At 39.4% G+C, this 57,671-nt stretch carries 52 protein-coding genes, 1 pseudogene and 2 riboswitches (1 of these 55 running past the window's edge); of the genes and pseudogenes, 47 read left to right on the top strand and 6 right to left on the bottom strand.

The annotated features are described in order from the left end of the window. From ACW0TQ_RS17105 to ACW0TQ_RS17085, 5 genes are all read left to right on the top strand, one after another. On the top strand, window positions 1–139 hold the 3' portion of the coding sequence (locus ACW0TQ_RS17105) for a S1 family peptidase (RefSeq protein WP_455725857.1). 677 nt of this gene lie to the left of the window's left edge; 139 of the gene's 816 nt are visible here — the last part of the coding sequence; the start codon falls outside the window, past its left edge; its stop codon occupies window positions 137–139. 178 nt (window positions 140–317) lie between these two features. After that, on the top strand, window positions 318–1,037 hold the full coding sequence (locus tag ACW0TQ_RS17100) for a PRC-barrel domain-containing protein (protein ID WP_193062051.1): 720 nt from the start codon (window positions 318–320) through the stop codon (window positions 1,035–1,037). A 731-nt stretch (window positions 1,038–1,768) separates the two neighbouring features. Further along, window positions 1,769–2,098 (top strand): hypothetical protein, encoded by a 330-nt coding sequence (locus ACW0TQ_RS17095; RefSeq protein ID WP_193062052.1) that lies wholly within the window; start codon window positions 1,769–1,771, stop codon window positions 2,096–2,098. Window positions 2,099–2,692: 594 nt separating this feature from the next. Continuing rightward, the gene (gene sigI, locus ACW0TQ_RS17090) at window positions 2,693–3,433 is read left to right on the top strand and encodes an RNA polymerase sigma factor SigI (RefSeq protein WP_455725903.1); all 741 of its coding nucleotides are present in this window, start codon (window positions 2,693–2,695) and stop codon (window positions 3,431–3,433) included. After that, complete coding sequence (locus ACW0TQ_RS17085) at window positions 3,430–4,284, top strand: anti-sigma factor domain-containing protein (protein ID WP_455725856.1); 855 nt, start codon at window positions 3,430–3,432, stop codon at window positions 4,282–4,284. The genes sigI and ACW0TQ_RS17085 overlap by 4 nt, the downstream gene beginning before the upstream one ends. Before the next feature lie 173 nt (window positions 4,285–4,457). Here ACW0TQ_RS17085 and ACW0TQ_RS17080 read toward each other — a convergent pair whose 3' ends face one another. After that, entirely contained in the window at window positions 4,458–4,697 is a 240-nt protein-coding gene (locus tag ACW0TQ_RS17080; RefSeq protein WP_042533781.1) for a YhdB family protein, read from the bottom strand. 194 nt (window positions 4,698–4,891) lie between these two features. Here ACW0TQ_RS17080 and ACW0TQ_RS17075 point away from each other — a divergent pair, with 194 nt between their 5' ends. The 6 genes from ACW0TQ_RS17075 to ACW0TQ_RS17050 all read left to right on the top strand — a co-directional run bounded on the left by ACW0TQ_RS17075 (window position 4,892) and on the right by ACW0TQ_RS17050 (window position 10,522). Beyond that, window positions 4,892–5,470, top strand: a complete 579-nt coding sequence (locus ACW0TQ_RS17075; protein WP_042533783.1) for a YhcN/YlaJ family sporulation lipoprotein — start codon at window positions 4,892–4,894, stop codon at window positions 5,468–5,470. A 234-nt stretch (window positions 5,471–5,704) separates the two neighbouring features. Further along, window positions 5,705–6,166, top strand: coding sequence for an S-ribosylhomocysteine lyase (locus tag ACW0TQ_RS17070; protein WP_042533784.1), 462 nt, complete (start codon window positions 5,705–5,707; stop codon window positions 6,164–6,166). A 145-nt stretch (window positions 6,167–6,311) separates the two neighbouring features. Next, on the top strand, window positions 6,312–7,673 hold the full coding sequence (locus tag ACW0TQ_RS17065) for a dipeptidase (RefSeq protein ID WP_042533786.1): 1,362 nt from the start codon (window positions 6,312–6,314) through the stop codon (window positions 7,671–7,673). Between the two features lie 199 nt (window positions 7,674–7,872). Then, window positions 7,873–8,625, top strand: coding sequence for a (S)-benzoin forming benzil reductase (locus tag ACW0TQ_RS17060; RefSeq protein ID WP_193062056.1), 753 nt, complete (start codon window positions 7,873–7,875; stop codon window positions 8,623–8,625). Between the two features lie 603 nt (window positions 8,626–9,228). Further along, the gene (locus ACW0TQ_RS17055; RefSeq protein ID WP_042533789.1) at window positions 9,229–9,933 is read left to right on the top strand and encodes a cytochrome c biogenesis CcdA family protein; all 705 of its coding nucleotides are present in this window, start codon (window positions 9,229–9,231) and stop codon (window positions 9,931–9,933) included. A 121-nt stretch (window positions 9,934–10,054) separates the two neighbouring features. Beyond that, complete coding sequence (locus tag ACW0TQ_RS17050) at window positions 10,055–10,522, top strand: CcdC family protein (protein WP_193062057.1); 468 nt, start codon at window positions 10,055–10,057, stop codon at window positions 10,520–10,522. Between the two features lie 30 nt (window positions 10,523–10,552). Here the strand turns inward: ACW0TQ_RS17050 and ACW0TQ_RS17045 are convergent, their stop codons facing one another. Further along, the gene (locus ACW0TQ_RS17045) at window positions 10,553–11,026 is read right to left on the bottom strand and encodes a DUF2621 family protein (RefSeq protein WP_042533793.1); all 474 of its coding nucleotides are present in this window, start codon (window positions 11,024–11,026) and stop codon (window positions 10,553–10,555) included. Window positions 11,027–11,438: 412 nt separating this feature from the next. Between ACW0TQ_RS17045 and ACW0TQ_RS17040 the strand changes: the two genes are divergently transcribed. From ACW0TQ_RS17040 to ACW0TQ_RS17015, 6 genes are all read left to right on the top strand, one after another. Beyond that, the gene (locus ACW0TQ_RS17040) at window positions 11,439–12,545 is read left to right on the top strand and encodes an ATP-binding protein (protein ID WP_193062059.1); all 1,107 of its coding nucleotides are present in this window, start codon (window positions 11,439–11,441) and stop codon (window positions 12,543–12,545) included. Window positions 12,546–12,831: 286 nt separating this feature from the next. Beyond that, on the top strand, window positions 12,832–15,543 hold the full coding sequence (acnA, locus tag ACW0TQ_RS17035) for an aconitate hydratase AcnA (RefSeq protein WP_042533797.1): 2,712 nt from the start codon (window positions 12,832–12,834) through the stop codon (window positions 15,541–15,543). A gap of 156 nt (window positions 15,544–15,699) precedes the next feature. Further along, window positions 15,700–16,299, top strand: a complete 600-nt coding sequence (locus ACW0TQ_RS17030) for a TlpA family protein disulfide reductase (protein ID WP_042533799.1) — start codon at window positions 15,700–15,702, stop codon at window positions 16,297–16,299. Between the two features lie 28 nt (window positions 16,300–16,327). Next, complete coding sequence (locus tag ACW0TQ_RS17025) at window positions 16,328–16,750, top strand: acyl-CoA thioesterase (RefSeq protein WP_193062060.1); 423 nt, start codon at window positions 16,328–16,330, stop codon at window positions 16,748–16,750. Between the two features lie 93 nt (window positions 16,751–16,843). Beyond that, window positions 16,844–17,140, top strand: coding sequence for a hypothetical protein (locus tag ACW0TQ_RS17020; protein ID WP_193062061.1), 297 nt, complete (start codon window positions 16,844–16,846; stop codon window positions 17,138–17,140). A gap of 98 nt (window positions 17,141–17,238) precedes the next feature. Then, the gene (locus ACW0TQ_RS17015; protein ID WP_455725855.1) at window positions 17,239–17,439 is read left to right on the top strand and encodes a hypothetical protein; all 201 of its coding nucleotides are present in this window, start codon (window positions 17,239–17,241) and stop codon (window positions 17,437–17,439) included. Window positions 17,440–17,873: 434 nt separating this feature from the next. On the opposite strand, the pseudogene yidD reads toward ACW0TQ_RS17015, so the two are convergent. From yidD to plsY, 3 genes and pseudogenes are all read right to left on the bottom strand, one after another. Next, window positions 17,874–18,089 (bottom strand): annotated as a pseudogene (gene yidD / locus ACW0TQ_RS17010) (membrane protein insertion efficiency factor YidD); the annotation flags it as partial. A gap of 6 nt (window positions 18,090–18,095) precedes the next feature. Beyond that, the gene (gene folE2, locus ACW0TQ_RS17005) at window positions 18,096–19,028 is read right to left on the bottom strand and encodes a GTP cyclohydrolase FolE2 (protein WP_042533806.1); all 933 of its coding nucleotides are present in this window, start codon (window positions 19,026–19,028) and stop codon (window positions 18,096–18,098) included. A 123-nt stretch (window positions 19,029–19,151) separates the two neighbouring features. Further along, entirely contained in the window at window positions 19,152–19,733 is a 582-nt protein-coding gene (gene plsY, locus ACW0TQ_RS17000; protein ID WP_042533808.1) for a glycerol-3-phosphate 1-O-acyltransferase PlsY, read from the bottom strand. A gap of 222 nt (window positions 19,734–19,955) precedes the next feature. Between plsY and ACW0TQ_RS16995 the strand changes: the two genes are divergently transcribed. The 21 genes from ACW0TQ_RS16995 to ACW0TQ_RS16895 all read left to right on the top strand — a co-directional run bounded on the left by ACW0TQ_RS16995 (window position 19,956) and on the right by ACW0TQ_RS16895 (window position 49,822). Continuing rightward, window positions 19,956–20,930, top strand: coding sequence for a betaine/proline/choline family ABC transporter ATP-binding protein (locus tag ACW0TQ_RS16995; protein WP_368900902.1), 975 nt, complete (start codon window positions 19,956–19,958; stop codon window positions 20,928–20,930). Continuing rightward, the gene (locus tag ACW0TQ_RS16990) at window positions 20,927–22,450 is read left to right on the top strand and encodes an ABC transporter permease/substrate-binding protein (protein WP_042533812.1); all 1,524 of its coding nucleotides are present in this window, start codon (window positions 20,927–20,929) and stop codon (window positions 22,448–22,450) included. The genes ACW0TQ_RS16995 and ACW0TQ_RS16990 overlap by 4 nt, the downstream gene beginning before the upstream one ends. A 43-nt stretch (window positions 22,451–22,493) precedes the next feature. Continuing rightward, window positions 22,494–22,910 (top strand): CoA-binding protein, encoded by a 417-nt coding sequence (locus ACW0TQ_RS16985; protein ID WP_084612960.1) that lies wholly within the window; start codon window positions 22,494–22,496, stop codon window positions 22,908–22,910. Between the two features lie 837 nt (window positions 22,911–23,747). Next, the gene (gene parE / locus ACW0TQ_RS16980; protein ID WP_042533814.1) at window positions 23,748–25,703 is read left to right on the top strand and encodes a DNA topoisomerase IV subunit B; all 1,956 of its coding nucleotides are present in this window, start codon (window positions 23,748–23,750) and stop codon (window positions 25,701–25,703) included. A 25-nt stretch (window positions 25,704–25,728) separates the two neighbouring features. Then, window positions 25,729–28,188 (top strand): DNA topoisomerase IV subunit A, encoded by a 2,460-nt coding sequence (gene parC / locus ACW0TQ_RS16975; protein ID WP_042533816.1) that lies wholly within the window; start codon window positions 25,729–25,731, stop codon window positions 28,186–28,188. A 184-nt stretch (window positions 28,189–28,372) separates the two neighbouring features. Beyond that, a complete protein-coding gene (locus ACW0TQ_RS16970) occupies window positions 28,373–29,515 on the top strand; it encodes an acyl-CoA dehydrogenase family protein (protein WP_368900900.1) in 1,143 nt (380 codons plus the stop codon). Window positions 29,516–29,531: 16 nt separating this feature from the next. Next, window positions 29,532–30,887: an acetyl-CoA carboxylase biotin carboxylase subunit gene (locus ACW0TQ_RS16965; RefSeq protein ID WP_368900899.1), complete on the top strand. Its 1,356-nt coding sequence runs from the start codon at window positions 29,532–29,534 to the stop codon at window positions 30,885–30,887. 1 nt (window position 30,888) lies between these two features. Continuing rightward, a complete protein-coding gene (locus tag ACW0TQ_RS16960; RefSeq protein ID WP_042533822.1) occupies window positions 30,889–31,098 on the top strand; it encodes an acetyl-CoA carboxylase biotin carboxyl carrier protein subunit in 210 nt (69 codons plus the stop codon). 21 nt (window positions 31,099–31,119) lie between these two features. Beyond that, window positions 31,120–31,899, top strand: coding sequence for an enoyl-CoA hydratase (locus ACW0TQ_RS16955; protein WP_042533823.1), 780 nt, complete (start codon window positions 31,120–31,122; stop codon window positions 31,897–31,899). Between the two features lie 22 nt (window positions 31,900–31,921). Next, the gene (locus ACW0TQ_RS16950) at window positions 31,922–33,451 is read left to right on the top strand and encodes an acyl-CoA carboxylase subunit beta (RefSeq protein ID WP_455725854.1); all 1,530 of its coding nucleotides are present in this window, start codon (window positions 31,922–31,924) and stop codon (window positions 33,449–33,451) included. 339 nt (window positions 33,452–33,790) lie between these two features. After that, window positions 33,791–33,901, top strand: a riboswitch (SAM riboswitch). Window positions 33,902–34,288: 387 nt separating this feature from the next. Continuing rightward, window positions 34,289–34,957 carry a carboxymuconolactone decarboxylase family protein gene (locus ACW0TQ_RS16945; RefSeq protein WP_139089122.1) on the top strand — a complete coding sequence of 223 codons (669 nt, stop codon included), beginning with the start codon at window positions 34,289–34,291 and terminating at the stop codon, window positions 34,955–34,957. A gap of 133 nt (window positions 34,958–35,090) precedes the next feature. Further along, the gene (locus tag ACW0TQ_RS16940; protein ID WP_042533827.1) at window positions 35,091–36,464 is read left to right on the top strand and encodes an LLM class flavin-dependent oxidoreductase; all 1,374 of its coding nucleotides are present in this window, start codon (window positions 35,091–35,093) and stop codon (window positions 36,462–36,464) included. A 48-nt stretch (window positions 36,465–36,512) separates the two neighbouring features. After that, window positions 36,513–38,024, top strand: a complete 1,512-nt coding sequence (locus ACW0TQ_RS16935; RefSeq protein ID WP_256706227.1) for a sodium:solute symporter family protein — start codon at window positions 36,513–36,515, stop codon at window positions 38,022–38,024. Between the two features lie 437 nt (window positions 38,025–38,461). Next, on the top strand, window positions 38,462–42,094 hold the full coding sequence (locus tag ACW0TQ_RS16930) for a dynamin family protein (protein WP_368900897.1): 3,633 nt from the start codon (window positions 38,462–38,464) through the stop codon (window positions 42,092–42,094). After that, window positions 42,091–42,987 carry a 5'-3' exonuclease gene (locus tag ACW0TQ_RS16925; RefSeq protein WP_042533831.1) on the top strand — a complete coding sequence of 299 codons (897 nt, stop codon included), beginning with the start codon at window positions 42,091–42,093 and terminating at the stop codon, window positions 42,985–42,987. The genes ACW0TQ_RS16930 and ACW0TQ_RS16925 overlap by 4 nt, the downstream gene beginning before the upstream one ends. A gap of 299 nt (window positions 42,988–43,286) precedes the next feature. Next, complete coding sequence (locus ACW0TQ_RS16920; protein WP_042533832.1) at window positions 43,287–43,712, top strand: PH domain-containing protein; 426 nt, start codon at window positions 43,287–43,289, stop codon at window positions 43,710–43,712. A 3-nt stretch (window positions 43,713–43,715) separates the two neighbouring features. Next, the gene (cysK, locus tag ACW0TQ_RS16915; RefSeq protein ID WP_042533833.1) at window positions 43,716–44,642 is read left to right on the top strand and encodes a cysteine synthase A; all 927 of its coding nucleotides are present in this window, start codon (window positions 43,716–43,718) and stop codon (window positions 44,640–44,642) included. Between the two features lie 190 nt (window positions 44,643–44,832). Continuing rightward, a riboswitch (Lysine riboswitch) is annotated at window positions 44,833–45,013 on the top strand. Window positions 45,014–45,265: 252 nt separating this feature from the next. After that, on the top strand, window positions 45,266–46,147 hold the full coding sequence (gene dapA, locus ACW0TQ_RS16910; protein WP_042533835.1) for a 4-hydroxy-tetrahydrodipicolinate synthase: 882 nt from the start codon (window positions 45,266–45,268) through the stop codon (window positions 46,145–46,147). A 171-nt stretch (window positions 46,148–46,318) separates the two neighbouring features. Beyond that, on the top strand, window positions 46,319–47,542 hold the full coding sequence (locus ACW0TQ_RS16905; RefSeq protein WP_256706229.1) for a DUF819 family protein: 1,224 nt from the start codon (window positions 46,319–46,321) through the stop codon (window positions 47,540–47,542). A 268-nt stretch (window positions 47,543–47,810) separates the two neighbouring features. Next, window positions 47,811–48,905 carry a CAP domain-containing protein gene (locus ACW0TQ_RS16900; RefSeq protein WP_042536219.1) on the top strand — a complete coding sequence of 365 codons (1,095 nt, stop codon included), beginning with the start codon at window positions 47,811–47,813 and terminating at the stop codon, window positions 48,903–48,905. A 410-nt stretch (window positions 48,906–49,315) separates the two neighbouring features. Beyond that, complete coding sequence (locus tag ACW0TQ_RS16895) at window positions 49,316–49,822, top strand: DUF3189 family protein (protein WP_042533839.1); 507 nt, start codon at window positions 49,316–49,318, stop codon at window positions 49,820–49,822. Between the two features lie 190 nt (window positions 49,823–50,012). On the opposite strand, the gene ACW0TQ_RS16890 is transcribed toward ACW0TQ_RS16895, so the two are convergent. Further along, entirely contained in the window at window positions 50,013–50,207 is a 195-nt protein-coding gene (locus tag ACW0TQ_RS16890; RefSeq protein WP_193062071.1) for a hypothetical protein, read from the bottom strand. Window positions 50,208–50,600: 393 nt separating this feature from the next. Here ACW0TQ_RS16890 and ACW0TQ_RS16885 point away from each other — a divergent pair, with 393 nt between their 5' ends. The 9 genes from ACW0TQ_RS16885 to ACW0TQ_RS16845 all read left to right on the top strand — a co-directional run bounded on the left by ACW0TQ_RS16885 (window position 50,601) and on the right by ACW0TQ_RS16845 (window position 57,639). After that, complete coding sequence (locus ACW0TQ_RS16885) at window positions 50,601–51,536, top strand: ABC transporter ATP-binding protein (protein WP_455725853.1); 936 nt, start codon at window positions 50,601–50,603, stop codon at window positions 51,534–51,536. Further along, window positions 51,529–52,395 (top strand): DUF2705 family protein, encoded by an 867-nt coding sequence (locus ACW0TQ_RS16880; RefSeq protein WP_455725852.1) that lies wholly within the window; start codon window positions 51,529–51,531, stop codon window positions 52,393–52,395. The genes ACW0TQ_RS16885 and ACW0TQ_RS16880 overlap by 8 nt, the downstream gene beginning before the upstream one ends. 19 nt (window positions 52,396–52,414) lie before the next feature. After that, complete coding sequence (locus tag ACW0TQ_RS16875; protein WP_455725851.1) at window positions 52,415–53,569, top strand: serine hydrolase; 1,155 nt, start codon at window positions 52,415–52,417, stop codon at window positions 53,567–53,569. 112 nt (window positions 53,570–53,681) lie between these two features. Beyond that, a complete protein-coding gene (locus ACW0TQ_RS16870) occupies window positions 53,682–54,125 on the top strand; it encodes a GNAT family N-acetyltransferase (protein ID WP_212929558.1) in 444 nt (147 codons plus the stop codon). Window positions 54,126–54,204: 79 nt separating this feature from the next. Then, window positions 54,205–54,498 carry an RNA polymerase alpha subunit C-terminal domain-containing protein gene (locus ACW0TQ_RS16865; protein ID WP_042533850.1) on the top strand — a complete coding sequence of 98 codons (294 nt, stop codon included), beginning with the start codon at window positions 54,205–54,207 and terminating at the stop codon, window positions 54,496–54,498. Between the two features lie 214 nt (window positions 54,499–54,712). Next, entirely contained in the window at window positions 54,713–55,066 is a 354-nt protein-coding gene (locus ACW0TQ_RS16860; protein ID WP_455725850.1) for a lmo0954 family membrane protein, read from the top strand. A gap of 30 nt (window positions 55,067–55,096) precedes the next feature. After that, on the top strand, window positions 55,097–55,732 hold the full coding sequence (locus tag ACW0TQ_RS16855) for a PspA/IM30 family protein (RefSeq protein ID WP_042533854.1): 636 nt from the start codon (window positions 55,097–55,099) through the stop codon (window positions 55,730–55,732). A 105-nt stretch (window positions 55,733–55,837) separates the two neighbouring features. Next, window positions 55,838–56,572 carry a cell wall-active antibiotics response protein LiaF gene (gene liaF / locus ACW0TQ_RS16850; RefSeq protein WP_042533856.1) on the top strand — a complete coding sequence of 245 codons (735 nt, stop codon included), beginning with the start codon at window positions 55,838–55,840 and terminating at the stop codon, window positions 56,570–56,572. Further along, window positions 56,569–57,639, top strand: a complete 1,071-nt coding sequence (locus ACW0TQ_RS16845) for a sensor histidine kinase (protein WP_455725849.1) — start codon at window positions 56,569–56,571, stop codon at window positions 57,637–57,639. The genes liaF and ACW0TQ_RS16845 overlap by 4 nt, the downstream gene beginning before the upstream one ends. Window positions 57,640–57,671: the final 32 nt, after the last annotated feature.

The raw sequence follows: 57,671 nt of genomic DNA, 5'->3' as shown, positions 1-57,671 counted from the left end.
CGTTTACCGGGGGAATAGCGGCAGTCCTGTTATAAATCAGGAAGGCAATGTTATTGGAGTTATTTTCGCAACGTTAAATCACGAAGAGCATGGACGTGTCGGTCTTTATGTGCCGATAAGTTATTTTACAAATAATTAACAATTATAATAGATTTGTTTAACACCTTGCTGAAAGGGTATTAGATAATAAAATGATTCAGGGATTCAGCCCGCCTGATCTTCCGTCTGTATTATGCATTTTCATTCTTTATAATAGAGGCGTTAGAGCGGAGTTTAAGGGCGATTTCCAGGATAAACCCTTTTTTGGAGGTGTTGTCATGTTTCTAGGTTCAACATTAACGAATTTAACTATTCATGCAACAGATGGAGAAATAGGAAAGGTAAAAGATTTATATTTCAATGATGATTGGGAGCTGCGATTTATTGTTGTCGATACAAGAAAGTGGCTTCCGGGTAAGAAAGTACTGCTTCCTTTCCATGTACAGGAAGAAATTAATCTGGAGGAAGGTTATCTTAAGGTGGACAGGGATAAGGAAACGATTCGAGAGAGTCCTGAGGTGCCTGAAGATAAAGATTTCGTTTCTTCCTATCAAGAAGTGGTATTGGATTATTTCGGGTGGAACAGCTATAAGGAAAACGCGGTGTTAGATTCTGATCACGGTCCGGTAGCAACTGGAAACGGACAGCTGGAGGATGCCAGTGTACCGCCGGAACCGGATTTAGCTGCACCTGAAAATGCAACTGATAACCTGAGAAGCATAGAAGAGTTTATGGAATTTAAAGCACATGCAACAGACGGTAAAATTGGACTCGTCGATAATATTATTTTAACAGAAGTAGGAAAGATACAATATCTTGTAGTAAACAGCAACGAAAGCTATGTAGAAAATAACCTATATTTATATCGGACAGATCAGGTGACATCGGTAGATTGGTTTGAAAAAGATTTGTATCTGGATGATTCTGTGGAAGGTTTAGAGCAGGTAACACCATTTAAAGATAAAGAAGAAGTATTTCATCACTTAAATCATTCCTAAGTGGATTCATGCAATGCAAGATGCTGATTCATAAGATAGGGGAGTGGCCCCAGTGAATTTTAAATTAAAACAGATTATCCTTTCTTTGACTTTTATAGTGATAGCAGTAACTTTAAGATGGACTGTGGGCTTCTCTGTCTTAACAGATAGCTTCGTTTTGCTTTTCTTTGTTCTTTTGGGATGCTGCTTTACTTACGAAAATAGTAAAAGGAAGATATGAAGATTAAATTCCCCGAAATAAAATAGTACAAATGTGATGTTTATACAAATTGAAATTAATAATTACCGCTGCAGGAAAACACTACGCTCTCCCGCAGGAGTCTTCGTATTTTTCTTTCGCTAGTTACTGTTTTTAATCATTATTTCGTCATGGCATACGCATAAGCAGCACCGAGTATAGCAAAAGCCAAATGCAGTGACTACGGCATACCAATCTCCTGATAGTTTTCTTTAATCTTGCATTTCTCCAAACGGAGTATTTGTAATATAACCCATTTTAGCAATAGGCTTATCTGCATCACAGCTTACAGCTTGAGGTTGAACATTTTCTTGCTTTCCTTCACCATTATCTTTAGAACAAGCAAAGCATTCGTAACAAGTACTGCAGACCAGATTGACATGATAATCTTTCTTTTCACAATTAGTCTCTTAGTATTAGTTATTTTGACCTTTTATGTAAACGGAAACATAAAAGGGTGAAGAAGTCTGAAAGTTTAAGAGGGTGAAAAATCATGAAGCCTTCGATAAAATCATTAAAAAGATATTTAATTGGAAATATAATAGTTGCTACTTTGATAACAATCGTATCCTATCTTAGTTATCAAAGTAATGATTTCCCGTTATTCTCTGTAGTAAATTTTCTTCTTGTAATCGCAGTTACTATGTTAATTATTTCAATAATTGCGTATGTTTCAATAAAAATATATGAAAAAAGGGAAAAAAATCGAATAATGCCGATTATTTTATCCTGTTTTGCTAAAGGCAGAAAAATTCACTTGATTTTCCTCCGCATTTTCGATAAAGAATTTAATTCAAAGTCCCAACAGCGAATGCTGGATTAGCAATCCTTTTTAAAATTCATTAAATCCCAAACCCCAGCATTTCTCCTTTTTCGTCACAGACAAAGGAAAAATGCTTTTTAATTTTTGCATATTTATTTCTTATTTAAAGATTTCATTACAAATTCCAACATTTTTCGAGGATGTTTTACAAAAATATGGATTTTCGTCATATTAATTTAAATGAAATGTTATTCATTTGTGATAGTAACCGTTTTGGATATAGGGTAGTATTATATGTACAGGCTAGAATGACCTGTATATATTTAACCAATAAACTAGATTTTATTGCTACGAAAAATAAAACGGATTAGATAAAGAAATTTTGATACGTGTGGAGAATATCCTCACCTACGAGAAGCGGTTTAGGAAATGATTGTCCATCATCTCTCCTTAAATCAGATTTGCTATCCTTTTGAACTTTGAGGAGAAAGGGTATGGGCGATGATGCCGCAATAACTAATAAGAATGATAAAAATGGAGATTATTTGATATGAAAATAATAAATAAAAAGAAATATTTGATGAATATAAATTTAAAACCCGGAAAAATAAAAATAATAACGAATGATATAGTGTTAGGGGGAGCTGACAAATGATGATGACCAATCAATTAACAGACACCCCTATTGAAGAAAAAATTGAAGCAATCCAACAAGGAGATATTGTACTGCAAAATGAGCTGCTTCATACGTACAAGCCATTTATTGCTAAATGTGTATCAGAGGTTTGCAAGCGGTACATTGATCCTAAAAAAGATGATGAATTCAGTGTCGGATTAATGGCATTTAATGATGCTATATTTTCTTATGAACCAGATAAAGGCAGTTCATTTCTATCTTTTGCAAAGCTTGTTGTGAAAAGAAAAGTGATTGATTATATCCGCTATCATCAAAAACGCCCGAATCTGCTGTCTTTAGATGAAATAAATGAAGAGGAGCAAATGGAAAATCCGCTTGTTATTGCTGCCGCAAAAGAAAAACACCAAATGGAAGCAGAGAACAGCAAAAGACGGGAAGAAATTATTTTATTCAAGGAGAAGCTAAAATCATACCGGCTTACACTGGAGGAGTTGACAAATGCTTCCCCCAAGCATCGGGACGCCAGGGAATCTGCAGTACAGGTAGCTTATATTTTATATCAGGATAACCAGTTAAGTGAGTATGTTTATCGTAAAAAAAAGCTGCCAATTAAAAAGTTATTAATGAAAGTTGAAGTAAGTAAAAAAACATTAGAACGGAATCGCAAGTTTATTTTAGCTATTTTTATTGTGCTAGGCAGTGAATATGCTTATCTTAAGGACTACCTTAAGGATTACCTCAAGGATGTGGAAAAATGAAAAAAGGAATTGTGATGGAAATCCATCGCAAATACGCCATTTTGCTTACCAAGGATGGCAGTTTTGAGAAGGGAATTATATTAACAGAGCATGCGGAACGAGGGGATGAAGTTATTTTTCAACCTGTATCTGGAAAGCCCAGATGGAGAAGGTATTGGGATAAGACGCCTATCGCAGTAAGATTATCAGCTATTGTACTTTTGATGCTGTTGATTTTTGGATATCCGCTTTTTCACGGAATGGGTGATACAGAAACGCATGCTTATGTTGCCATTGATATCAATCCCAGTATTGAATTAGAATTGAATGATGAATTAATGGTTACAGACGTCAATGCATTGAATGGTTCTGCAGATAAGCTGCTGGAGGAAATCAACAGTGTTCAAGACAAGCCCATCCACTCTGTATTAACGCATATTGTTGATGAGAGTGAAAACAGAGGACTGGCAGAGCAAAGAAGAATGATTGTAGGAGTGAGCTGTGAAAATCAAAACGGAAACCCGAGAGAGCTCATTTCGCAAATTAATCCTTACATAGAAACCTTGCCTGATTGGGATGTTGCAACGTTGATTATTCCAGAAGAGGTGAGGGAATTAGCAAAAAATGAAAATAAATCAATGAACGAAGTAATGGCTACAGAATTGGCAAATCATAATGTAGATGTAGAACAGGCACATTTTGATATGACAGACGCAAATAATCGTGCAATTATTAATTTTTTTTATGGTGAACAAGAGTCTAATATTAACCGTTCTATAAAACAAGAAAAAACGCCAATAAAACCAAAAAATAATGAGTTAACAGATGATGTTTCTGATGATGAAGACAGCGGCCAGGATGAATCATTATAGAACAATGAAGTACAAACGTGATTAAAATTTCACCGGGTTCGTTAACAGCCGTCTACAAACAGACATTTGAATACCAGTTAAAGCTGTAAAAAGCAGATGGAATTCCAGTTTTGACCGGCATCTGCTTCTTCAGCACGGTAAAGTGAAACTACAGCTGGTTACATTGCGGTAAATTATTCAAATTCATACATCCATGGACTGCTGAATTGAAGGGCATGCTCTAAATAATAAAGCAGAGTATCGTGTGATTGATCAACATATTTTTGACTGGAAGAATGATGGTAGGCATACAGAAAATGCTCAATTTTTTTAGCGAGTAAATCATCATTAGTCCGTGACATTAATATGAATAAATTGTCCCACTGTCCCCATATGGTGTAATATAAAGCTTTATCATAATCAGGTATCAACATTTTCACTCCTTTATCAAGAAGGAATTCCGGTAAACAATCTTATTGGTGAAAGGCTTCTTCCATAGCTTCTCCATTATTTCTTAAATATCACCGCTACTTTCATGGTCAGCTTTCCATAAATTAACGTTTTTCATATGCATAATTCCTTATCTGTCTAACCATAATAAGAGGCAAATAGGTAAGGAGGAATGAAAATGAAATTACGCTTATTTGCGGTATTAACCGTTCTTATGATGGTCTTAGTTGCTTGTCAAAATACGAATAACGACGATACCAATCCGAATAACTCGGATGGAAATGTGGAGCCGACTCGATATCAAGGTCAGCATATCGATGATAATGCAAGAGACCGTAATCGTGACCATACGATAGACAGAGTTTCTGACCGTAATACAGACGCAGAATATAATGTGTCCAAAGAGGCAGCTGAGAAAATAACGGATGAAATGGACGAAATTGATCATGCTTATGTATTAACAACTAGAAACAACGCTTATGTAGGAGCCAACTTGGATATAGATAATGAAGGAAACAGGAATAACCAAGAAAATAATGAAGGCAGTATGGAGATTACAGATGATGTAAAAGAACGAATTGCAGATATTGTACGTTCTGTTGACTCATCCATTGATAACGTATATGTAACATCCAATCCGGATTTCTTGGATTTAGCTGACAGATATGTCAACGATATGGACAATGGAAATCCAGTTGAAGGCTTCTTTGATCAAATTGGCGGCATGATTGACCGCGTTTTCCCAGACGCAAAATAATATCAAGCATTTTATGATTCGCGTTTTTTCAACCGTATAACATGTTACAAATCCAATTCCGTTAGCTATATAAAACTGCGGGATTGGATTTTTTTAATCGGAATCTGACATAGAAGGATATATCAGCTGGTATACATCAGCGCTCTCCACTTTTCTTACACGTTTTTTTCATGTATGATGGAAAAAGATACAGTTCCTGCTAAAGGATAGAATAGAGAAGGGATGAAGGACAATATGACCCAAAAAATGAATGTGGAGAGTTTTAATTTAGATCATACAAAAGTAAAAGCTCCTTATGTACGGCTTGTAGGTATAACAGAAGGAGCACACGGAGACAAAGTCCATAAATATGATATCCGTTTTACCCAGCCGAACAAAGCACATATGGAAATGGACGGATTACATTCCATAGAGCATTTAATGGCTGAAAATATTCGTAATCATTCAGATGCCGTATTAGATATCGGTCCGATGGGATGCCAGACCGGTTTTTATCTTTCTTTAATAAATCATGATAATTACGATGAAGTTCTTGATATGCTGGAAAAAACACTAAAGGATGTTTTAGAAGCAACAGAAGTTCCGGCATGTAATGAAGTACAGTGCGGCTGGGCAGCTAACCACAGCTTAGAAGGTGCAAAGGAAATAGCAGAAGAAATGCTGAAGCATAAAGATGCTTGGCATGAAGTATTTTAAGAAAAAAAAGGCAGTTGCCTAACAGGTGATATTTGTTATGCGACTGCTGAATTTTGCGTGCTTGGAATAGATATCGTGTTTAGTGGAAAGCTTTTTGACACAGTGAAAAGGCTAATATTTAAATGCTGAAGGAGGAATAAAAGTAATGAGTGAACAAGCAATTGCTTATCTGAAAGAAAATCAGGAAGCTTTATTACAAAAGCTGTATGATTTTTTAGCAATTCCAAGTGTCAGCACGGACCCGGCGCATAAAGAAGATGTACAGCGTGCGGCTGACTTTTTAACAGGATACTTAAATGAGTTGGGATTTGAAAATGTAGAGAAAATGGAAACAAAAGGTCATCCGCTCGTTTTTGCAGAATATACAGAAGCAGGACCAGAAGCACCGACTGTTTTGCTTTATGGTCATTATGATGTACAGCCGGTGGATCCGATTGATTTATGGGACAGTGAACCCTTCCAGGCAGAAGTACGCGATGGAAGAATCTACGCCCGTGGATCAAGTGATGATAAAGGACAAACTTTTATGCATCTTGCTGTTTTTGAAGCTTTCTTAAAAACAGAAGGAAAATTGCCGATGAATGTAAAAGTTTGTATTGAAGGAGAAGAAGAGATAGGCAGTGAAAATCTTTACGAGCTCCTTCAGGATAAAAAAGAACAATTCCAAGCTGACTTTGCCGTAATTTCGGATTCCGGGATGGCAGAGAAAAACCAGCCGACGATTTTATATGGATTGAAAGGATTTACAGGAATTGAAATTACATTAACCGGTCCAGATCATGATCTTCACTCTGGAATGTACGGTGGTGCAGTCCGAAACCCATTAATGGCAATGAGTCATTTGCTGGCATCGATGAAGGACGAGAAGGAAGTTATTACAATAGACGGATTTTATGATGACGTCGAGGACTTAACATCAGCAGAGAGAGAACTGATGGAAAAAGCGCCAGGAGAAGATTTTGTAAAAGCAACAAATATTCCGGAAACTGTATCGGAAAAAGGATATACAGCAAAAGAACATACGATGGGCAGGCCGACATTGGAAGTGAATGGATTATTTGGCGGTTACCAGGGAGATGGGACAAAAACAATTATTCCATCTACAGCAACTGCTAAAATTACGTGCCGTTTGGTTCCCGGCCAGGACCCGCAGGATATTCAAGAAAAATTAGTGAATCATGTTCAAAAGTTTGCACCGTCGGGTGTACATGTTCATGTTGAAAAAGAAAAGCTCTCTGCGAAAGCTTATAAAGTAGAGCCAGATCACCCTTTGATAAAAAAGGCTGCCAAAAGTTACAGCAAGGCTTTTGGAAAAGAAACGGTTTTCCTGAGGATGGGAGGATCCATTCCGGTTGTTGAATGGTTGGAGGCAGCTTATCAATATCCAATTGTTCTGTTAGGTTTTGGTACGCCAGAAGACAGATTACATTCTCCAAATGAAAGCTTTCCGGTAGACAGCTTTCAAAAAGGGATGGAAACATTAGCTTATTATTGGAATGAACTTTAACTTGAAAATGAAATAATTAATAGAAGGATGTAAAAAAGATCTGCTTTCAATGCGTAAGACCTTGTTGAGAGGGATCTTTATTATTTTAGAGAGGATTTCTGCTTCTAATTTTATAAGGCAAAACAACAAAAATTTCATGTGCAAAATATAGAAAAATGGGGAATAGAATAATAAATAGAAATAGAGAGGAGCAGAATTTATGGAGACTGCAATCATTACAGGTGCTTCCAAAGGGCTGGGAGCATCCGTTGCTAAGCTATTCTTGGAGTCTGGAATAAATGTGATAGGAATTTCGAGGACGGATAATACCAAGTTATATGACTATGCGAAACAAAATAATGCGACTTATCATTTCATAGCATGTGATTTATCTGAGCAGGCCTCTCTACAAAAAGCATGCAAAAGCGTGGATGAAATGCTGTTTCACGAAACGTTATCTAAAGTATACTTAATTAATAATGCGGGCTTAGTTGATCCAATTGACCGTGCCGAAAATATCGAGATGGATGATTTGATGAAACAGGTTCAAATCAATACAGTTGCACCAATGGCTTTAACGAATCATTTCTTAAAAAAAGCTTCGGAACATCATGTCCAGCTTCTGGCAGCGATGATAACTTCAGGAGCAGCAGAAAAACCGAAGTATGGATGGAGCGTATATTGCTCTACAAAAGCCAGTATAAATATGTATACGCAAGTGGCAGCAATAGAACAGGAAGGAACAGAGCATGCTGTTATTGCATTTAGCCCGGGTGTAATGGATACAGAAATGCAAGAGACAATCCGTTCCAGTTCACAGGAAGCGTTTAAGGACGTAGACAGCTTCCGCGCTCTAAAAGAGAATAATCTGTTAAGGGGAGCAGACATCATTGGAGGCGTTTTAATCGACATCTTAATGGATGACGAAAATGTTAAAAACGGAAAAATTTATGATGTACGAGAGTATATTTAATCCATTCAGTTTATTTTTACTCAGCTTTTGCACATTGAAAAGGAACTTTATTTCCATAGAAAATGGGGTTGATTATTCCTTCGATAACGTTCCTGACAAAGAGTAGAAGGTGAAGTGTAAAGCGATGGACCGTTTTGCTTTCCGACGTCCTGGGCCGGCGATTACTCGTCCCATCGAAAACATTTGTACGTCGGAAAGCGGAGTGGTTGTCCGGAGTAGAGCTACGCACAATCTGGATGCTTATAAAGGGATTCCGGCTTTATGATGGACAGCGCTTACCGATGTTGTCAGGTTCATGCATTTTCTCAATTTATCTCAGATAGCAATAAAACTATCTAGTGTAGTGTTTTTCCAGGGGACGGTTACGCGCCTCACCATAACCCGTCGTAGCGGTCGTACTAACCTGACAGCATTGCTGCAATTACTCGTCACGAAGGAATTCACCAGAATGCTGAAGCCGGTGTTCCTTGATTGAAGCGAGGAGAAATATCTGCATTATTTGAAAGCCCCTTTCATAAAAATGTATAGATATTGTCATAAATTTGACTTTTATTTTTTAATTTCTCTGTTAGAATAGAAATGATTGAGTAAGGGGGGCTTCATATGGAAGAAATTAATGTTTTCTTGGCTTTTGCAGCTGGGTTTCTTTCATTTATTTCGCCTTGTGTTCTTCCGCTGTATCCGGTGTTTCTTTCTTATATTACCGGGATGAGCATGGATGAAATAAATCAGGATAATAAACGGCTTGATCGAAAAGCAATATTACATACGGTCTGTTTTTTAATTGGTTTTTCAAGTATTTTTGTAATGATTGGATTTACGACGACATATGTATCCGAGTTTTTAATGACCTATCAAGATACCATCAGACAGGTTGGCGCAATTTTAATTATCTTTTTTGGCTTGGTTATTGTGGGTGTATTGAATTTCGAGTTTCTTATGAAGGATCGTAAAATTCATTTTAAAAATCGTCCAGCAGGGTTTTTTGGTTCTTTCCTTATTGGAATGGCGTTTTCTTTAGGCTGGACACCATGTACCGGACCAATTTTAATGGTGGTATTCTCATTAGCTGCAACTAATCCTAATCTTGGACTTGTTATGATGATTAGCTATATTTTAGGTTTTTCCATTCCTTTCTTATTACTTGCTTTCTTTATTGGTAAATTGAAATGGTTTCGGAAACACAGTAAAAAAATGGTGAAAATTGGCGGCTGGGTAATGGTTTTAATGGGAATCGCATTATTCTTTGACTGGATGACGAAGGTTACTGCATTTTTAGCTAATCTATTTGGATTTACCGGATTTTAAAATGAAATAATATGATTTAAGATCAGGGTTACGACATTATTTTTATGGAACGATGAAAAGTATCGGCCTAAATCGTTTTGGCCGATATTTTTTCAGCGTATAAAGAAAAGAGTTGTTATGTATGTATTTAGCAATTGCAACTACTGCTGTCTTTGCATTTATGGCGATTGTGATGATATTTGTACGTATGCGCGCTTCTAGAAAGCCGGCATCTGTAAAAAAGATTATATTACCGCCATTTTTTATGAGTACGGGAGCACTGATGTTCTTGTTCCCCATGTTTCAGATAAGCTGGCTTCAAGTCGCAGAAGCACTGACTGTCGGAATAATATTTTCTATCTTTTTAATTAAAACATCAAAATTAGAATTCTCGGACGGAGAAATATATGTTAAGCCGTCAAAAATGTTTCCGGTTATTTTAATTGGATTATTAGTTATCCGAATTATAATAAAACTGATTATTGGTACAAGCATCTCAGTTGGCGAAACTTCAGGAATGTTCTTTTTGCTGGCGTTTGGGATGATTGGTACCTGGAGAATAGCAATGCTTTATCAATATGTACAATTAACAAAGAAGCAAAGTGCGTAAATTTCTGCACTTTGCTTCTTTTTCGCTAAACTAAGATTTTTTCTGCTTGTATTTTTCTTCCCAATTTTCCTGATAATCCTCTTTGGATTGTTGGAAGAAAGGCTCGTAGGGTGCGATATCGATATTTTTTTCTTTTAGCTTTTTTCGCAGAAATTTATGGTCTCTTTTGGGGGTTGCTAAAATATACCCTTCAATCAATGTAGAGCGTGTAATGCTTTCCTCGTCCTTTTGAATAGAAAGCTCTCCAATTTTACTGGCGATTCTTTGTCTGGCGACATCTCTGAATAGTTCGGGAACAGGAGAAACCAGCTCTTCCAGGAAATCTTTTTCTGCTTGAGACCATTTATGTAATGTTTTTTCGAAATAATATTCCTCCCAATCCATAATGGAACGCCCATCCTCTTTAGGGAGCCGCTTTAAAAACTTTCGAAACATAAAATACCCACCGATTGCCATCAGACCAATTAATAAACATCCCCACAGGATAATAAACAGTGATATCATCGTACACCTCACCTTAATTTTACATAAAAAAATTACGAATATTGCTAATTTATTATCAACTATCAATTTATTTTTTTAGAAAATTGTAGTAACATTAATTTAACCTTTGTTATTATTCCTCACTTGTACATTATAAAGTTATTAAGAAATATACACAAGTAATCATAATTGTTTCGTCATAATCATACATATTATTTATCGCAGTTAAACTGGCAGTAAACCACTCGCTTCAAAAAACGAAAAAATATGTAGAAAGGGTAATTAGGGACTAATTGCCGGTATAAACTCGATTGGTTCAATGAAAATCGTTTTTTATGAGTGAGTAATCTAGCGTTTTATTCCGTTGGGAACGCAGCAAAATCCCAATGGAATGAAATTATACTTTTTAATAACTTCTGAAAGGAGCATGGGTATGGATAAAAACCACAAAAATAAGAACCCCAATGACTTGCAAAGTTCTGAAAGTCGTCATAATTTACACCCCGATGCAACGCTTTCAGCGGCCATTATTTCTTGGCTGAGTAAAAAAACAGAAGGAATAGTGATCGTGATTAATACAGATAGTGAAATAGAATATATAAGTGATTCCGTATATGAGATTCTTGGCTATGAGCCAAAAGAAGCAGTCGGGAAAAAGCTGGGCGATATCCCGGTTAAAATAGATTCAAAAATCATTTCACAAGCACTTGTTGGCAACGAAATAAAGCATAAAAAGCTTTTAATAGATATTCCGACCAAAGAAGGGGAGAATTTATCTTTCTCATGTGAGTTAAATGATGTTTTTCAGGATATTGATGTCGAAAAAAAGTTTTTACTTTATTTAGAAAGAAAAACAAAAGATATGAGGCTGGATGATATCATGATACGTTCAGAGAAGATGAATGTAGCTGGACAGCTTGCAGCAAGTTTAGTTCATGAAATACGCAACCCGCTGACATCATTAAAAGGATTCCTGCAATTGCTTCAGGCTGGTGCACAGCATAAAGAAGAATACTTTCATGTGATGATTGAAGAAGTGGAGAAAATTGAGTCAATCACATCGGAATTGTTATTTATTTCAAAGCCCTTAACAGATAACCGTTCTAAAGAAAGTGTTACAAAAATGATGCAGGACGTGGAATTATTATTACAGTCCCAGGCAAATCAAAAGGATATTCAAATTCAGCTGCAAAGCAGTACAAATGCATCCGTTCTTTGTGATCGTTCCCAGATTAAACAAGTTTTAATTAACCTGATTAAAAATGCAATTGAAGCTATGGAGCAGCCTGGAAAAATAATTGTAGAAGCAAAAGAAGCAGATCAAAAAATAATTATATCTGTTATTGACGAAGGCTGCGGATTATCTGAGGATATTTTACATCGGCTTGGAGAGCCATTTTTTACGACAAAGACATCGGGTACAGGGCTAGGGTTGCTGATTACCAAGAAAATCCTCCATAATCATGATGCAGATTTTCATATGTATAATAATGAACATAAAGGAAGCACATTTGAAATTATTTTTTCAAAAGCTGATTAATGCGTTTTATCAGAAAGAATAATTGTAATTTCGCAGAATTTCTATCTTTTTTGCAGGCAGCTATTATTTTCACTATTAATAATTCAGTAATTATATAAGTAATATTTATCTCTTGGCATAACTTTTTACTATCTACTATTTAACAATAATTATTTGTTTTATTTGCTAGATTCCTATATTATATATATTGAAGGCTCTATTTAGTTGAATAGCAGTATGGATTAAAAAAAGTAATACCTTCTCATTTATTTGCGAGAAGGAGAGGAAATGAAAGGGGTAACACAATATGTCGAACACAAATGCGTACAATGCAAAAAAGCAGTTCGAATTAAACGGTAAGACGTACAATTATTATCGTTTAAAGACGCTGGAAGAAGCGGGGCTAGGTAAAGTAGATCGTTTGCCTTTTTCTGTCCGTGTTCTTTTAGAATCATTATTAAGGCAACAAGACGGCCATCAAATCAAAAATGAACATGTTGAATCATTAGCACATTGGGGAACGGATAAAGCAACTGGAGCAGATGTTCCATTCAAGCCTTCCCGTGTTATTCTTCAAGATTTTACAGGGGTACCTGCAGTCGTTGACCTTGCGTCCCTCCGTAAAGCAACGGTTGATCTTGGAGGAGAGCCGGATAAAATCAATCCGGAAGTTCCAGTGGATCTGGTTATTGACCACTCTGTACAGGTTGACCAATATGGTACTCCAGATGCGCTGCGTGCAAATATGGAATTGGAATTCGAACGTAATGCAGAGCGTTATCAGTTCTTGAACTGGGCACAAAAAGCGTTTAATAACTACCGTGCAGTTCCACCGGCAACTGGTATCGTTCACCAGGTTAACCTGGAGTATCTGGCTGACGTTGTACATGCGCGAGAAAATGAAGATGGAACTTATGAAACGTTCCCTGATACACTTGTAGGTACTGATTCCCATACAACAATGATTAACGGTCTGGGTATCCTTGGCTGGGGTGTTGGCGGAATCGAAGCAGAAGCAGGCATGTTAGGACAGCCTTCTTATTTCCCTGCACCGGAAGTCATCGGGGTCAAATTTACTGGTTCCTTCCCGAACGGAACAACAGCGACAGACCTGGCGTTAAAGGTAACGCAGGTGCTGCGTGAACAAAGTGTAGTTGGCAAATTTGTAGAGTACTTTGGTCCAGGACTAAAGGATATGCCATTGGCTGACCGTGCTACAATTTCAAATATGGCTCCAGAATATGGCGCTACTTGCGGATTCTTCCCGGTTGATCAGGAAACACTTGATTACATGAAGCTGACTGGACGCAGTGATGAATTAATCAGCGTTGTTGAAAAATACTGTAAAGAAAATGATTTATGGTATGACGCAGATGGTACTGATCCGGAATATACAAAAGTAATTGAAATCAATTTGTCCGAATTAGAGCCGAACCTTTCCGGACCAAAACGTCCGCAAGATTTAATCGCGCTTTCTGACATGAAGAAAGAATTTAATAAAGCAATTACTGCAAAAGAAGGTAACCAAGGATTCGGATTAGATAAATCTGAATTTGATAAAGAAGTTGAAATCAACCATCCAAATGGAAAAACTTCTGTTATGAAGACAGGAAGCCTTGCTATTGCAGCAATTACATCTTGTACAAACACATCTAACCCATATGTTATGTTAGGTGCAGGTCTGGTTGCTAAAAAAGCTGTCGAAAAAGGCCTGGAAGTTCCTGAATACGTAAAAACTTCCTTAGCACCAGGATCAAAAGTGGTAACTCGCTACTTAGAGGACGCCGGTTTACAAACATATTTAGATAAACTGGGCTTTAACCTTGTAGGTTATGGATGTACAACATGTATCGGTAATTCCGGTCCTTTACGTGAAGAGATTGAAGAAGCGATTGCAGCAAATGATTTAATTGCATCTTCCGTATTATCTGGTAACCGTAACTTTGAAGGTCGTATCCATCCGCTGGTAAAAGCAAACTACCTTGCATCTCCACCGCTTGTTGTAGCATATGCGCTTGCTGGAACAACAGATATCGACCTTGTAAAAGAAGCGATTGGTAAAGATAAAGATGGTAACGATGTTTACATGAATGATATCTGGCCATCACTTACTGAAATTAAAGAAGAAGTGGAAAAAGTAGTTACACCTGAAATTTTCCGCAAAGAGTATGAAAATGTATTCCAATCTAACGAGAAGTGGAATGAAATCGACACGACAGATGAGCCTTTATTTGAATGGGATGAGGATTCTACTTACATCCAAAACCCTCCATTCTTTGAAGGATTGACTCCGGAAGCTGGAACAGTTGAACCGCTAAGCGGATTACGTGCTATCGGATTGTTTGGCGATTCTGTAACAACAGACCATATTTCACCAGCAGGTGCTATCGCAAAAGATATGCCGGCAGGTAAATTCTTGCAAGAGAAAGGAGTTTCACCAAGAAACTTTAACTCTTACGGTTCTCGCCGCGGTAACCATGAAATCATGATGCGCGGTACATTTGCTAACATTCGTATCCGTAACTTGCTGGCTCCTGGTACAGAGGGCGGTTATACAACTTACTGGCCAACTGGCGAAGTCATGGCAATCTATGATGCTGCAATGAAATATCAGCAGGATGGAACAGGTCTTGTCGTTATCGGCGGAAAAGATTACGGAATGGGATCATCCCGTGACTGGGCTGCCAAAGGTACCAACCTTTTAGGAATTAAAACAGTAATTGCTGAAAGCTTCGAGCGTATTCACCGTTCTAACCTTGTTATGATGGGCGTATTGCCGCTTCAATTTGAAAAAGGTGACAGCGCGGAAAGCTTAGGATTAACTGGTAAAGAAACATTTGCTGTAGAAGTAGATGAGTCTGTTAAACCAGGCGATTTAGTGAATGTAACTGCAACAGATGAAGACGGAAAAGTAACTTCATTTAAAGCAGTTGCCCGTTTCGACAGTGATGTAGAAATTGATTACTATCGTCATGGCGGTATCCTTCGTATGGTATTGCGTGAAAAAGTAAAAGCATAAGCAGTCAGCTGCTTTGTAAGAGAAAAAGGGTCTTTGCTTTTTATAGAGCAAGGCTCTTTTTCTATGCATTCCTATTGAGGTCTGTATTCTTTACAAAAGTGAAGTTTCTCTTTACGATAGAAGTAGGAAAACAATGTGGATGGTGGGAGATACAAATTGTATAAACGGATATTTTCGCTTGTTTTATTATTAGTGCTTGTTGGAATTGTTATCGCGAATGTGCTTCAGAACAGAGCTGCGGACAATGCTGCTGAAGAAGAGGAAGCAGTGCTTGTAGACGATGGATCTTCCAGTCAGGGAGCTGCGATTGCACCTGCGGAAAGTGCCGGAGTAGAGCCTGGTGAGCCAGCTCCAGATTTTGAACTGGAGACATTAGAAGGAGAGACTTTCAAACTTTCTGATTTGCAAGGAAAGAAAGTGATTTTAAACTTCTGGTATTCCTGGTGCCCGCCTTGTATTGAAGAAATGCCTGAAATACAGGAATTTTATGAGGATTATCAGGATGAAGTTGAAGTTGTTGCTGTCAATATGACGAAGCATGAGAATCAGCTTTCGGATGTTGGCGATTTTATCGATGAGCATGAGCATACCTTTACGGTTCCTTTAGATAGAGAGGATACGTTATCGGAGCCGTATGTTGTCTATGCCGCACCGACGACATATTTTATAGGCACGGACGGAAACATACAACAGCCTAGAAGAATCGGACCGATGGACTATGAATTTATGGAAGAAATGGTTCAAGGAATGGATTGATTGAGAGAGAAGCAAGGAGGAAGAAAGTTTGTTAGTTACAGAAACACCAATAGAAGTAAGATACCAAGAAACCGATCAGATGGGTGTCGTCTACCATGCAAACTATCTTGTTTGGTTTGAAATCGGGCGTACAAAGTTTGTAGAAGCCTTGGGGCTTAATTACCATCAAGGAATGGAACAGCAAAATGTGGTTTCGCCAGTGATTGATGCCCAGATTTCATATAAAAACGCAGTTCGCTATGGTGAAAAACCTATTGTAAGAACGTGGCTTGATGCATATGACGGCTTGCGTACGGTTTACCGTTATGAAATTTTGAATGGGTCTGGAGATTTAGCTGTCACTGGTACGACGACCCATACGATTGTTGATAAAAATACGTTTCGGCCGCTGTCTATTCGAAGAAAATTTCCTGATTGGCATGCCGCATATCAAAACCAGCTTGGCAGTTAAGAAAGTATAAACTTTCTTACTGCATAAGTGTAACTAAGGTTGTCACCTAAAGGCTTGGTGACAACCAAGTTTTCTAAAGAAAGAGGAATAGGAATGGCTTTTGGATTAAAAAGAGAAGAGTTAAACGAGTGGAAGCGGAATGTCCGTGCCGGAGAGATTGATTTTATTACTCATTATTGGCTGGATGACCGTTTTCCAGGCTGTAATACAGTAACCAAAGTGGGTTGCAGTGATTTGGAAAAGCTGAAAGCATGGGGAAGAAAATATCAGTTGGATGAATCCTGGATTGATTTAAAGCCCAAATATCCCCATTTTGATTTATTCGGGGAATACCAGTGGAAAATTTTAAAATCAGAAAACCGGCTGGAACAATTAGAGCGGTTTAAATAATTATTCAACTTTCGCACATTAAATAATAACTTCATTTCCATAGAAACAGAAGTTGATTGTTCCTTCGCTAACACTCTTGATAAAGAATAGAAGGTGAAGTGTATATCACCGCTGCGGCGGACCGTTTTGCTTTCCGACGTCCTGGGCCGGCGATTACTCGTCCCATCGAAAACTTTTGTACGTCGGAAAGCGGAGTGGTTGGCCGGAGCGGAGCTATGCACCATCACCAATTCCAAAAAAGCCGGATATTTAACCAAAATGCAAGTATGGTAATGGAGAACATGCTTATCCTGGAATAGCAAGATATATTTGCTTATTCTTAGGTGCGAAAGTTGAGATAATTAAAAAACGCAGGCGGACATATGTCTTCGCCTGCGTTTTTAGCATATCATTTTTACAATCAGTTGTTCTCAGGATATTCAATTTTTGGTTCTTTTTGTGTCTCGTCATAAGAAACAGATAAGTCTGCACCTTCAAAATACCAATCATCTGATTCTTCGATAAAGAAATGAATGCCTTCTACCAATGTAGAAGCAGATTCATTTTCGGGTGCTTCTGCTTTAATACCGAGGGAAAAACCGGCAATTCTGCCGCCGACACCGCCATATCTTGGGAAGAATCGTATATTCTTTTCGTTTTGTAAATCTAATTCTTCTTTATACCATTTTGCTGCTTGTTCTGATACGGTGATTTCCATTATATCTCTCCCTTTTCCTGCTGTTTTGTCTTCTCCCTTTTTTTCCGGAACGTAATCTACGCCGCCTGGGTGAAATGGATGACATTTACTTATTCGCTTTATAGTTAATATTCCACCTTTAAAAAATCCAAAACGCTGAAATGCTTCTAATGCATAAACTGAACAGGTTGGATAGAAACGGCAGGTTGCTGGTGTAAAAGGACTGATGGCAAGCTGGTAAAAGCGAATCAATCCAATAAAAATATATTTCATTTGTCGTTACCCTTGTCTGTTGCGTTTATCATAGGTAACAGAAGCAATTGCATCATGCATATGGATCGATTCTTCATTACGGCATGCTACATGGAACTTCATCACTGCCGGCAGCTCGTAAAGATCGGCAGCAATTAAACGAACCATATCCTCTACAAATCGGGGATTTTCATAAGCTGCTTCTGTCACCATTTTTTCATCCGGTCTTTTCAGGATAGGGTGAAGTCTGGCGCTTGCATTACTTTCTGCAGCTTCTAATAAAATGCCTTTCCAATCCCCGTCTGTATTAGAAAAACTTGGCTCCAGCTCAGTTTCCACGGTTACATTACCACGTTGGTTATGAGCGCTGTATTCACTGATTTCTTTGGAGCATGGGCATAATGTTGTTATTTGTACGTTTAGAGAAACAGTGATTTGATAATCCTCGTATTTGGAGTAACGTACGGAAACAGATGCTTCTGCATGGTTTAAACCAGCAGCATAGGTTTGGGGTGCTTTCCGCTCATAGAACCACGGGAAGCTGACAGAAACCGTTGCATCTGTTTGTTCCAATTTCACGGCCAGATCCTTTGCGAACTGTTTTAATTCATCAATAGAAACGGTAAATCCGCCTTGATGATATTGCTCTAACAGCTCCATAAAACGGCTCATATTCGTCCCTTTGCTATTCGCAGGGATGCTGGATGAAAAGGTGAACGTGCCGACGGTGGTTTGTTCAAATGGAGCTTGTCCGCTTAGGACACGGACAGGGTATTTTACATTAGAAACACCGACAACATCCAAATCAAAAAGAAAATCACGTTTTACATTTTGCAGGTCAGCCATTTCGTTTTTTTCAGTCGGTTTTTTCTTCTCACCAGGAGGAACAGAACCGAATAATTTATGTCTTTCTTCCTTTGAAGGAAGTTTTTTTAATGGAATCGTGTTTAATTGATGCATAAAAACGTCCTTTCCTGATAAACATCTGAAAACTTAGACTAGAAGCTCAAGGATGTTCAAACAATCTTTAATTATAGCCACTAGTATACTGAATTCGGCTTAAATATTCAATTTATCGGCTTTCTACATCCAGGTTATTTTAGGTTCTGTTCCGTTTATTATCCGTTTAATATTGGCCCAATGCCGATACGCTACAAAAGCAGTTAATATCAGGATAACGACAGTCAACCCGGTATTTTGGAAAAACAGCGACGCGAAAAAGGCCACAACTCCCGTAATCATAGAGGAAAGGGAAACATATTTAGATAAATATAATGACAGTAAAAATGTTGCAATCATAATAATAAATAGGATAGGATTAATCCCTAGTATCATCCCTCCTGATGTTGCAACAGCCTTTCCGCCTTTAAATTTAGCAAAAATCGGATAAGTATGACCTAATACAGCGATAATACCTATAATCAACGGATAGGCATCCGCATGAAATAATTGAGGTAATACAGCAGCAGCCGTTCCTTTTAAAATGTCGCCTAAGATAACGATGCTTCCAGCTTTTATTCCAAGTACACGGAAGGCATTGGTGGCTCCAAGGTTGCCGCTTCCATGCTCACGAATATCTATTTTATAACCAAGCTTGCCGATAATTAAGGCAAATGGAATAGATCCTAAGAGATATGCGATAATCCCGAAAATAATATAATCCATACGTTCCCAACTCTCTTTTTCAAATTCTTATTCTATGTTCCTATGGCTATTTTAGCATGAACCAATCTGTTTAAGTACAAAAATTTTTAAGAAAAACACAGCAAAGCTTTCCATTTACTAATTTATTGTTTTCCTTATCCTTGATTTAAAGTGAAAAATAATACAGCAGCAGGTTTTTAAATAGTCACAAGCGGGAATCTTTTTATGAAGGAGGTTATTCTTATGATTACATTTAAAGATATTACAAAAACATACCCTGATGGGACAACCGCTGTCGACCAGTTTAATCTGACGGTCGAAAAAGGGGAATTTATGACACTTATCGGTCCCAGCGGCTGCGGTAAGACAACAACAATGAAAATGATCAACCGTCTGATTGATCCCTCTGCAGGAACAATATACATAAACGAGAAACCGGTAAGTGATTATTCCATTGACGCATTACGATGGAATATTGGATATGTTCTGCAGCAGATTGCTTTATTTCCTCATATGACTGTTCAGGAGAATATACAAGTTGTTCCAGAACTCCTGAAATGGAAAAAAGGAGAAAAAGAGAAACGAACAGATGAATTACTGGATATGGTGGGGCTCGATCCATCAATTTTTAAAAAAAGATATCCAAGCGAGCTTTCGGGAGGACAGCAGCAGCGTATCGGTGTTATCCGGGCATTAGCTGCAGACCCTGATATCGTATTGATGGATGAACCATTCAGCGCACTCGATCCAATCAGCCGGGAGCAATTACAAATGGATATCGATAAATTACAAAAAGACATCAAGAAAACGATTGTATTTGTTACCCATGATATGGACGAGGCATTGAAAATGAGCGACCGGATCTGTTTAATGAAAGAAGGGAGTGTGGTTCAATGCGGTTCGCCTGAACAATTAATGAAACACCCTAAAAATAATTTTGTGGAGGAATTCATTGGAAATCGAAAATCAGCCTGGCTGACATCTGTTCAGAAAGTTATGAAAAATAATGTACCAGCTGCTCATGACCGGGAGCCGGAAAATGTCATGACAATTCCTGCAACGAGTACAATAGAGGATGCATACGCAATAATTCAATCAGTAAATCAGATTGATTTTCCGGTAGTCGATGACAATCAGAAAACCATCGGAATTGTTACAAGAGATGAATTGCTTCAATACTTCTATCAACAGGAGAAGGAAGGGGCGAGCGTTTTATGAAGGAATTTATAAACGTGTTCCAGAATCGGCAGGATATGCTTCTTCAGGCGATTTGGGAGCATTTGCAAATTTCTTTGATATCACTTGGAATTGCGATTTTAATCGCTGTGCCAATCGGCATTATACTGACCAGATATCCACGCATTGCCGAGCCTATCATTGGCACATCCGCAGTTCTACAGACAATTCCGAGTCTTGCTGTATTGGCTTTTTTGATCCCGTTTTTAGGAATCGGTATCCAGCCGGCTATCGTTGCCCTAGTCCTTTATGGGCTGCTGCCAATCCTAAGAAATACATACACAGGGATAGACGGTGTAGATCCTGCCTTACGGGAAGCTGCCAGAGGCATGGGGATGAATACAAAAAAGCAATTAATGCGAGTAGATCTGCCAATTGCGATGCCGGTTATTATGGCTGGTATTCGCACCTCCATGGTTCTTATCGTTGGTACTACAACTATCGCAGCTTTAATCGGTGCTGGCGGACTCGGAGATATCATTTTACTCGGTCTGGACCGGGGCGGCGATATTCCGCTTGTATTATTAGGTGCGATACCGGCCGCTTTATTAGCTGTTATGCTTGATTTTATTCTGCGTTTATTTGAAAAGCTGTCTAAAAAATATGGTATTCAGGCATTTATTGCGATGCTTGTTATTGTTGTACTTGTCATCGCCATTCCCTTGATGATTCCAAGCAGCCAAAAGGGAGAAATTGTGATAGCCGGGAAATTAGGAGCTGAACCAGAAATTATTATGAATCTCTATAAAATTTTAATTGAGGAAGAAAGTGATATCACTGTTGATATAGAACCGAATCTTGGAAAAACAGATATGGTATTTAACGCACTCCAGCAGGGCAGCATTGACATTTATCCGGAATTCACAGGGACGGTTATCGTTTCGCTGCTTGATGAACAGGCGGAATCCAATGAAGCAGAGGAAGTATATGCACAGGCCAGAGACGGTATAAAAGAAGCATATAATTTGGAGCTTTTAGAGCCAATGTTGTTTAATAATACGTATACAGTAGCAGTTACAGAAGAATTTGCGGAAGAAAACAATCTGGAGGATATCTCTGATTTGAAGTCGATTGAAAACCAGGTAACAGCCGGATTTACATCCGAGTTTAATGACCGCTATGATGGCTATGTCGGGATGCAGGAAGTATATAACCTGGACTTCAACGAGGTAAACACAATGGATCCAGGCCTTCGTCAGGGAGCCATTTCGGGCGGTGAGGTAGATGTGATTGATGCCTATGGAACAGACAGCTATATGGTAGAATTAGGGCTGGTATCCTTGGGAGATTCTGAAAATCTATTTCCGCCGTATCAGGGTGCACCGTTAATGCGAGCAGATACGTTAGAGGAATATCCAGAGATTGAGGACATATTAAATCAGCTGAGCGGACAAATTACGGATGAAGAAATGCAGGAAATGAATTATCAAGTGGATTATGAGGATGCAGCTGCAGAAGATGTTGCCAGGGATTACCTGATGGAAAATGGTTTTATTGAATAAGTGGAAAAAGAGATTCTAAACACAAACTAAAGGAGGAATTACCATGTCCATTGAAAACCCAAGTAAAGAAAGAATAAAAGAAATCCTGGAGAATGCGAAGACGATTGCGGTTGTAGGCTTATCTGCTAATCCAGAGAGAACCTCGTATCAAATAGCTCATAGAATGCAGGAGGAAGGATATAAAATTATTCCTGTCAATCCAACCATTGATGAGGTTCTTGGAGAAAAAGCCTACAGCTCCCTGGCAGAGGTAGACGAACCAATCGATATTATCAATGTTTTCCGCCGTCCGGAGCATCTGCCTGATGTCGCGAAAGATGCTGTACAGACGAATTGTAAGATGTTCTGGGCGCAGCAGGGAATTGTGAACGAAGAAGCTTATAATTATTTAAAAGAGCATGATTTTGAAGTCGTTATGGACCTTTGCATTAAGGTGTTACACGCAGTTTTATTAAAATAGTGTATAAACAATTAAAGACTGAGCCAGGCATGATAAGCCTGGCTCGGTCTTTTTGTTTCAGCGGATGCAGCCGGCAGCTTGCCCGGGTGAAAAGCATCTTCTGCTGACTATGCGCTTATCACAGAGATCATGCAACGGTTATTGCAGCAAAAAACGGCATTAAATTGCCCCGCATTGGTGCAGTTACTTGTCCTGCCGGAGAACTTTTACGTATATTCTCATTGCTAAAAAACGGGTTCAACAATTGGCTGTGGTTCTATACAAATAAATGATTATCTTGCTTTTCTGCGATTTTTCCCATAAGATATTAATGATGTAAATATGGATATAGTGCGTTTGCCCTTTATGTGGAATGAGCATGTTTAGACTAGACGGAGAAACAAATTTTGCTCTATAGTGTATAAACAAGGTTTTATTTATCACCGATAAGCGTTTATAAACTTTCCTCGAAAGGATGCTTCATGTTATATAGATAGAACAAGGGTTGAAAGAAGCGTAATATAAGTATAGCTGCCTCTAATTCTAACCTGCAGATTTTTATCAACAAAAATTGTTTTTCTGTTAGAAGATTGTAATGAAGTTTCACTTTATTAGAAAGCATGGCATTTTTTAAAAGGGCCTCTTGAAAGTGCAAGCTGCTTTTCCGAAGCTCCTTATACTTTTAATCATGTAAGTCCTGATTGAATCGCTGACTCGTATCGAGGATAAACATTTATGAGGAACGCTAATACAGGAACATCGTGTTCGTGTTACAAGCAGGATAATTTTCTGTTTGCTTAATAAGAACGAATGTTCTATGATGTATATAGAGGTAGTATTGAAAGGAGAAGATGATTCGTGGAGAAAGAATATCAATACTCTGATAGCTCCATTCAGGTGCTGGAAGGACTGGATGCTGTACGAAAACGCCCAGGGATGTATATTGGAAGTACAGACATTCGCGGGCTGCATCATCTTGTTTATGAAATTGTTGATAATGCTGTTGACGAAGCGCTGGCTGGTCATGGCAATCAAATTACGGTAACCATACATAAAGATGACAGTATTTCTGTGGAAGATAGCGGCCGCGGTATGCCGATCGGAATGCATGCAACCGGAAAACCAACTACTGAGGTTATATTTACGGTGCTACATGCAGGCGGAAAGTTTGGGCAAGGAAGCTATAAAACAAGCGGAGGATTGCACGGGGTAGGTGCTTCTGTTGTTAATGCCTTATCGGAATGGCTGACAGTAACCACTTACCGCGACGGTCATAAATATGAGCAGCGTTTTGAAAATGGAGGACATCCGGCAACGACCTTAGAGGATAAAGGACCTTCCAGAAAGAAAGGTTCCTGCATTCATTTTAAGCCGGATCCATCTATCTTCTCGACAACGGTATTTAATTTTGAAACAATTTCCGAGCGTTTACGGGAGTCTGCCTTCTTATTAAAAGGGCTAAAAATTGAACTGAAGGATGAACACAATGGAGAGCAGCAGGTTTATGAATATCCTGAAGGCCTAAAATCTTTCGTAGAGTGGCTTAATGAGGAGAAGGACGTGCTTCAGCCAGTTGTTTCATTTGAAGGGGAGCAATCGGAAATTGAAGTTGAATTTGCTTTTCAGTTCAATGACGGCTTTGCTGAAAATATGCTTTCCTTTGTAAACCATGTGCGGACCAGGGACGGCGGTACACATGAATTTGGAGCCAGAACAGCAATTACCCGTACCATAAATGATTATGCAAGAAGAGCAGGGTTATTAAAAGAAAAAGATAAGAACTTGGAAGGGACAGATATCCGGGAAGGATTAACTGCGATTGTGTCCGTCCGTGTTCCGGAGAATAAGCTGCAATTTGAAGGGCAGACAAAAGGCAAGCTGGGAACAACAGAAGCCCGTTCGGCCGTTGATGGCGTAGTATCTGAACATCTGACATACTTTTTAGAGGAAAATGCAGAGATTTCTTCTTTGCTGATTAAAAAATCTATCCGTGCAAAAGAAGCACGGGAAGCTGCCAGAAAAGCACGTGAGGAAGCACGTACCGGAAAGAAACGAAAACGAAAAGATACGTTGCTTAGCGGAAAGCTGACCCCGGCACAATCAAAGAACCCAAAAAAGAATGAACTTTATCTTGTAGAGGGAGACTCTGCCGGCGGTTCAGCAAAGCAAGGGCGCGACCGTAAATTCCAAGCTGTGCTTCCGCTCCGGGGAAAGGTTATCAATACGGAGAAAGCTAAGCTGGAGGATGTCTTTAAAAATGAAGAAATTTCAACGATTATCCATACGATAGGTGCCGGAGTCGGCGGAGATTTTAATTTGGAAGACGTCCAATATGATAAAATTATTATTATGACCGATGCAGATACCGATGGAGCGCACATTCAAGTGCTGTTGTTAACCTTTTTCTATCGATATATGCGTTCTTTAGTGGAGTCGGGAAAAGTGTTTATTGCTCTCCCGCCGCTGTTTAAAGTATCAAAAGGAAAGGGAAAACAAGAAAAAACACGTTATGCCTGGGATGAAAATGAACTCCAAAAAGCAGTGAAGGAATTAAAAAATGGCTATGATATTCAACGTTATAAAGGTCTCGGGGAGATGAATGCGGATCAATTGTGGGAAACAACGATGAACCCGGAATCACGTACCCTTATTCGTGTATCCATTGATGATATAGCGCGTGCAGAACGGAGAGTAACAACGTTAATGGGGGATAAAGTAGAACCCCGCCGTAAATGGATTGAAGGTCATGTTAAATTTGGTTTGGAAGAAGATGCAACCATTTTAGAAAATGAAAATATTCATAAGGAAGATTAGTTCGGATTGTAAGGAGTGATTCCATTTGGATCAAACAGAGAAATATTTAGATCTCCCCTTAGAAGAAGTTATCGGAGATCGCTTCGGAAGATACAGTAAATATATCATTCAAGATCGTGCGCTGCCTGATGCCAGAGACGGCTTGAAGCCTGTACAGCGGCGTATTCTTTATGCCATGCATGTAGAGAGAAATACGCATGACAAGAATTTTAGAAAAGCTGCTAAAACGGTTGGAACCGTAATCGGTAATTACCATCCACATGGAGATTCTTCTGTATACGAAGCAATGGTCCGCTTAAGCCAAAACTGGAAGGTACGTAACAGACTGATAGAAATGCACGGGAATAACGGCAGTATTGATGGAGATCCCCCTGCAGCAATGCGTTATACAGAAGCAAGATTATCTCCGATTGCGTCAGAGCTTCTTCGGGATATTGACAAAGAGACAGTTGAATACATTCCTAACTTTGATGAAACAACCGATGAGCCGGTTGTTTTACCGGCGAAATTTCCGAATCTCTTAGTAAATGGTTCTACAGGAATCTCCGCAGGCTATGCAACCGACATTCCTCCTCATAATTTAGGAGAAGTAATCGATGCAGTGATTATGCGAATCGATAAACCGGGATCAAGTGTAGATGATTTAATGCGTGTGCTGAAAGGACCTGATTTTCCGACCGGCGGCATTATTCAAGGGGTCGAAGGAATCAAAAAAGCATATGAAACCGGCAAAGGAAAGGTTGTCGTTCGCGGAAAGGCAGCCATTGAAACGTTAAAAGGGAACCGTGAACAAATCGTTGTGACAGAGGTACCTTTTGAGGTGAACAAAGCAGCAATGGTGAAGAAAATGGACGAGCTCCGTATTGACAGGAAGGTCGAGGGCATTGCGGAAGTACGCGATGAAACAGACCGGACAGGCCTCCGTATTGTTGTTGAGTTAAAGAAGGATGCAAATAGTGAGGGTATTTTAAACTTTTTATATAAAAACACAGACCTGCAGATCACATACCATTTCAATATGGTTGCTATCAAAGATAAAACGCCGACACTCTTATCCCTGCCGCAGCTTCTAGATGCGTATGTCAGTCATCAGCGCGAGGTTGTAACGAATCAAACCCGATTTGATTTAAATAAGGCGAAAAAGAGAGCACATATTGTCGAAGGCTTAATCAAAGCAATTTCGATTTTAGATGAGTTGATTGCCACCATCCGCGCATCAAAAGATAAGGCGGATGCAAAAAACCAGATTATGGCTAAATACGGTTTTACCGAACCACAGGCGGAAGCAATTGTTACTTTGCAGCTTTATCGGCTGACAAATACGGATATTGTTCAGCTTGAGGAAGAAGCTAGCGAATTAAGAAAACAAATGGAGAAGCTGTCTGCTATTTTGGAAAGCGAAAAGAAATTATTGCAAACCATTAAAAATGATTTAAGACAAATCAAGAAAAAATTTGCAGATGACCGCCGCACCCATATCGAGGAAAAAGTGGAAGAACTGAAAATTAATATTGAGGTGACCGTGGCAAGTGAGGATGTGTTAGTTTCCGTAACCAGAGACGGTTATGTCAAACGAACCAGCCTAAGGTCCTATGCAGCTTCCAATAGTGAGGATTTACCGCTGAAGGACGATGATCATCCGATAAGTCTCCTGGAAATCAATACAACGGATAATATCATGTTATTTACGAACAAAGGAAGATATATTATTTGTTCTGTTCACGAGCTTCCGGATATACGCTGGAAAGATATGGGACAGCATATTTCGCATATTGTTCCGCTGGAAAAAGAAGAACATTTTATTAAGGTCATACCTGTACGTGATTTTAAAGAAGAAGACGGCTTTCTAATGTTCTTTACTCGAAATGGCATGGTCAAACGCAGCGAATTTCAGCTTTATGAAGCGCAGCGACGTGGTAAGGCGTTAATTGCGTTAAATCTGAAAAATGATGATGAACTGGTTCATGTAAGCCGTACAGATGGCGGGAAAGATATATTTATCGCAACCAACAAAGGCTATGGTCTATGGTATGAAGAAGCAGAAGTGTCCATTGTCGGGCAGAGAGCAGCCGGAGTAAAATCGATCTCTTTAAAAGAGGATGATTTTGTTGTCAATGGACAAGTATTTGATCTGGAAGCACCAAAAGATTTATTTATCATTACGCAGCGCGGAGCCAGCAAACGCATGAAGCTAAAATCCTTTGAAAAAGCAAGCCGGGCGAAGCGCGGATTGCTTATGCTGAAGGAATTAAAGAAAAAACCGCATCGGATCCAAGGATTCTTTATGGTAAATAATCAGGAAATGATTTGCTATAAAACGAAAAATGGCGATACACAGAAGGTATATCCGCTGGAGTTATCCGCCTCCGATCGTTATGGCAACGGATCGTTTATGATTGATGCCGATCAGACCGGTGAAGTGATGGAAGTATATAAAGAAACAGTGTATGAAAAACCATTTGAAAATAATGATGAAGAATCGTAAAAAAATGATATTAACTCCCTGACAATGCCAAAACATTGTTAGGGAGATTTTTGTATTTTAGTTGAATAAAGAAGTCAGAGCAGCTGCTCAAGAAAAAGATTTTTATCTTTTCCTTTGCCTAATTCCCAGCTTTTGATAAAATGATAATGTAAGCGTGTTCAATTCGTCAAAAGGGGGTACGAGAATGGATTTTGATTTAACCAAGGAACAAAAGATGATTCAGCGGATGGTTTCTGACTTTGCTGAAAAAAACATCCGTCCAAGAGCAATCGATATTGATGTTAATGCAGCTTTCCCGGAAGATATTTTTCAAGACATGGGAGAGCTTGGTTTATTAGGGATTCCATTTCCTGAAAGCTATGGAGGCTCGGGTGGTGACACCGTTTCCTATGCCATCGCTGTAGAGGAAATCGGCCGCCGATGCGGAAGTACGGGCTTAAGTTATGCCGCTGCAGTTTCTTTAGGTGCCAGCCCGATTTATTATTTTGGAACAGAAGAACAAAAGCAGCGGTTTTTAAAACCAATTGCTGAAGGCCGTTCTCTTGGAGCTTTTGGTTTAACAGAACCGAATGCAGGGTCTGATTCCGGGGGGACAAAAACTACTGCTAAATTAGACGGAGACGAATATATTATTCAAGGAGAAAAATGTTTTATTACCAATGCCAGTTTTGCAGATTTTATTATTGTAACGGCAGTCACGAAAAAGGATGCAAATAACAAGAATAAAATATCTGCCATCATTGTGCCGACAGATGCTGAAGGGCTGACTGTCCGCAGTGATTATGACAAAATGGGCGTGCGCGGGTCAGATACCGCAGAAGTCATCTTGGATAATGTCCGTGTTCCCAAAGAAAATTTACTTGGTACAGAACATCAAGGCCATCAGCAATTTTTAAAAACATTAGATGGAGGAAGGATTTCTATTGCGTCATTAGCTGTCGGTATTGGTCAGGCGGCTTTAGACCGTTCCTTGCAGTACGCGAAGGATCGTAAACAATTTGGCAAATCCATTTCCAGTTTTCAGGCGATCCAATTTAAATTAGCAGATATGGCGATGGAAATTGAGCTTGCTCGTAATATGGTTTATAAAGCAGCCTGGTTAAAGGATCAGAATAGAAGCTTTTCCAAAGAGGCAGCATACGCAAAATTGGACGCAACGGAAATGGCATTTCGTGCGGCAAATCAGGCGATTCAAATTCATGGCGGTTATGGTTATATGCGTGAATATGAAGTAGAAAGGCTGCTCAGGGATGCTAAGTTATTGGAAATTGGAGAGGGGACATCTGAAATCCAACGCTTGGTTATTGCAAGACAGCTAGGCTGCTAGAGAAGGAGAGAAGATCATGATACAAAAAGTATTGATTGCTAATCGCGGTGAGATAGCCAGAAGAATTCTTCGCAGCTGCAAAGAATCAGGTATCAGGACGGTAGCTGTCTATTCCGAAGCAGATGAGAATGCTTTATTTAAACAAGAAGCTGACGAAGCTTATCCTATCGGTCCTTCACAAGTGCAGCAAAGCTATCTTCAATTAGATAAAATTATAGAAGTGGCCAAAAAAACAAATGCCGATGCAATTCATCCAGGCTACGGTTTCTTGAGTGAAAGCCCTTCATTCGCTGAACGCTGTAAAGAAGAAGGAATTATTTTTATTGGACCGGAAGCGGCTATTTTAAGTCTGATGGGAAGTAAAATTGAAGCTCGAAAAGCGATGATAGCAGCGGGGGTGCCTGTAATTCCCGGTACTGATCGTGCGGTGGAATCGCTGGAAGAAGCGGTCACTTTTGCTGAGCAAATTGGCTACCCTGTGATGTTAAAAGCATCTGCAGGCGGTGGAGGTATCGGAATGGAGGTTGTTCACACTTCGGATGAACTGCGAAAAGCTTTTGAAAATAACTCCAAGCGGGCCTTGTCTTTCTTTGGGGATGGAGCAATGTTTTTAGAGAAACACATAACAAACAGCAGGCATATTGAAGTACAGGTTTTAGCAGATTGTCATCAGCATACGGTTCATTTATTTGAAAGAGAATGCTCTATTCAGCGCCGGAATCAAAAGGTCTTAGAAGAAGCCCCATCGCCATCTATTTCTGAAGCACTTCGCATGAAATTAGGAGAAACAGCTGTTATCGCTGCGGAGGCAATTGATTATAGCAATGCCGGAACAATTGAATTTTTAGTTGATGAATCGGAGCAATTTTATTTTTTGGAAATGAATACACGTATTCAGGTAGAGCACCCCGTCACAGAAGAAATAACAGGGATTGATATTGTCAAAGAACAGATTCGTATTGCCAATCAGCAGGCACTGTCTTTTACACAGGAAGAAATCACCCGAAACGGGCATGCGATAGAAATAAGAGTTTATGCAGAAGATCCCATTCGATTCTTTCCATCGCCCGGAAAAATCACAGCACTGGAACTGCCTGAAGGAGAAGGTGTCCGTAATGAATGTGCTGTTGCATCCGGAGATATGGTAACTCCTTTTTATGATCCAATGATTGCAAAACTGATCGTTTTTGGGGAAAACCGGGCAGAAGCGAGGAATAAGCTGGAAAAAGCGCTTGGTCGATTCAAAATAGAAGGGATAAAAACCAATATACCGATGCTTCAGGAAATTATCACCTATGAGGCATTTAAAAAAGGAAATACACCAACAAACTTTTTAGATAAATATTATCAACCAACTACAGGAGGGAATTAAGATGGAGATTAAAGCATCGATGGCAGGAAATGTGTGGAAGATTACAGTGCAACAGGGAGAGGCTGTGGAAGAAGGGCAGGATGTCGTTATTCTAGAGTCAATGAAAATGGAAATTCCGATTGCTTCAGAGGGAAAAGGGATTTTGAAGGAATGGAAGGTGCAAGAAGGAGATTTTGTTAATGAAGGAGATACGATTGCAATCGTTGACTAAATCAGTTTGGAGTGAACGCCTATGCAACTTGTAAACGTAGAAACAGTGGATAATCATATCGCTGTTATCACATTAAATCGGCCGGAAGCAGCCAATGCATTATCTTTCGCGTTACTAACAGAGTTAGAGAATTGTATTCAAAAAATCAGTACGGATCGTGCTATACGCTGTGTGATTATTACAGCCAGCGGAGAAAAAGCTTTCTGTGCCGGAGCAGATTTAAAAGAACGAAAGGCAATGAATGAGGAGGAAGTTGTTGCTGCTGTACAGAAAATTAGCAGACTTGCCGATTCCATAGAAAAAATAGAGGTTCCTGTAATTGCTGCTATTAATGGCGTCGCCTTTGGAGGTGGACTGGAAATCGCTTTAGCCTGTGACCTGCGCATTGCGGCCAATCATGTAAAGCTGGGGTTGACGGAAACCTCTCTGGCGATTATACCCGGAGCCGGCGGGACACAGCGTTTGCCAAGATTAATTGGAATCGGCCAGGCGAAACTGCTTATTTATACTGCCAAAACAATTTCAGCAGAGGATGCATTAGCCATTGGACTGATTGAGCGGTCAGTCGCCACTTCTTTTTTACAAGACGAAGCAATAAGTATTGCCCGGAAAATAAGCCAAAATGGACCGATTGCTATGAAGCAGGCTAAACAAGCGATTAATCAAGGAATGGATCTTTCGATAGATGAAGCGGTTCAATTGGAACATGCAGCTTATGTAAAACTAATACCGACAAAGGACAGAAAAGAAGGATTGCTTGCATTTCAAGAGAAAAGAAAGCCTGATTACCATGGAAGTTAAAGCCGGAAAGGAGAATGCTTATATGCCTGTGAATCAAGAACTTAAGGAGCGTATAGAAAAAATAAAAAAGGGAGGAAAACAAAAGTATCACGACAGCAATGCTGAAAAGGGCAAGCTTTTTGCTAGAGAAAGAATCCAGCTTCTTTTTGATTCTCATGAGATACTTGAGGATGGTTTATTTGCCAATGCGATGGATGAAGACCTGCCGGCAGACGGCGTGGTTACAGTAACAGGAAAAATAAACGGTCAGACAGTTTGTGCGATGGCAAATGATTCGACCGTCAAAGCAGGAAGCTGGGGACAGCGGACGGTGGAGAAAATTTTACGTATTCAAGAGACGGCTGAGAGGCTGGAGGTGCCCATGGTTTATCTGGTAGACTCTGCCGGTGCCCGAATTACAGATCAAATAGATATGTTCCCGGGAAGAAGAGGAGCGGGACGTATTTTCTATAATCAAATTAAGCTGTCAGGAAGAGTGCCGCAAATCTGCTTATTGTTTGGTCCATCCGCTGCCGGCGGTGCCTATATTCCGGCCTTTTGTGATATCGTTGTCATGGTTGAAGGGAACGCATCGATGTATTTAGGTTCACCGCGAATGGCTGAAAAGGTCATTGGCGAAAAAGTTTCTTTAGAGGAAATGGGCGGAGCAAAGATGCACTGTACAACCTCAGGAGTAGGCGATGTTTTAGTAGATACCGAAGAAGAAGCGATTCAATTTGCACAGAAGTACTTAACGTATTTTCCTGCTAATTTTCGTGAGAAGCCAAAAAAAGCAGCATCTGTAGAACCAAAAAGCTTTGATAAGCCAATCAGCGAAATTATTCCAGAAAATCAAAATGCTGCTTTTGATATGTATGAACTGATTGACCGTACAATTGATGAAGGCAGTTTTTGTGAAATAAAAAAGCGGTTTGCTCCAGAATTAATTACTGGGCTGGCCCGTATCAACGGTCAAAGTATAGGAATCATTGCTAATCAGCCACGTGTAAAAGGAGGCGTTCTTTTTACGGATTCAGCAGATAAAGCAACAAAATTTATCCAATTATGTGATGCGTTTGAAATTCCGCTGCTGTTCTTAACGGATGTACCAGGATTTATGATTGGAACAAGAGTGGAGAAGCAGGGAATTATTCGCCATGGAGCCAAAATGCTGTTTGCAATGAGTGAGGTAACGGTACCTAAAATTTCTGTTATTGTCCGAAAGGCTTATGGAGCTGGTCTATACGCGATGTCAGGGCCGGCTTTCGATCCGGATTGCTGTTTAGCCTTTCCAAATGCACAGATTGCTGTTATGGGACCGGAAGCAGCAGTGAATGCAGTAGAAGCAAATAAAATCGCTCAGCTTCCAGAAGAAGAAAGGGAGGCATATATCGCAGAAAAGCAGGCCGCCTATAAAGAGAACATTGATATTTACCGCTTAGCTTCCGAAATGATTATTGATGATATCATTGATCCAGATCATCTTCGGAGCGAGCTGGCAAGACGTTTCACCATTTATCAGAATAAGAAAAAGCAATTTACCGAGAGAAAACATGGGGTTTACCCAGTGTAAACAAATAATGGAAACGCTTAGGCTAGAATGTGGTCTAAGCGTTTTTACTGAAAACAAAAAAACATTAATTCACCATAATTGTATTATGTAAACTAAATGATGAATTTTAAGGACACGATGAAAAAAGCTGCTCAATCGATTTAGCATCGTACTCTATAGCAGGAAAATATAATTACATGTGATAAAACAACCAGTCGCCGCTTACAGCAAAAAGATATCTGCTAATATTATCAATAGATTTTGATCAAGAAACGCTTCATTAAATTAAAATTTCCACTTGACATATTTTTTAGAATTCGATAACATATGAAGAAATCTTAAAAAACTAAATAATGTAATTCCTTATCAAGAGCCGGGGGAGGAACTGGTCCTATAATCCCGCAGCAACCATTACTGGAAACGCAGTAAAATGGTGCTAATTCCAGCAAGTTTTCACTTGAGAGATGAGGCAGTGTGTAAAGAAACCCTCTTCTCCTGGAAAAGGGGTTTTTTCATTTTTAAACAAGGGTAGGGAGGGAATAATTTCAAAGGGGCAAGCATGGCTTAAAACCGAGTAATTAGATAGGTAAAGTTTAATTATTATTGTGGCTGTAAGAAAATTAACGAGATGGATTTACAATTTGTATGATTTTATCGCAGCACAAATCAGTGGGCAAAGGAAACAGACCAGGTTCACGATGTCCTAGGGCTGAAACTGGGACTGGGACTGCGATTACTCGTCCCATCGAAGAGCTTTTGCGATTAACCGTCCTATTATAAAGAGTTGTGCGTCGAAAAACCTTCACTAATTGAAGTTTCACTGTATGACAAACCAAAATTTTAAATGTATGAGGAGAGATTTCATTGACTAAAACAGATAGTTTATATCAAAAATCTTATTTTAACCGGATAACAGAATTAAAAGAATATGCACCGGAAGCGTTTCAAACTTTTTTTGCTTTTAACGATAAAGCATTAGCTGAGGGTGAATTATCAGTTAAATTAAAGGAATTAATTGCGGTAGCCGTAGCGCACATTACGGGGTGCCCGTACTGCATTGATTTACATGTGGGGAATGCTAAAAAAAATAACGCTGATAAAGAGGAAGTAACAGAGGCCATTTTTGTTGCAACAGCTCTAAAGGCTGGTTCAGCGGTTGCTCATGGTGTGAATGCGCTAAATGCGTTTGATGAAGAGGAAAAAGACGAGCTGTACAAAGCATCCTATTTTAATAGATTAACCGAATTTGGTGACATTGATGCGGATACATTCAAGGCATTTGCTGCTTTTGATCATAAATCTATCAAAGCAGGCAAATTGACCGAAAAGGAGAAAGAGCTTATCGCGGTGGCATCAGCACATACCACAGGCTGCCCGTATTGCATTGATCTGCATACGAAAAACGCCAAAAAAACAGGATCCAGCCTAGAGGAAATATCAGAAGCGATTTTTGTGGCAGCAGCTTTAAAAGCCGGGTCCGCAGTGGCACATAGTGTGAATGCCTTAAATGCTTTCGATGAATCTTAAGTAATCAGCAATTCAGAAGTAAGGGCCGATACCAAAATCAATGGCTGACTGCATCAAATGAGAGATAGTCAATTATAGATTTTGGTGAAGCGGTCAAGATGAAAATTTATGAGAAAAGGAGCTTATCGAAACGATGACAAAACAAATTCACCTGAATGGATTTATTCAAAATTCACCTTCCCCTCACTCGACAGGATTATGGAAGCATGAAAAGGACGAGGGGACAAAACATAATGACCTGTCATATTGGATAGAAACAGCAAAAATCCTGGAACGCGGTAAATTTGATGCCATGTTTATTGCTGATGTGCTTGGAACCTACAGTGTATATGAAAATAGTCATGAAGCAGCTGTCCGGCATGCTGTACAGCTTCCGGCTCATGATCCATTGATTCCGATTTCTGCTATGGCGGCTGTCACTGAAAATCTCGGCTTTGCGCCAACAATTTCTGCTACATATGCACAACCATACGCACTCGCAAGGCAGCTATCTACACTGGATCATTTAACGAATGGAAGAGTTGCCTGGAATGTGGTGACTTCTTATTTAGAAAGCGAGGCAGTCAATCTTGGCCTTTCCAGCCGTCTTCCTAAGGAACAGCGCTATGACCGTGCAGATGAATTTCTCGAAGTCGTTTATAAACTTTGGGAACACAGCTGGGATGACAATGCTGTTGTTCATGATGGCGCAAAGGATACATTTGCACAGCCGGATAAGGTTCGTTTGATTAATCATGAAGGTGAATTTTTCAATGTACCTGGTCCGCATTTGGTTGAACCTTCTCCGCAGCGTACGCCTGTTTTATTCCAAGCAGGAGCTTCACCAAAAGGAAGAGATTTTGCAGCGAAACATGCAGAGGCGGTTTTTACTAAAAATCATTCCTTGGATGCGTTAAAGGCCTATGTTGCAGATATTCGGAAACGAACAGAGGAACAGGGCAGAAATCGGCAAGATATATTTGTTTTTCCTATGATTTTGCCAATCATTGGGTCAACGGAAGAAGAAGCGCTGGCAAAGTATGAAGATTTAACAGACCACGTCAGCTACGAAGGAACTGCGTCTCTCCTTTCCGGACATACAGGAATCGATTTTTCAAAATATAATCCGGATCAGTATATTGAAGATATACAGACAGAAGCAGTACAGGGAAATCTGGATATGTATACAAAAGATCCTAATAAGAAATGGACACTGCGGGAAGCTGTTAAAAATCATGGACTCGGCAATGGTACGGTGAAATTTATCGGAACACCTGAACAAATTGCAGATCGAATGGAAGAATGGGCATTTGAAGGTGACGTGGATGGTTTCAATATCGCGCAGACCTATTCTCCGGATACATTTCGGGAATTTGTGGATTTAGTTGTTCCTGAATTGCAAAAACGCGGCATTTACCGGACTGAATATGAAGGGAAGACGCTTAGAGAAAATATGTTTGGAAATGGAACACCCCATTTACCCGATAATCATCCTGCGCGAAAGCTTGGCAGCTTTCAGCCGAGATAACGGAGAAGTACATTTCCTGTTTTACTCGTATGTGCAAGGAGGTCAGAGATGAGTACAATTATGCTTTATACATGGATCGGTTTTGCAATATTTCTAGCTGTCATGCTGATCCTTGGTTACATAAGTGCTAAAAAAACGAAAAACATCAGTGATTTCGCTACAGGCGGCGGAAGTCTGGGACCCTATGTACTGGGCCTGTCCTTTGCTGCTACCTATCTAAGTGCAGCAACTTTTCTGGGTTACCCGGGATGGACTCATGACTGGGGATTGTCTAACCTCTGGCTGTTTTTGGCGATGATCGGCGGCGGGCCAATAGGAGTGCTGATGGTAGCTAAAAAAGTAAGAAAGCTGAATACAAAACAAAAGTCCCTTTCCCTGCCGGATTGGCTTGGTGACTTCTATAATAGTGATATTTTAAGAGTGGGAACTGGGCTGATTTTACTTTTTAACATTTTTTATATAGCAGCTCAGTTTGTAGCAGGAGCAAGAATTTTTGAATACCTTTTGGGGATGTCTTATACAAGCGGATTGATATTTATCGCAGTCATTGTTGTTCTGTATGTTTATGCCGGAGGAGCATTTGCTGATATTTATACAGATGCTGTCCAAGCGGTTATGATGGCAATTGCAGGCTTAGCTATATTTATTTCCGGAATTATTATTTTCTGGGAAGGAAGTGTTACAGCAACCTTCACTGGCATTACAGATAATCTCAGCGTGCAGAATGGGAATTTAGTAAGCGTATTTAACCCTGATTCGCTCCATTTCTATTCGTTTGGAGCAATATCTGGCGCGATTATTATTCAGTGGGCCTTTGCTTCTGCACCGCATTTATTCAATAAAGTGCTTGGCTTAAAGCATGAAAGAGACCTGGGAAAAATGATTCTAACCTATGTTATTACCGCAGCCTTTTGTCTGCTTGTTCTTTTTGGAGGATTATACAGCAGAACAGCGCTTGGGGACAATGTTGCAGCCGCTGATTTAGCATTGATGGAGTACGTAGTTTGGGCCTTTCCGGCAATCTTTGTAGCTCTTTTTGGAATCGTTATTCTTGCTGCAGCCATGTCCACGACGGACGGGATATTCGTCTCCATTTCTACGGTGTTCGCGAACGACATTTTCCTGAAATTCCTCGTGAAAAAGAAAATTATCAAGCTAAGCAATGAGAAGGCGCAGAAAATTGCGCTCAAAATCAGCCGTCTAGCTGTTCCACTGGTGGGGCTGATCGCCTTTTTAATTGTATTACGGCCGCCCGCATATATGGGCGATGTCATGTGGATTGGGATTTCCGGCATTGCTGCAGGAACGATGGGACCGATATTACATGCTATCTACAGTAAGAAAAAAGCTCCAGCGAGAGCGGCAGAAATCTCGATGGCAGCAGGTTTGTTTTCCTACCTTTTTATTTACTTTACTGGTATTATCCCAAGTACCATGTCTGCAGGCGCTGCGGCTACTTTTATTGGTATAGCAACGATTACGATACTGGCAAAAATATTGAAAAATCCTTCTTTACCACAAGAGAAGGAAACAGAAAAAAATCAGGTCCGGGCAAATTAAAGAGGGGGTGAGTATGGATGTTTGTTAATCCGATGCTTTCCGTATGGCTTTACGGATTTATCTTTTGTCTTATTATCATCGGTATCTCCCTTTGGAAAGGCTATTTTAGAAAATAAAATAATCATAACATGCTGTTAAATAATAAAGTAATAGATTGATAACCTCCTGCCTGCAGGGGGTTATTTATATGTTATTGTGTTTGCATACTGTGTTTGCTCGTCCCATAGAAGGGCTTTTGTAAGACACCCGTTTTAAAAACAAAGAAGGCTTGTCAGTTTCACTTTATCAGAATCTGATTAGCACCTAGAAATCAAAACAAATATTGCGTATAATGAAGGTGTTATGTAAAGTACTTAAACCACACCTCGTAAAGACAGAAAGAAACGTCATAGACGTTAAAAGTAGATATGAATAAGTTGAAAAAGGGGTAAAGGCTTGTGATCACGTATATGGAAAAAAGGGTAACAGAACAACAAATTGCGTTTCTCTATAATGAAATGAAAAACAAGGGAGATCAGGTAAATGCAGATAAGATGCTTGATATCTTGGAAAAATACGTTAACCAAGAGTTTATTATCACCCTAACAGGTCATTTTTCTGCGGGGAAGTCTTCTTTAATCAACCATTTATTAGGGGAAGAAATTTTAGCGAACAGTCCGATTCCTACCAGTGCGAATGTTGTTAAAATCTCATCTGGAGAAGGTGCTGTCAATGTGTTTTATCACAATGGAGACGTGGTGGAATATCACGAACCGTATAACCTGGAGCAAATCAAGCAGTTCGCGACCAATAAAAATGATATAAAAAAAATGCATATCAGCACAGGGGATAACATTTTGCCGCAGGATACGGCTATTTTAGATACGCCGGGAATCGATGCTGCAGATGACGTGGATCGGATGCTGACAGAAGCTTCACTTCATTTATCGGATTATCTTATTTATGTAACGGATTATAACCATGTGCAATCCGAAGTGAATCTATTATTTTTACAGGCAATGCAGGAAAATGAACTGCCATTTATGATTGTTATCAACCAGATAGACAAGCATAATGAAGCAGAATTGCCTTTTGTCGAATTTGATAAAAAAATTAAACAAACGTTTGATCAATGGAATCTGCACCCTTCTTCCATTTTCTACACATCTCTTAAAAATTCGGAAGCACCGCACAATGAGTGGTCAGAGCTGAAAGATAAAGTGTTTCATATGCTGCAATCGAAGCATGAGTATATGACGATGGAGGCAAGCATTCGACAAATTGTGCGTGACCATAAAGAAAAGGTGCATCGGGAAATGTCGAATCAGAAAGCATCCCTGGATGACGTTGATGAAGCATTATTGGCTCAGAAAATAGAAAGCTTAACAAACGAAATTGAAAATCTGGAGCAGCAGCCGGAAAAGATAGCAGCCGGTTTTTTAACGGAGGTGGATCAGACTGCGAAAAATGCTTATCTGATGCCAGCTGATTTAAGAGAGCTTGCGAAGGAATATTTAGAATCTGTACAGTCTGATTTTAAGGTCGGCGGGTTATTCACTAGCAGTAAAAAAACAAAAGAAGCTAAATTAGAACGAAAACAAAATTTCATGGAAGCTTTAGAAAAGAATGTCGAGACAACATTAAAATGGAAGCTTCGTGATAAGTGGTATGAGTATATTGAAAGCAACCAGCTCGACTCTTCCTATCAGGAGAAAGGAGTTTCTTTCCTGGAATGGACATTAAGTGATGAGCTGCTGGAAAATAATTTGCGTAAAGGTGCTACGATAAACGGCGACTATGTTTTAAATTATACAAATGAAATTGCAGCCAGTTTAAAATCATATTTTAAGAAACAGATGAGACAGCTGGCTAATGAAGTGAAAAAAGAACTTGAAAATAAAAATGAGAGTAAATTAAATGAGTTAAAACAAGCATTGGAGGAATGGCAGAAGAAAGCATCAGAACGAAAGGCTAATCAGGCGCTTGATAAGGAAGAGTCAGCTTATTTCAACTATTTAGATGAGGCGGAAGAACACCCGGAAGTGCCGGCAGAAATTATTACGGAAATGAAGGAGGAGCTGCAAGCCCGCCAAGTGATTCCAGAGCAGGGCACAGCTGCTTTGGAAATATCTAATGAGGAAATACCGGCAGATGAGCCTGAGGAGGCACAAGAAGCCTTAGAGAAGGAATGGCATGATAATACAGCTCAGGATGTCGTCCGTGATATTGATCATGTATTGCAGCTGATTCAATTGCCGGGATTCGAAAGCTACCAGCAGGATTTAAAGAAACGAAAAATATCTCTGACAGAGCGTTCCTATACGATTGCTTTATTTGGTGCCTTCAGTGCCGGAAAATCATCCTTTGCCAATGCCATTCTTGGGGAACGTGTCTTGCCGGTTTCCCCGAATCCGACAACCGCTGCGGTCAATCGGATTCGTCCGGTTACCAGTGAAAATCAGCACCGGGATGTTATAGTAACCTTTAAATCCGAGGAAATGCTGGCCGACGATATTCAAACACTGGCAAAAGAATGTGAACCGCCGGAAGCTTCTCTGGACGAGCTGATTACATGGCTGAAAACAGAGAACGTGCTGACAGATGCGCGTTTGCCAAAAATGTATCAGGCTTATTTACGTGCGATGCTGGAAGGTTATGAAGAGGCAAAACCGGCAATTGGCACTCCGATAAAAATAACCTTCGATGATTTTCAGTCATATGTGACAGATGAAGAAAAAGCGTGTTATATTGCATCGATGGATCTTTTTTATGATTGTGAAGTAACAAGGCAGGGAATTACGCTTGTAGATACACCGGGTGCAGATTCGATTAACGCCAGACATACCAATGTATCCTTTGAATATATTAAGCATGCAGATGCTATTTTATATGTGACCTACTATAATCATGCTTTATCCCGTGCAGATAAAGATTTTCTGATGCAGCTGGGACGTGTAAAGGATGTATTTGAGCTGGATAAAATGTTCTTCATCGTCAATGCCGCAGACCTTGCCAGCAATTTGGCAGAATTAAATCTGGTAACCACTTATGTTAAAGAACAATTAGCGCAATTGGGAATTCGTTTTCCACGTCTTTACCCAGTTTCCAGCAAGCTTTCTTTGGCAGAAAAAACAGACCAGAAGACCTTGAACGAACAGATGGAGGCTTTTGAAACACGGTTCTATGACTTTATTCACCATGATTTAACTGCCCTTGCGAAAAGAGCTGCAATCAGCGATATTGAACGTTCCGGGGAGGCATTGGACCAATTTATCCAATCCTTAAAACTGGATCAATCTGCAAAAAAGAAACGGAAAGAAACATTAGAGAATGCGTATCAGCAACTTGTTCAACATGTAGAAAAACGGGATATCTCTTCGACCGAAAACCGCTGGCATCAGAAATTAGAAAAGCAAACGTACTTTTTGAATGGACGTTTTACCATCCGTTTTCATGACCTGTTTAAAGAAATTTATAACCCGACAACCATTACAGAGTCTGGAAAAACAGGACGGGAACAGCTCACAAAGCAATTTGAACAGCTGGTTCAGTACATGGAATCTGAATTGCATCAGGAATTATTAGCGATTTCTTTACGGATAGAACAGCTGTTAAAAAGCTTGTTAAAAACCAATCAGCAAGAAATGATTGAAGAAGCGAAAAAACTGGATCCGGTTTTTTCCATTTCGGAGTGGGATATGACGGCTTTTGACACACCGGATATAACGATAAAACTATCGATCAACAAGCAGAATGAGCTGCAAAAATTATTTGCTAAGTTTAAAGATACGAAAACCTTCTTTGTTCAGAATCAAAAAGAAGAAATCAAAGAACAGCTTTATACAATTATTGAATCAGACATCCAAGCATTTGTAGAAGAAGGCGGAAGGTTAATTCAGTCTTCTTACCAAGCGCAGTGGGATAAAGGAATAGAACAGGAAAAAACAACGCTTGTACATGAAGCGGATGTCCTTTATCAGCAATTTATTGACCGTCTGTTTGTAGAGGTGGATATGGATGATTTAATGGAAATGAAACAACAGATGGATGTTATCCTGACTGGATACAGAGAGGAAGGAAATGAAGTATGACAACAAAAAAAGTTTTATTAGTAGATGGCATGGCGCTCCTGTTTAGGGGCTTCTTCGCCACTTCTTTCCGCGGAAATTTTATGTATAATTCAAAAGGAGTTCCGACAAACGGAGTTTATCAGTTTTTACGCTATTTAACAGATGCCATTCATACATTTGAACCGTCTCATGTGGTTTGCTGCTGGGACATGGGGAGCAAAACCTTCCGCACAGAAATGTATAACGGCTATAAAGCCAATCGGGATGAACCGCCGGTGGAACTGATTCCGCAGTTTGATTTAGTAAAAGAAGTAGTAGAATCCTTTGATATTCCTAATATCGGTTTAGAAAACTTTGAAGCAGATGATTGCATGGGAACCCTTGCCAATATGTATAATCCGGAAAATGATGTGTTTATTTTGTCAGGAGATCAGGATTTGCTGCAATTAGTCAAGGAGAATATCCGCGTGATTATTATGCGGAAAGGTCAGGGGAACTATGAAGTCTTTGATAAAGATAACTTCTATGAGAAAAAAGCACTTACACCAGCACAAATTATAGATTTAAAAGGGTTAATGGGAGACTCCTCGGATAATTATCCAGGGGTAAAAGGAATCGGAGAAAAAACAGCCTTGAAATTATTACAGGAATTCGGAACCATTGATGAATTAGTAAATAATATAGAAAAGCTTCCAAAAGGGGTGCAAAATAAATTACAGACAGATATGGATATGCTCTATTTATCCCGGACGCTTGCCGAAATTAAATGTGATGTTCCGATTAGTTGTGATTTAGAGGATTCTAAATGGAATTTTAAAGAAGAGAAAGTGACATCAGCATTAGATAAGCTGGAATGGAAGCATGTAGACCGGTTACTGGCACCTATAAAGGATCAAACATCTGTATCGTTTTAATTTATCTTTAGAATAAACTGGGGTATCCTTTGTGCCTCCCCTGGGTATAGAGAATACCCCTCTTTTTGCTTTTGTCTGTACTCTCTGTTTCGGATGAGAATGTACATAACCTCTAGTATATCTTCCTTTCTATAAAGCCTGAAATTATTTTTGTTCTTTTTAGAGAACATATTGTGAGTCAGTATAAGTTTTCCTTATTGTTAAAAAAATAACAGAAACGGATTGCTGAAGTTTGGTATAAAGTCATACAAAAGCTATAATAAAAGAAGGAATATTGTTCGAATGAATGGGGGAATTGAATGTATTTTAAATCAAAGAAGGATAAATGGATGGCAATCGTTCTCTGGGCTATTGTGATTAGCGGGGTGCTCATTCCCCTATTCAGGGGCCAGGTGATCAATGTAGCGATTATGCTGCTGTTATGCGGTATATTGCTCTGGTTCTGGTTCCGCACGGGATATAAAATTGATAGAGATCGGTTAATTGTTTATTATGGCCCTATCCGGCAAACGATTTATATAGAAAATATGGAATTGATTCTTCAATCTAAGATGCCGCTAATTGCACCGGCATTATCATTGGACCGTATCCAGATTCGAAGCGGAAAATATGATCTGATAGCTATTTCGCCCAAGGATAAGCTTGCTTTTGTAGAAGAATTGGCGAAGTTAAATCCAAATATTTCAGTAGATAAACGTTTATTAAAGGATGAGGAAGGAGAATAAAAAATGAGAGTAGCGGATAATATTACAGAGCTCGTGGGAGATACTCCTATGATAACACTAAATAAACTGCAGCCTGAAAATGCTGCAAAGATATATGTGAAACTGGAAATGTTTAATCCAAGCGGCAGTGTGAAGGACCGGGCTGCAGTGCATATGATTCATATTGCTGAGCAGGAAGGACTGATAAAGGCCGGAGATACGATTATTGAGCCGACAAGCGGAAATACTGGAATCGGATTGGCCATGGCTGCCTCTGCAAAGGGATATCAGGCGATTCTGGTAATGCCGGATAATAGTACGCAGGAAAGACGAAATCTTTTGAAAGCATATGGAGCCAAAGTGGTTTTAACACCAAGCAGTGAAAAAATGCCGGGCGCTATTCAAAAAGCATTAGAATTGCAACAAGAAATACCAAACAGTTTTATTCCACAGCAATTTAAAAATATAGCAAATCCAGATGCGCATCGTAATACAACAGCACTGGAGATTTTAAATGATTTGAATCATCAATTGGATGCGTTTGTTTGTACTGCGGGTACAGGAGGAACTGTAACAGGTACAGGAGAATCGCTAAGATCTTATATTCCGGATTTGCATATTGCTGTGGTGGAGCCTAAAGGTTCTCCCGTACTATCCGGCGGAGAGCCTGGTTCGCATAAATTAGTGGGAACCAGCCCGGGTTTTGTTCCTGAAATCTTAAACACATCGGTTTATGATGAAATCATTCAAATCAATGATGAGCAGGCATTAAGTTTATTAAAAGAGCTTGCCCAAAAGGAAGGCCTGTTTGTCGGACCATCAGGAGCGGCTGCTATTTATGCAGCTACAGAAGTTGCCAAGCGCATGGAACCTGAGCAAAAGGTGGTTTGTATCGCACCTGATACCGGAGAAAGATACCTGTCTATGGATTTTCTGCAAGAGGAAGAATAGAGGGGCGGGGGAATCACCTATTTTTTTATTTTGCATAGTTTACCAGTAAAGAAACTTCATCATGTTTTTTTAACACCATGGAGGATGCGCACGCTGTAAAGCTTTTTTGGCTCTTTTGAAAAAACCTCTATTTTTCAATTGTGTTTCTCTGTTATTCTTGCTATAATACAGACAAATTCATTATTCATAGGTGAACGGTAGAGGTGCAAAAACCATTAGTAAATATGCTGAGACAGAATAGGCTGACGATGAAGCATATGGAAAGGGGAATTTGCCGAAGTATAATAAGCCTTATTCTTATTATACTGGTACTGGTATTGAATAAATCCAGTGCTGTCATATAGGAAACTATGTGGAGGGCTATCAGCTGAGAGGACATTAAGTGTTTAAGCAGCAGCGGTCTCCGTTGGTGCTTTTTATTTTGTGGAAATAATTGAAGTAATGCATGATGATAAGAGAAAAGGACCCTGAAAAAGTTGGAACAAACAATAATAACAAACAATAATACGGATTCTGCTTATCTTTATTACTTTCCACCCTCTAGTTTTTAAGGCACTTTACTTCGGTGCTATCCGTCTATTTTTCATCAAAGAATGTTGATATTATATAAAGGGTGTGTTGTTATGAATTTTGGAAAAGTGGTTACGGCGATGGTAACGCCATTTAACGAACAGCAGGAAATTGATTACGGGGCATTAGATCAGTTAATCGAGCATCTTATCGAAAATGGTTCAGACGGATTGGTGGTAGCTGGAACAACTGGAGAGTCACCGACTTTATCAGATGAAGAAAAACTGGCATTATTTTCACATACGGTACAAAAAGTAAATGGAAGAATTTCAGTAATTGCGGGCACCGGTTCTAATCAGACGAAAGGGTCTATTGCGTTATCACAAGCAGCTGAAAAAACTGGTGTGGATGCGATTATGCTTGTAACGCCTTATTATAATAAACCTTCTCAGGACGGTTTATATGAGCATTTTAAAACAGTGGCTGATTCCGTTCAGCTGCCGGTCATGCTATATAATGTGCCTGGCAGAACTTCTGTTGATCTGGCGGCAGATACCGTTATTCGTTTGGCTGCGGTTGATAATATTGTGGCGATCAAAGATGCAAGCGGCAATATGGATAAGATAACTGAAATGGCGGCCCAAACAGATGCAAGCTTTTCTGTATACAGCGGGGAAGACGCTTTGACCCTTCCGTCTCTTGCAGTTGGAGCTATAGGCATTGTTTCGGTTTCCGGGCATGTTATCGGCAATGAAATGCAGGAAATGATTGCTGCATATGAGCAGGGAGCCGTGAAAAAAGCTGCTTCCATACATCAGCGGATTCTGCCGGTCATGCAGGAAATGTTTGCAGCACCGAGTCCAGCTCCTGTAAAAGCAGCATTAAATCGCAATGGTGTCCATGTCGGCGGTGTTCGCTTGCCGCTGCTTCCATTAAATGATGAGCAGCTGCAAGCGTTAAACCATAAATTAGCGTTATTAGAGCAAGTGAAATAATCCTGTTGAAAACCTCTCTGACAATGGTTAGAGAGGTTTTTTTGATGGGGATTTTTCTGCATCATGATAGGTTAATTTCAAAAAAACACTCCACAATACCTAACAAATATTTAAAATGAAGTGGTAAAATATGATACATACAACCGAAAATAGAGAAGGGGCGGGGAGTGGATGAAAGAAACATTGATTCAAGCAGATGATAGCATTACGCTTTGGGGGATTATCATTATCTGGGCGTCTGTCAGTATTTTTTTAGAACAACGCTACAGCTGGGCTTCCAAGGTGACTGGGGCCATTATTGCATTAGTCGGGGCGATGGCTTTATCCAACTTTGGAATTATTCCCACAGAATCGCCGGTATATGATGCAGTATGGTCTGTTATTGTACCGTTAGCAATACCGCTTTTGTTATTTCACGTTAATCTTAAAAAAATATGGAAGGAAAGCAGCAGATTGTTGCTCATTTTCCTATTGAGCTCCATTGGCACAGTTGCAGGAACGATTATTGCATTTTTTACTTTACGGAATCACATACCTTTTTTAGACCAATTGAGTGGGATTTTCGGTGCTTCCTATATTGGAGGAGGCGTGAACTTTGCTGCTATGGCAGCTAAATTCGAAACCCCGGGGGAAATTATTTCTGCCGCTGTTGTTGCGGATAATTTAATGATGGCACTGCTGTTTATTATTCTAATGATGATTCCTGCACTTCATTTTATCCGTAAACGTTACCCGACGCCGCATGTGGAAGAGGTAGAAAAGAATCAATCGGATGATGATAAAACGTTGGCAGAAAGCTTCTGGAAAAGGAAAGAAGTTTCTTTGAAGGACATGGCACTTTCGATTGGAACAGCTTTTTTTTTAGTTATAGTTTCCTTAAAAATTGCCGAATTTTTTGCCGGGATTATTCCAAGTGGAGAAGAGGCTTCTTTCTTCAATAATCTGTTGAATGGAATTATCGGAGATCAGTATTTAGTATTAACGACGCTTACCTTTGTCGCTTTAGCAGTATTTCCAAATTATTTTTCCGGATTAAATGGCAGTCAGGAAATAGGAACGTATCTGATTCACATCTTTTTTGTCGTAATCGGAATACCTGCTTCTATCACGTTAATTGTTCAAACGGCACCATTATTGCTTGTTTTTGCATTTATTATTGTAGCAATCAATTTAACGCTGTCTCTTATTTTTGGAAAACTATTCCGGATGAGTTTAGAAGAAATCCTGCTGGCAAGCAATGCAAATATCGGCGGACCAACTACTGCAGCCGCGTTTGCGATTGCGAAAGGATGGAGGCAATTAGTCGGTCCGATATTAATTGTTGGGACACTGGGTTATATTATTGGAAACTACATTGGAACTTTCCTTGCAGTGTGGTTTGGGACCTTGATGTAGGAAGAATAGAAAATCCGTTTCTGTTATAAATACAGAAGCGGATTTTTTCATTTACGTTGACGTTTTCCTGAATAAAAAAGGTTTAGATTTGTTGAAAGTAATTTGGAGATAGTATAATTTATATAAGTCAGCGGGCTGACTATTTTTTAAGGGTTAGCCAAGGTTGATTTCGTAAAGAATAGAATAGCAGCGGTAATCCTTCTGCTGCATTAAAGTATTTAAAAAGGTTGGGATAGCTATTTTCAAGCGATTATTATTATTGCTGTTTATGATACTGTTAGCCATTTGGACAAGGCCTTTATGGGAAGACCCGGTCCGCGATGTCATCCCCGATGCTGTCAGTGATACGTTTTCCTCTGCAAGCGATTTTGTTTCAGAAGCGATAGATAATGACTTTTACTTCCGTCAAGTAGCAGATGAAGCAACTTCTTTTTTTCAATCCTTTACTGATTCTGAAACAGGCACCTCGTATGAACAAGTAGAAACACCGGAGCTCACTACTCCGGAGGAACAATCATTCTCCGTTGGCAATGTAGAGATAGGTGACACAAGAGGACAGGTGGAAGAAATGTATGGTGAAGCTAAGCGGCAAAGTGAGAATGAGTATGGAGTGGAATGGTTCACCTATCATGAAAACTATCAAAACTTTATGATGGTTGCTTATGATGAACAAGACATGGTGCGTGGACTCTTTACCAATCAGGATTTACTATCCTCTCAGCAGGGTATTGCCTTGGGAGATTCCAAGTCGTTTGTAAACGAGACATTAGGGGAGCCGGAAGAAATGATCCGCAATGGCTGGTTTAATTATAAAATTGAAAGCGAAGGCGAATATGATGTATATCATATGGATGGAACCTACGCAACCATTTTTTATGACCTGCATGAATCAGAAGAAGTAACAGCAATTCAGTTAATAGATGAGGATATGGAATCTGCCAAAAGCACCCTTTATACACCTGGCAGTGAGGCTCTAAAAGAAGGCTTGGAGTATCAATTATTTGATTTGACCAATGCAACTCGCGTAAAGCATGAGCTGTCTATTTTAGAATGGGATGAAGCAGTAAGAGAAACAGCGAGAAAGCATAGTACAGATATGGCCGCAAATCAATTTTTCAGCCATACTAATTTAGAAGGACAATCTCCTTTTGACCGGATGAAGGAAGATGATATTTCATTCTTAAGTGCAGGGGAGAACCTTGCATATGGGCAATTCAGCAGTGTTTTTGCGCATCAGGGATTATTGAATTCGGAGGGGCATCGAGAAAATATTTTACATCGGGATTTCAGCCATCTAGGGATTGGCGTGGACTTTAATGAAAGTGATCAGCCGTTTTATACTGAGAATTTTTTCAATAACTAATGGGGATGATTAAGTAAGTGCTTGTATCCATATGTATCTTTAAAAATCAATTGCGTAATCAAAAAGAAGGAATGCTTTCATTAAGAAAAACCAAGAACACCACTTAATCTTTTAAACACCGGTGTTATATGGAATTTGAATTATACGAAATCTTAAGCAAATCAATACATTTATTTAATGGGGTGAATGGTTATACGTTCATCCTCTTTTTATATGACCAGAGAATAAGCCATTTTGTTTTTCGAATGTTTGTTTAGGTATGTAATATGTATTCTTTTTTGGATTTAGATAATAATAAAGCTTGATTATCCATAACAGGAAAGTATTTCAAAACGGAGAGAACAAAATTAGAAAAGCAAGCATGAAGATTTCAATTGATTACGTGGTATTTCGGAAAGGAGAGAAGTAATTTGATTTATATATACAATGATTATGGAGGCACGCACACCACTTCACTTGCAGCAGCCTATCATTTAAAAAAACTACCTTCAAATCGAAAGCTGACCAAGGATGAGATACAAAGCGTCAGGTATTTTAATAAATTAACGAAGCATGACCTCGGTAAGCTTATTTTTCATGGTATCGATGAAGACAATAATCCGGTATACACTATTGGAAGAAGAAATAGTAAATATGTTGTGCCGGCAATACAAGAGTTTGCTGCTTTGTTACAAGAAAGAAATCAGCTAAGTGAAAAGGTTATTATTTCTAATACCTCTCCTACTGTACCATTTGTAATGTCTGTTGGTGGCTTCTTAGCAAGAGGGTTAAATATTAATTTCTTAGGCGAACCTTTACTGGTTGCCGGCGCGAAGCAATGTTGTGAAAAAATTGACCGATTAGTAGAGGAAACCAAAAAAATGAGCCATTCCATGACTGCCAAAGTGATTGTCCTGGAAAACAAAAAATTTCATTGATTTATTCCGTAAGCAGCTGTCCAAGCTCCCTGACAGCATGAAAAAAGAAAGATAAGTAAAGTATTAGGGATAAGCTGCGTTTTCCAAAATAAAAAAGAACCATTTTCTAACGAACAGCCCAAGCTATCAGATTTCTACCTCTGATAGCTTGGGCTGTTTTTAAAAAGTGAGGGTTATCTGTCCGCAAGCTCTAATTAGTAGAAATGGTTACAGCAAAAACAGAACTTCCTTTTATTCCTGTTATTTTCGCAATGATTCGATTCACGACATCGGTGATGATCGTTTCTGTGACCGTCCCGGTTACAACAACCATTTTCATGCTTGTTTCCGCATCTGTGATGCTGCTCGTTTCCTTGATGTTTCCGGCAGTGACAATAATTTTCATGCCTGCTTCCACATCTGTGATGATTTTGATGTCTGTTGTCACAATGATTGGATTTATGATCTTTTTGACGATAGTCGCCCCCTCGACGACTTGTGTTGCGACAAGGATCTTCGCATTTTTTTCTGAATGAGTGATGACCGCACATAGCTTATCCCTCCTTTCTCATTCAATATACGCAAGGAAGAAAAAAGAGATTAGACAAACTTAATAGGAGCTAACACATTTTCACGTGGAAAATGTAGATTCATAAAATAAAACTTCATTCCATAAGATTTTTTCGAACGATTGTCCTTAATAAACGAAGTATTTAAAAATATTGGTGAATTTGAAACTTTTATTCCATTCTTTCGTATAACCTGATTAAGAAGAAAGATTGGAAGAGGAGGACTAGAATTGACAGAAATTGCAATGGAATTAAAAAATGTGAGTAAGCGCATCAAGAATAAAGAAATTATTAAAGATGTCAGCTTTCAAATAAAACAAGGGGAGGTGTTTGGCTTTGTCGGGCCGAATGGAGCCGGTAAAACGACAACAATCCGGATGATGGTCGGTTTGATGAAATTGACAGAAGGGGATATCCACATTGTCGGTAAAAGCATCCAAACGGATTATAGTGAAGCCATCAGAGAGGTTGGCGCGATCGTGGAAAATCCGGAGATGTATCCCTTTTTAACAGGAAGAAAGAATTTAGAACAGTTCGCCCGGATGATTCCAGGTACGACAAAAGAGCGGATAGAAGAAGTTGTTCGATTAGTTGGACTTGAAAAAGTGGTCAATGACCGGGTTGGCGGGTATTCTCTCGGAATGCGGCAGCGGCTGGGGATTGCCCAGGCCTTGTTACATAAACCATCGATTCTCATTTTAGATGAGCCTACAAATGGACTGGACCCCTCTGGAATGAAGGAAATCCGCCAATATATTCGTACTTTGGCAGAGACAGAAAAAGTCAGTGTGATTGTATCCAGTCATTTATTGTCTGAGATTGAACTGATGTGTGATCGTATCGGTGTTATAAAAAATGGTGCTTTAATCGCTGTAGAGGATGTAGAGAAGAACCGAAAGGCAGAGGACAGTGATATTTCAGAGTACGCCATTTCTGTAAGTAATGCGCAGACTGCAAAAGCGCATTTAGATCGTTTAGAGGAGGATGCTTTATTTGTAGAGGCAGTGGATGAAACTACCTTAAAAACGGTGGTCAAACGGGAACAAATCCCAGTGATTCTTAAAGAATTATTAATCCATGATATCAATGTATATGAGGTTCAAGCTGCCAAAGGCACGTTAGAAGATAAATTTTTCGATTTGATTGGAGAGAATGTCATTGAGTAATTTAAGCCAGCTTATAAAAAATGAATTTATCAAACTGCATCATTATAAATCTACCTGGGCAATGTATATTATCCTGGCGATTCTCCTTATTGGCAGTGCACTTATTACAAACTTTGTAGTGGATCAAAGCATGATGATAAATCAAACCTTCCAAGGGGAACTCATGCAGGCATATCAGTCGATGGGGTTAGAGGTTCCGGCTTATGATATGTGGGCTTTCGTGGCGGAAAATATCTCCTATATCAGTTTTATCACGATTTTTATTATTGTTGTTGCCGCTAAAATTATTTCAAATGAGTATAAATGGGGCACGATTAAATTATTACTTATCCGACCAGCGGGAAGAGGGACTGTGTTAGCGTCAAAATATATTACGGTGTTACTTTTTGCAGTTGTGTTAATCCTCTACACAATCGTTTTATCATTACTTATCGGACTTATTTTTTTCGGTGTGGATGCTTGGAATCCAACCATTGTAGATAATATGGGTTCAGGCTATACGGAAGTCTCTATCATTGCTTCCATTGGTAAGGATATCCTCTTTCAGCTTGTACCGTTAATTATAGTGGCAACCTTATCCTTTATGATTGCAATTTTATTCAAAGGAAGTGCCATGGCTATTGCGGCAAGTATTGTTATTTATATTGCTGCACCAATTATTACGATGATGGTAAGCCAATACGAAATTGCGAAATATCTGTTGACCGCACATCTAAACCTTCAAGAAATCTTTGAAGGATCACCGATAATTGAAGGAACATCACTTGGTTTTTCCATTGCTGTTCTTCTTGTTTATTATATCGTATTTATGGCAGCAGGATGGCTCACCTTTAAAAAACGGGATGTGGCTGGAAATTAATCGGAAAGGGCGGGATTTCATGAAGAAATTTTATACTTTATTGTTTGTAGGTCTTCTGGTTTTCCTCGGAGCTTGTTCCAATGATAAGAAAGAAGAGCGGGAAGCCGGTTCAAATGATATGAAACAAGAGGAAGCTTTGGAAGAAAACAAAGAAAATCTGGATCCCGCAACAGGACTTTTGATGGAATTTATCAATGAAAACAAAGATTCGGACCGGGTTGCTTTTCTAGCCACCTGGAATGATGAGGCCTTAGCAGAGATCAATACAGATTTAGCTATGCCGCTTGCCAGTGTTGTTAAAATAATCATTGCGATTGAATTTGCCAGCCAGGCGGAAGAAGGGGATATCGATCCTGCTGAAATGGCAGCGATGGAGGAAGTAGATAAATACTATTTTCCGAATACAGATGGCGGAGCACATGATGCCTGGAAAAGTACATTGGAAGACGAGGAAGGCGACGTTTCCCTGGAACAAATTGCACGAGGTATGATGGATTTCAGTTCCAATGCCAATACCGATTATTTAATTGAAAGATTAGGGTTAGAAGAAGTAAACAATCGGATAGAAGAACTCAATTTGAACAATCACGAGCCTCTCTATCCGTTAACAGCAAGTATTATCATTTCCAAAAAAGTAATAGAGGATAAGGGGATTGAAGAAGGTCAATTAGAGGAAGCATTACGTGATTTGGATGATGATGCCTACCGGCAAATAGCGGTTGACCTTTTTGAAGAATGGCAGGAGAATCCATTAGACGAAGCGGAAAAAGAGGAAGCCGCTGCCCCGCTTAATGATATGTCGATACAAAAGGTTTGGTCCGACCGGCTGACGCATGCTACTGCGGAAGATTATCATCAAATCATGAAGATGTTAAATAATAAAGAACATTATTCGGAAGCTTTTTATGAGGAATTGGATGCTATTTTCAGCTTAGAATTAAAGAATGACTCCATTATACGTACAGCGCAAAAAGGCGGAAGCACTGCTTTTGTTTTGAATCAGACCGTTTACGCAGAAGATGAGGACGGAAACCGGTTTGAGATGATTTTATTTACAAATGATCTCAATCTGTCAGAACTGGAGGTTGCAGCAATGCAGGTGCAGGCATTGACGGATAAATTAGTAACGGAGGAAGATTTTCGTGAGGAGGTAAGAGAAGCGTTAGCTGAATAACAATAATGATACTATCCCCCTGATGATGGAATTATACATCGTGTCAGGGGGATTTCATATATACTGGAACTATCTTATAATAAGAATAAATAATGAAAAGCGGTGCATATGGATGTCTCTTTATATCAAAAAAGTAAATAAGGAAAATTGGCGAGAAATTGCTGGGTTAGAAGCAGCTGAAAATCAAAAAGCATTCATCGAGCCTGTGTCCTTTTGTTTAGCAGAGAGTTTTATTGAACAATTGACCACATCGCTTGGGCTCTATGCTGGTGAGAAACCCGCCGGCTATGCTATGGTCGGATTTTATTCTGACGAAAAAAGAAGTATCTGGTTTGACAGGTTTATGATTGATTACCGCTATCAGGGACAGGGCTATGCCAATCAGTTCATCCCATTAATTGAAGCGTACATCCATGAGCATTATGATGTGGAAATCATACGTTTAAGCTTTGTGCCGGGAAATAGCCAAGCAGAACGATTATATAAAAAGCACGGATTCGCCCGGACAGGAGCGTATGATCCGGAGGGAGAAATAATCATGGAGAAGCGCCTTTAGATAACCATAATTATATTATGTAAACTAATGGGTTAGAATGTTATTCTTTAAAATGTAAAATAAGAAATGAGGAAATCAGATGACTAGTCAAAAACAAAGAAAAGTATGTAAGAATGGACATGTTTTCTTTAAAAGTTCAGATTGTGAAAGCTGTCCGACTTGTGACAAAGAAAATAAACCAAAGAGCGGCTTTCTAGCAACGCTTTCTGCTCCGGCAGGAAAAGCACTTATCCATGAAGGTATCTCAACAGAAGAACAGCTGGCAGCTCATACCAAGAAAGAAATACTAGCCCTGCATGGCATTGGTCCAGCATCGATGCCGGCTCTGACAAAGGCGCTGGAGAACAAAGGACTTACATTTAAAACAGAATAGGCAGAATAGAAATGGAATGGTATCTCAGTCAGAAGAGGTATCATTCCATTTTTGCATTTTAGCAGCTGTTGCTTGTTGGCTTGTAACTGTGCTGCTTAGGAGGTTTAGAAGGAGATAGACCTTAAGGCTTAGACAAAGATATTGCTCAGGCTCATTACGAGAAAACAAAATCCCCGGTAAGATAAAGATACAATAACAAGAGGAGGAAAACGGAATGAAAAAATTCATGTTGTTTATTGGAGGGCTTCTTGCATTACTGATACTGCTCGCAAATCTTGGCCCGATGGTATTACTTGCATTAAGTGTATGGCTGTTCTATATATGCTTTAAAAAGTTTATCAGCACAGATTCCACCGCTGCTAAAGTAGGATGGGTAATCCTGGGATTGATAGTTGTAAGCATCACATTCTCTAACATTTATGCAGTTTTAGGTGTTGCCGCAGCTTATGCACTTTACCTTATCTATAAGAATTGGAACACACCGGAAGGCTCTGTTGTCCACGAAATAAAGGAAGAGGATGACCCATTTACAAATTTTGAAAAACAGTGGGCAGAGTTAAATAAATAAAATGAATAACATTCAAAGGAGAGATTGATGATGTCAACAAATATTTTTACACGAATGAAGGAATCTATTTCTGCAGATTTACACACGATGATGGACAAAAAGGAACAAAAAAATCCGATTGCAGCACTAAACCATTATTTACGCCAAAGTGAACAGGAAAAAGAAAAAGTAAGAAAGCTGATTGACCGTCAGTATAAATTGAAGGAAGAATTTGCTCGTGAATATATGAAAGCACAAGATCTTGCAGATAAGCGCTTAAAACAAGCACAAATTGCCGAACGTGCGCAGGAAGAGGAAATGCATGAATTTGCTTTAAAAGAGCATGAAGAATATCAAAATCGTGCTGATCGCATGAAAGCGTCCAGAGAAGAGGCAATCACGCAGCTGGAAAATTTGGAGCAGAAATACGAAGAAATGAAGCATCGCCTGAAGGATATGCATCTGCGCCGTATGGAGCTGATGGGCCGGGAAAATATAGCCAAAGCAAATCACCAAATCAATCGTGTCGTGGATGAGTCACCAGAAAAGCCTTTCTCCAAGTTTGAAGAAATGGAGCAATATATCGAAAACCTGGAGTACAGAGTAAACAGTGCCTACTATCAAAGCACGTTCGATAATAAAATTGCTGCGATTGAAAAGAGACTGGACGAAAAAGAAATAAACTAGAATTGATAGCTGGAAAATGAAAAATCATGGTATACTTATACAGGTGCAGGCTGTTCTTGCGCCTGTATATTTTACATATGAAATCAAGGAAAGGAGAATGGAAGGATGTTCAAGCAGATTCCCACAAGAAACCTAAATTGGATATGGATTACCGTCGCCATTCTTCTTGTTTTTGAAATTGTCTTCTTCCATGGAGGAGCCCTGATATCGGCATTAATTTCCGGTTTCTTTGTTTACTTCAGCTGGAAAAGGCTGCATTCCCTTGGGTGGAAGATTGTATTTGCAATTGCTGCAATATCCTTCGTTCTAAATGTTTTTAATTTACTTGCGGTACGGTTTTTAATTGTCGTTGCTATTGCCATTATTATTTTAAATTATATCAAATCAACGAAAGAACCCAGCAAGGAGAAGCCGGAGCTGCCTAATAAATCGAGTTTGACAGAGGAAGAACCCCTTGTGCAGGTGGATCGTTTATTTGATGAACGATTTTTTGATGATTTTCGGACGGAGGAAACGGCTTATCAATGGAAGGACGTCAATATGCATGGGATATATGGAGACCGTGTGATTGATTTAAGTAATACGGTCCTTCCTTATGATACAGCGGTCATCTCCATCCGGCATCTCGCAGGGAATATTGAGATTTATGTGCCTTATGAAGTAGAAGTCAGTATTCATCATAGTTCCATCTTTGGTAGAGCATCTATTTTTGGAGTGTATCACGGGCGGCTAATGAACAAATCACTTCACTATGAAACAAAAAATTATAATACGGCACATCAAAGAGTGAAGATTGTAACCTCTTTATTTTCCGGGGACATTGAGGTGAAGCGCGTATGAATACAATTATCCGTTTTGTTCTCTTGTCTATCGCCTGCAGCTTTGTTTTGGCTATTGCCGCGATTGTTACAACCTTTGTTACATTTACCGTAGATGAATCAGCGGGGTGGAGCGCGCTATGGGAAGGGAAAATTGGTGATGTTTCCTTTCTTTTGACTGTGCTGGCTTTTGTGATTACATTTGGTTCTATTGTTGGGGCTATTATTGGTTATTATTGGAAAGGTAATTTGAAAAAAATTGAAAAAATGCTTACGGGCATTATCAAGGGAGAAAGGTATCCTGATACAGAGGATGTGCCTAAAGAGCTGGAGTCTATTACGGAACGGATGAATCAAGTCCAAGAAAAACTGCGGATACAAACCGAACATGTACAAAAGATTGCAACGGAAAGAGCAACTGAACGGGAACAAAGCCTGCAGGAAGTAGTGGAACAGGAAAGAAACCGCTTAGCCCGGGAACTGCATGATTCCGTGAGTCAGCAGCTTTTTGCAGCTTCAATGCTGATGTCGGCAATCAATGAGGCAGGACCGCCGGAGGATCCGGCATTAAATAAACAGTTAAATATGGTGGAAAATATGATTCACCAATCGCAGCTGGAAATGCGTGCGCTTCTTTTACATCTGCGTCCAGTTGCATTAAAGGGCAAGTCATTGCAGGAAGGGGTAGAAGGGCTCTTAAAGGAATTAACCCAAAAAGTACCTCTAGAAATCGATGCAAAAATAGAAGCATTCCAGGTTGATAAAGGGGTAGAAGATCAGCTGTTCCGCATCTTTCAGGAATCTATCTCCAATACATTGCGTCATGCGAAAGCGGAAAACCTGCAAGTTTTATTACTGGAACGTGATGAAAACATTATTATGCGTGTTGTGGACGACGGGGTTGGATTTCAGACAGAAGCTGTCAAAACAAGCTCTTACGGAATGCAGAACATGCATGAACGTGCTTATGAAGTTGGCGGCACATTAAAAATTATCAGTCTCCCAAATGAAGGTACACGTTTGGAAGTAAAGGTGCCTATTTTAAGAAAGACTAACTATATAAAGTCAAGTGAAAAAGAAAATAAATGATGAGAAAAATATACGAATTAAATGCATGCCAA

This window comes from Oceanobacillus sp. M60 (genome assembly GCF_053839645.1).
Note: the sequence above shows the minus strand (reverse complement) of the source record. Positions and strands in the feature narration are given on the sequence as shown.

Excerpts from the sequence above, each read along its gene's own strand:
- ACW0TQ_RS16990 (WP_042533812.1), top strand. The coding sequence starts at position 20,927 with ATGAAGGAATTTATAAACGTGTTCCAGAATCGGCAGGATATGCTTCTT.
- ACW0TQ_RS17095 (WP_193062052.1), top strand. The coding sequence starts at position 1,769 with ATGAAGCCTTCGATAAAATCATTAAAAAGATATTTAATTGGAAATATA.
- ACW0TQ_RS16900 (WP_042536219.1), top strand. The coding sequence starts at position 47,811 with ATGATACTGTTAGCCATTTGGACAAGGCCTTTATGGGAAGACCCGGTC.
- ACW0TQ_RS17045 (WP_042533793.1), bottom strand. The coding sequence starts at position 11,026 with ATGATATCACTGTTTATTATCCTGTGGGGATGTTTATTAATTGGTCTG.
- ACW0TQ_RS17040 (WP_193062059.1), top strand. The coding sequence starts at position 11,439 with ATGGATAAAAACCACAAAAATAAGAACCCCAATGACTTGCAAAGTTCT.
- ACW0TQ_RS16905 (WP_256706229.1), top strand. The coding sequence starts at position 46,319 with ATGAAAGAAACATTGATTCAAGCAGATGATAGCATTACGCTTTGGGGG.
- ACW0TQ_RS16845 (WP_455725849.1), top strand. The coding sequence starts at position 56,569 with ATGAATACAATTATCCGTTTTGTTCTCTTGTCTATCGCCTGCAGCTTT.
- ACW0TQ_RS17060 (WP_193062056.1), top strand. The coding sequence starts at position 7,873 with ATGGAGACTGCAATCATTACAGGTGCTTCCAAAGGGCTGGGAGCATCC.
- ACW0TQ_RS16865 (WP_042533850.1), top strand. The coding sequence starts at position 54,205 with ATGACTAGTCAAAAACAAAGAAAAGTATGTAAGAATGGACATGTTTTC.
- ACW0TQ_RS16970 (WP_368900900.1), top strand. The coding sequence starts at position 28,373 with ATGGATTTTGATTTAACCAAGGAACAAAAGATGATTCAGCGGATGGTT.
- ACW0TQ_RS16940 (WP_042533827.1), top strand. The coding sequence starts at position 35,091 with ATGACAAAACAAATTCACCTGAATGGATTTATTCAAAATTCACCTTCC.
- ACW0TQ_RS16950 (WP_455725854.1), top strand. The coding sequence starts at position 31,922 with ATGCCTGTGAATCAAGAACTTAAGGAGCGTATAGAAAAAATAAAAAAG.
- ACW0TQ_RS17080 (WP_042533781.1), bottom strand. The coding sequence starts at position 4,697 with ATGTTGATACCTGATTATGATAAAGCTTTATATTACACCATATGGGGA.
- ACW0TQ_RS16955 (WP_042533823.1), top strand. The coding sequence starts at position 31,120 with ATGCAACTTGTAAACGTAGAAACAGTGGATAATCATATCGCTGTTATC.
- ACW0TQ_RS16920 (WP_042533832.1), top strand. The coding sequence starts at position 43,287 with ATGTATTTTAAATCAAAGAAGGATAAATGGATGGCAATCGTTCTCTGG.
- acnA (WP_042533797.1), top strand. The coding sequence starts at position 12,832 with ATGTCGAACACAAATGCGTACAATGCAAAAAAGCAGTTCGAATTAAAC.
- ACW0TQ_RS17065 (WP_042533786.1), top strand. The coding sequence starts at position 6,312 with ATGAGTGAACAAGCAATTGCTTATCTGAAAGAAAATCAGGAAGCTTTA.
- ACW0TQ_RS17100 (WP_193062051.1), top strand. The coding sequence starts at position 318 with ATGTTTCTAGGTTCAACATTAACGAATTTAACTATTCATGCAACAGAT.
- dapA (WP_042533835.1), top strand. The coding sequence starts at position 45,266 with ATGAATTTTGGAAAAGTGGTTACGGCGATGGTAACGCCATTTAACGAA.
- ACW0TQ_RS16855 (WP_042533854.1), top strand. The coding sequence starts at position 55,097 with ATGTCAACAAATATTTTTACACGAATGAAGGAATCTATTTCTGCAGAT.
- folE2 (WP_042533806.1), bottom strand. The coding sequence starts at position 19,028 with ATGCATCAATTAAACACGATTCCATTAAAAAAACTTCCTTCAAAGGAA.
- sigI (WP_455725903.1), top strand. The coding sequence starts at position 2,693 with ATGATGACCAATCAATTAACAGACACCCCTATTGAAGAAAAAATTGAA.
- ACW0TQ_RS16995 (WP_368900902.1), top strand. The coding sequence starts at position 19,956 with ATGATTACATTTAAAGATATTACAAAAACATACCCTGATGGGACAACC.
- ACW0TQ_RS16960 (WP_042533822.1), top strand. The coding sequence starts at position 30,889 with ATGGAGATTAAAGCATCGATGGCAGGAAATGTGTGGAAGATTACAGTG.
- ACW0TQ_RS17085 (WP_455725856.1), top strand. The coding sequence starts at position 3,430 with ATGAAAAAAGGAATTGTGATGGAAATCCATCGCAAATACGCCATTTTG.
- ACW0TQ_RS16860 (WP_455725850.1), top strand. The coding sequence starts at position 54,713 with ATGAAAAAATTCATGTTGTTTATTGGAGGGCTTCTTGCATTACTGATA.
- ACW0TQ_RS16890 (WP_193062071.1), bottom strand. The coding sequence starts at position 50,207 with ATGAAAATTATTGTCACTGCCGGAAACATCAAGGAAACGAGCAGCATC.
- liaF (WP_042533856.1), top strand. The coding sequence starts at position 55,838 with ATGTTCAAGCAGATTCCCACAAGAAACCTAAATTGGATATGGATTACC.
- ACW0TQ_RS17055 (WP_042533789.1), top strand. The coding sequence starts at position 9,229 with ATGGAAGAAATTAATGTTTTCTTGGCTTTTGCAGCTGGGTTTCTTTCA.
- plsY (WP_042533808.1), bottom strand. The coding sequence starts at position 19,733 with ATGGATTATATTATTTTCGGGATTATCGCATATCTCTTAGGATCTATT.
- ACW0TQ_RS17020 (WP_193062061.1), top strand. The coding sequence starts at position 16,844 with ATGGCTTTTGGATTAAAAAGAGAAGAGTTAAACGAGTGGAAGCGGAAT.
- ACW0TQ_RS16925 (WP_042533831.1), top strand. The coding sequence starts at position 42,091 with ATGACAACAAAAAAAGTTTTATTAGTAGATGGCATGGCGCTCCTGTTT.
- ACW0TQ_RS16935 (WP_256706227.1), top strand. The coding sequence starts at position 36,513 with ATGAGTACAATTATGCTTTATACATGGATCGGTTTTGCAATATTTCTA.
- ACW0TQ_RS17070 (WP_042533784.1), top strand. The coding sequence starts at position 5,705 with ATGACCCAAAAAATGAATGTGGAGAGTTTTAATTTAGATCATACAAAA.
- ACW0TQ_RS16985 (WP_084612960.1), top strand. The coding sequence starts at position 22,494 with ATGTCCATTGAAAACCCAAGTAAAGAAAGAATAAAAGAAATCCTGGAG.
- ACW0TQ_RS16870 (WP_212929558.1), top strand. The coding sequence starts at position 53,682 with ATGTCTCTTTATATCAAAAAAGTAAATAAGGAAAATTGGCGAGAAATT.
- ACW0TQ_RS17050 (WP_193062057.1), top strand. The coding sequence starts at position 10,055 with ATGTATTTAGCAATTGCAACTACTGCTGTCTTTGCATTTATGGCGATT.
- ACW0TQ_RS17075 (WP_042533783.1), top strand. The coding sequence starts at position 4,892 with ATGAAATTACGCTTATTTGCGGTATTAACCGTTCTTATGATGGTCTTA.
- ACW0TQ_RS16875 (WP_455725851.1), top strand. The coding sequence starts at position 52,415 with ATGAAGAAATTTTATACTTTATTGTTTGTAGGTCTTCTGGTTTTCCTC.
- ACW0TQ_RS16965 (WP_368900899.1), top strand. The coding sequence starts at position 29,532 with ATGATACAAAAAGTATTGATTGCTAATCGCGGTGAGATAGCCAGAAGA.
- cysK (WP_042533833.1), top strand. The coding sequence starts at position 43,716 with ATGAGAGTAGCGGATAATATTACAGAGCTCGTGGGAGATACTCCTATG.